Genomic DNA, 57671 nt, shown 5'->3' on the forward strand with positions numbered 1-57671 from the left:
CACCGGCACCGATGCCCGCCCGGTCCGACCCGGCGCGGCCGAACCCACCGAGGCGGATCCGGCGGCCGCTCCGCCGCGCGGCGGCACCACGGCGGCGCCACCCACCGAGGCCCGCCCACCGGCGGCCCGCGGTGTGACCGAGGCACGACCGGGGGACGCCCCGGCCTCCGAGGCCGACCATCCGCTCCCTCGGGAGTCACCGCCAGGTCGGCGGTACGCGTCGTCCGCGCCCGGTCCGGGGTCGCCGTCCGGCCCCGGGTACTGGGTCCGTCCACGCGCAGAACTGGGATCGCCGTACGAGTTCATTCCTCACACCCTGCCGGTCGCGGTGGGGCGCGACTGCGCCGCCACCGGGTTGCCGTGAGTTGCTTCACCCGGGACGCCGGCACGGGGGTGCCGGTTCGCCGGGGTCATTGCAGTATCAATCGGGCCAATCAGACCAACGAGCGGTCGGCCGTCCCGGGTAGCGTCTGCGGCCCCGGGGCCGGTCGAACCAGCTGAGATCACCGTTGCGCCTCTCGCCTCCGCCGGCCGGCGCCACCGGCGCCCGCCGCGTCCTGCTCGCTGATGCCGTCGCCTTCGCCGGTGAGACCGTCCCGGCCGAGCAGGTACTGCTCGACGAGATGGTTCCAGTCACAGCCGAGGCACACCTCCACCACGAAGACCTGGAACTCACGCAGCGTCATCGCCAGCACGGGCAACTCAGCCAGTGTCCGGGCCTGGCCGGCGGACTGCTTGAGCTCGTCCCCGTAAATGTAGTGGACGAGTGTCAGGTTCTCACTGCGGCAGATCGGGCAGCGCAGGTCGGTCGGCTCGCCGTGGAACCGCGCGGCGTTCTTCAGGTACGGCGACGCGTCGCAGACGTCGTACGTGCCGACCCGGCCGGCCAGGAGCTCACGCAGCACCGCTCGCTTCTGGAGCGAGTAGTCGACGACCTGGCGCTGCGTACGCATGCGGAGAAGGGTACGCGGTCCGGCTCGACCAGGCGACCACGGTCACGATCCGTGACGACAGCATCCCGGAACGGGGGTTTGCCCTGGCATCCTCGACCCGCTAACGTGCGATGTATCGGTCCGATACATCGCGGCGGTTACCGCTCCGCGCCGGGGGTAAGAGAGGGTGGCGCAGTGCTCGAGTTCGCCATCCTCGGCCTCCTGCAGGAGTCTCCGATGCACGGCTATGAGCTGCGCAAGGAGCTGACCGCCAAACTCGGCGCGATCCGGGCGGCGATCAGCTACGGCTCGCTCTACCCGACCCTGCGCAGGTTGCAGGCGGCGGGATGGATCACCGAAGCCGCCGAGACGCCCGCCACCGCCGAGGAGGTTCCCGCGCTGACCAGCCGACGAGGTCGGGTGGTCTACAAAATCACCGCGGAAGGCAAGGAACGCTTCGCCCAGCTGATCGCGCAGGCCGGGCCCGAGACGTACGACGACACGGGTTTCGGAGTGCACTTCGCGTTCTTCGCCCGGACCGACCAGGCGACCCGACTGCGCATTCTGGAGGGTCGCCGCCGCAAGATCGAGGAACGTCGCGAAGGACTTCGCGACGTGCTGGGCCGGGCGGCCGAGCGCCTCGACGCTTACACCCTGGAACTGCAGCGCCACGGCCTTGACGCCTGTGAGCGCGAGGTCCGCTGGCTGGAGGAGCTCATCGCCAACGAGCGCTCCGGCCGAGCCCCGACGGTCCCGGACATCGGGACGGCCGGTGGCCGACGAGAAGACAACAGCCCGCCTCCGCCTGGAGAGACCAGGAAAGAGCGGCCGTGACAGAAAAGAAGGAGGCAGACGCTATGGGCTCCGTCCGCGTCGCCATCGTCGGTGTGGGTAACTGCGCCTCGTCCCTGGTTCAGGGCGTCGAGTACTACCGGAATGCCGACCCGAACGACCGCGTCCCGGGTCTCATGCACGTCGCCTTCGGCGACTACCACGTCTCCGCCGTCGAGTTCGTCGCGGCGTTCGACGTGGACGCCAAGAAGGTGGGCATGGACCTCGCGGAGGCGATCGTCGCCAGCGAGAACAACACCATCAAGCTCTGCGACGTGCCGCCGACCGGCGTCAGCGTGCAGCGCGGTCCGACCTTCGACGGTCTGGGCCAGTACTACCGCGAGATCGTCGAGGAGTCCGACGCCACCCCCGTCGACGTGGCGCAGGCACTGCGCGACGCGCAGGTCGACGTCGTCGTCTGCTACCTCCCGGTCGGCTCGGAGCAGGCCGCCAAGTACTACGCCCAGGCGGCGATCGACGCCGGCTGCGCGTTCGTCAACGCCCTGCCGGTCTTCATCGCCTCCGACCCGGAGTGGGCCCAGAAGTTCACCGACGCCGGCCTGCCGATCGTCGGTGACGACATCAAGAGCCAGGTCGGCGCCACCATCGTGCACCGCGCCCTCGCGAAGCTCTTCGAGGACCGCGGCGTCGAGCTGCTGCGCACGTACCAGCTCAACTTCGGCGGCAACATGGACTTCATGAACATGCTGGAGCGCAAGCGGCTGGTCTCGAAGAAGATCTCGAAGACCCAGTCGGTCACCTCGCAGATCCCGCACGAGATGAGCAAGAGCGACGTGCACATCGGCCCGTCGGACCACGTGCCGTGGCTCGACGACCGCAAGTGGGCGTACATCCGCCTGGAGGGTCGCTCGTTCGGTGACACCCCGCTGAACGCCGAGCTCAAGCTCGAGGTGTGGGACTCCCCGAACTCGGCCGGCGTCATCATCGACGCGGTCCGCGCCGCGAAGATCGCGCTGGACCGGAAGATCGGCGGCCCGATCCTGTCGGCCTCGTCGTACTTCATGAAGTCCCCGCCGGTGCAGTACGCCGACCACGACGCCCACCAGGCCGTGGAGGAGTTCATCGCCGGTGAGGTCGAGCGCTGACCCGCTGAACACCAGCACGGCGAGGGCCGGGTCCGAACGGACCCGGCCCTCGCCGCGTTCAGCCCACCATCTCCAGGTACGGCGACAGCCGCAACGCGCGCACCCTCGTCAGAGCCCGTTCCAGGCGTGTCGCAGCGCGACCCCGGCCTCCAGCTCCAGCAGCTTGACCTTGCGGGGCAGCCCGCCGCCGAAGCCGACCAGCTTGCCGCCCGCGCCGACGATCCGGTGACACGGCACGATCACGGGCACCGGGTTGCGGTTGCAGGCAACGCCCACCGCCCGTGCCGCCCCGGGATCGCCGACACGTCGCGCCACCTCGCCGTACGTCAGAGTCTCCCCGTACGGAATGCGGGTCATCTCCCGCCACACCGCCCGCTCGAAGTCGGAGCCGCGCGGCGCCGACACCGGGACGGTGAACGCGGTCAACTCGCCGGCGAAGTACGCCCGAAGCTCGGCGACGGCCCGGCGGGACAGCGCGTCCTTGGGCTCCTCGCCGGCGGCCTCGACCCGGCCGAAGTGGGCGCCGCAGACGCTCGTGCCGTCGGTGGCCACGGAGAACTCGCCGATCGGTGAGTCGAGGACGGTCCAGTGCATCGGTCCATTGTCCCTGCTGCGGACTCCTTCGCCAGGCCGGCGGTCGGCCGGCGGCGCAGAGAGATAACTCGCCGACGTCCGGTGGCGCCGCCCCCTTTTTGGATCAACGCCGCCCGACCCGCCTCGGTAGATCATCTTCGCGTCGGGATGGATGGTTGAACGTTGCGCCACATCGATACCGTGCAGGTCGTGGCCACGGGGACGCTCATCTTTCTCATCATCGGCGGGGCGGGTGTCGGCGTGCTGGCGCTCGCCCTGCTCGGCACCGAACTCTTCCAGTTCGGGCATGGCGACGTGGACGGGCCGATCAGGCTCGAGACGGTCGCCGGCTTCGCCGGGGCGTTCGGGTTCGGCGCGGCCATCGTCAACGAGCTACTCGGTGCGCGTACACCCGGAATGGTCGCGGGGGCGGCGGCCGGCGGTCTGATCGCCGCCGTGCCCACCGGCTGGTTGGCGTCCCGGCTGAGCCGGGCGGCCCGGAACATGCGCACCGACCCCACCCCCACCCGTGACGACCTGGTCGGCGCGCTCGGCCTGGTGGTCACCCCGGTGCCCGTCGACGGCTACGGCGAGGTCCGGGTACGCGTCGCCGGTCAGCCGGTCAAGCTCAACGCCCGCGCCGACCAGCCGATCCCGGTCGGCGCCCAGGTCTTCGTCGTGCAGGCGCTCAGTGAGACCAGCGTGCTCGTCGAGACCTACTGACTCCTTCTCGCAGACGGGACCCTTCATGCCCCTGTTAATCGCCATCGGCGGCGCGGTACTCCTCGTGCTCGTCCTGGTGTTCTTCGTGCTCTCCCGGATCAAGGTGGCCGGCCCGAACGAGGCCTTCATCGTGACCGGCCGCAAGGGCCGCACCACGCAGACCGCCGACGGCGGCCGGTCGACCGACATGTCCGGCCAGAAGGTGGTGCTGGGCGCCTCGGTCTTCGTGCTGCCGGTGGTGCAGAAGCTCCAGTCACTCGACCTGTCCAGCCGGAGGATCGACGTCGGCATCCGGGGCGCGGTGAGCAAGCAGGGCATCCGCACCGACCTGCACGGGGTGGCGATCGTGAAGGTCGGCGGCACCGAGGACGCGATCCGCGCCGCCGCCCAGCGGTTCCTGCACCAGCAGGACGAGATCGACAACTTCACCCGGGAGGTGCTGGCCGGTGCGCTGCGCTCGATCGTCGGTCGGCTCACCGTCGAGGAGGTCATCCGGGACCGGGCGGCGTTCGCCAGCGCGGTGGCGGAGGAGGCCGAGCACTCGATGACCAACCAGGGTCTGGTGCTGGACACGTTCCAACTCCAGGACATCCTGGCCGAGGGCTCCTACCTCCAGGACCTGGGTCGACCCGAGGCCGCCCGGGTCCTCAAGGACGCGGCGATCGCCGAGGCGCGGGCCCGGCAACAGGCCGAGCAGGAGCGGCTGCTCGCCGAGGAGGCCATCGCCGAGGCGAACCGGAACCTGTCCCTCAAGCAGGCCGGCATCCAGGCGGAGATCGACGCGGCGAAGGCGAAGTCGGCGGCGGCCGGGCCGCTCGCGCAGGCGGAGCGGGACCAGGCGATCCTCTCCGAGCAGCAGAAGGTCGCCGAGCGCAACGCCGAACTCAAGCAGCGCCAACTGGACACCGAGGTGCGCAAGCCGGCCGACGCGGCCCGGTACAAGGTGGAGCAGGAGGCCGAGGCGTCCCGCGCCGCGGCGGTGCTGCACGCCGACGCGCAGCGGCAGTCGGTCATCGCCGCCGCCCAGGCCTCCGCCGAGCAGGCGCGGCTCACCGGTGAGGGCGAGCGGGCCCGACGGGCCGCGCTCGCCGAGGCGAACGCGATCGAGGGCGCCAAGGAGGGCGAGGCCGAGCAGCGCCGGCGCTCCGCGATCGCCGAGGCGGTGGAGCGGGAGGGTCAGGCCGAGGCGGCGGCCATCCTGGCGAAGGGCCAGGCCGAAGCGGACGCGATGGCACGCAAGGCGGAAGCCTTCGCCGCGTACGGGGAGGCGGCGGTGCTGGACCTGCTGGTCAAGGTGCTGCCGCAGGTGGTGGAGGCGGCCAGCGCCCCGATCGGGGCGATCGACAAGATGACCGTCATCTCCACCGACGGCGCCTCGTCGCTGACGAAGTCGGTGGCCGGCAACGTGGCCCAGGGGTTGCAGCTCGGCAGTGACCTGACCGGGATCGACCTGGCCGGCCTGCTCGCCCGGCTCGGCTCGGCGTCCGGCGCGGGCGGCAACGGCACGACGACCGGCAAGGGCACCACGGCCGTGGACGGGACCGCCGTCGAGACCCGCTGACGCCGTACGCCGACGGGCGCCGCTCCCAGGTTTCGGGGGTGGCGCCCGTCGGCATATCAGGAGATCAGGCCCTCGGCGCGGGCCCAGCGCAGCAGCTCCGCCTCCGCGGCGTCGCGATCCAGCGGGCCGTGCTCCAGGCGCTGCTCCTTGAGGTGCTTCCACGCCCGCCCCACGACCGGCCCCGGCGGTACGCCGAGCAACTCCATGATCGCGTTGCCGTCCAGGTCCGGGCGGACCCGCGCCAGGTCCTCCTCGGCCGCGATCCGGGCGATCCGGTCCTCCAGCGCGTCGTAGTCCGCGCCGAGCTGCGCGGCCTTACGCCGGTTGCGGGTGGTGCAGTCCGAGCGGGTCAGCTTGTGCAGCCGAGGTAGCAGGTCACCGGCGTCGGCGACGTAGCGGCGTACCGCTGAGTCGGTCCACTCGCCCCGGCCGTACCCGTAGAAGCGCAGGTGCAGCGCGACCAGCGCGGTCACCTTCGCGGTGATGTCCTTGGGGTAGCGCAGCGCCTTCATCCGGGCCTTGGTCAGCCTGGCGCCGACCACCTCGTGGTGGTGGAAGCTGACCCGGCCGTCGGAGCCGACCGCCTTCGTCGCCGGCTTGCCCACGTCGTGCATGAGGGCGGCCATCCGCAGGATGAAGTCGCAGCCGCCCTCCTCCTCGAAGGAGACCGCGTTCTCGACGACCGTCAGCGTGTGCTCGTAGACGTCCTTGTGCTGGGCGTGCTCGTCGATCTCCAGCTTGAGCCCGGTCAGCTCCGGCAGGAACCGCTCGGCCAGCCCGGTGTCGACCAGCAGCCGCAACCCGGTGATCGGGTCGGCGCCGCAGAGCAGCTTGGTGAACTCGTCACGGATCCGCTCGGCGGTGATCCGGTCCAGGTCGGCGGCCATCCGGCTCATCGCCGTGTGCACGTCCGGGTGCACGGCGAAGCGCAGTTGGGCGGCGAACCGGGCGGCCCGCAGCATCCGCAGCGGGTCGTCGCCGAACGACTCGCGGGGATCGGCGGGGGTACGAATGACCTTGGCCGAGAGATCGTCCAGCCCGCCGTGCGGGTCGGTGAAGCGGTGCTCCGGCAGGCTGACCGCCATCGCGTTGATGGTGAAGTCGCGCCGCCGCAGATCCTCGGTGAGGCTGGTGCCGTAGACCACCACGGGGTTACGGGTGACCTGGTCGTACGACTCGGCGCGGAAGGTGGTGATCTCCAGTCGGAGGCCGTCGCGCTGGGCGCCGATGGTGCCGAACTCCCGGCCCGTCTCCCAGATCGACTCGGCCCAGCCCTTGATGATCCGCAGCGTCTCGTCGGGGTGCGCGTCGGTGCAGAAGTCCAGGTCGTCCCCGAGTCGGCCGAGCAGCGCGTCCCGCACCGAACCGCCCACCAGGTGCAGCTCGTGACCGGCGCGTACGAACCGGCGGCCCAACTCGTCGGCGACCGGGGAGACCCGGAGCAGTTCGGCGACGGCGTTGCGCTGCGCGGCGGTGAGTTCGCGGCGGTCGGCGGCGTGGGGAGCGGAGGCTTCGGACATGGGATCGCCAGCCTATCGGGCCCGGTCGGCATCCCCTCCGCCGGGCGCGGGTAACGGGTACCGGTTGACTAAGGTCTGTGACGTGCGGGTCGGTGCCCGGCTCGACGTACCCCCTGGGAGGCTGGAGATGAGCGGCGGGCTCTACCGCAGCGCGAACGCCGCGCAGGGCGGCGGTGCGGGAGCCGGCCTGGGGCCGGGGGACGGCGCCACCTTCATCTCCGCCGAGCCGCTGAACCAGCCGGCCATGGAGTCGACCGCGCCACCGCAGGAACAGGTGGGCGAGGCGAGCGCCGCGACCAACAGCGCGGTGATGGCGATCGGCAGCCTGGTCAGCCGGGGCACCGGCTTCCTGCGGACGCTGGTGCTGACCGCGGCGCTGGGTGGCGCGCTGGTCGGTGACGCCTACACCACCGCGCAGATCCTGCCCGGAATGGTCTACGAGTTCCTCCTCGGCGGAATCCTCACCAGCGTGCTGATCCCGGTGCTGGTCCGCCGGCGCAGGGCCGACGCCGACGGCGGCCAGGCGTACGCCCAGCGGCTGCTCACCCTGGCGGTGGTCACCCTGGCCGCGGCCGCGCTGGTCGCGGTGGCCGCCGCGTCGCTGCTGACCAGGCTCTACACCAGCGACAACCGCGGGTCGGACTACCAGGACCTGGTCACCAGCCTGTCCTACCTGATGTTGCCGATGATCTTCTTCACCGGCCTCAGCGCGCTGATCAGCGCGGTGCTCAACACCCGGGGGCACTTCGCCGCCCCGATGTGGGCGCCGATCCTCAACAACATCGTGGTGATCGCCACCGCCGGCCTCTACATCGCGATCTTCGGTGCGGAGATCGTCCGGCCGGAGCAGATGACCACCGGCCGGATCCTCCTGATCAGCGGTGGCACCCTGCTCGGTGTCGCGATCCAGGCCGCCGGCCTGCTGCCGGCGCTGCGCAGGGTGGGCTTCCAGTGGAAGCTCCGGTTCGACTTCCGCGCGCTCGGCCTGCGCGAGCTGGGCCGGCTCGGCGGCTGGATGTTCTGCTACGTGGCGGTCAGCCAGGTCGGCCTGATCGTGCTGTTCAACCTGCTCAACCGGGCGGGCGACGGGGACGCCGGCGCCCTGATCTACAACAACGTCTTCCTGCTGCTGATGATGGCGCACGGCATCATCGCCGTCTCGATCATCACCGCGTTGATGCCTCGGATGAGCGCCGCCGCCGCCGACGGCCGGTACGCCGACGTGGCCGCCGACCTGTCCCGGGGCACCCGGACGGTCTCCGCGGTGCTCGCTCCGATCGCCGTCTGCTACGCCGTGCTGGCCACCCCGCTGGCGGTGGTGCTGTTCCGCTACGGCGCGTTCAGCGACGAGAACGCCGCCGACACCTCGCTCGTACTGCTGCTGGCCGCGCTCGCCCTGGTGCCGTTCGCGATCAGCCAGCTCTTCACCTTCGCCTTCTACGCCCTTCCGGACACCCGCACCCCGGCGCTGATCAACATTCCGGTCGTGGCGCTGCGGATCGGCGTGCAGATCGTGCTGTTCGCCGCGTTCGCCGCCCACTTCGCAGCGGCCGGGATGATGATCGGTAACGCTGTCTCGTATCTGGCCGCGGCGATCGGCTCCGCCTGGCTGCTCCGTCCGCGGGTCGGCCGGATCGGGCTGGGCAACATCATGCGCACCCTGGGCCGGGTCCTGGTCGCCGCGCTCGGCGCCGCGCTGGTCGGCCTGCTCGCGGTCAACCTGCTGCCCGGCGGCGACACGCCGAGCTGGACCCAGGCCGTCATCCAGCTGGTGATCGGCGGAGCGGTGATCGGCGGAACGTACCTCGGTCTGGCCATGCTGCTGCGGATCGGGGAGATCACCGAGGTGGTCGGCATGGTCCGCCGCCGGATCGGTCGCTGAGCGGTAGCAGCCGGTCGCGGAGCACGAATATCCACACGGATCGTGACCGTGGATCACCAGCCTGGGGATGCACTTGTGGATAACCCCGCGATTCGCCGGTCAGCCACCGATTCGCCTGTGGATAACTGACCGTACGGCTGAGCGTGTCGGACCGATCGGCGGGAACACGCCTGTTGGCGGCGGCGCGCACCTGGGCCGGCCCCGGCGTCGGTCACTTGCGGTGAAGCCGTAGATTGGCTAGTACATGTGCCAGCAACGTGGCTGACAACGGTCGTAACCGGACGACTCTTCCGACTCCCGGCACCCCGCCGGGTACGGCGGGAAGATGACATGTCGGAGAGACGGGCAACCCGGGTAAGGTCGCTCTCGACGGGTACGGCAGGCGCCGACGCTGCGCGTCGACACCGGTCGGCCGGTTCCTTCGACGGCAGAGCGGGAAGCCACATGCCCAGCAGTGCGGGTCCATCGATCGACACGATCACCGAGGGAGGACGGGTGACCCAGGTCGGCGAGGGTCAGGAGGCGGACGAGAGCGCTCCGCCGCTCATGACCTTCGGTGCTCCCACGGCCGGTGAAATCCTCGCCGAGCGGTACGAGCTGGTCGAGCACATCAACAACGACAGCGCGGGTCGGCTGGTCTGGCGTGGGGTCGATGTCATCCTGCGCCGTCCCGTCGCGGTGGTGCTGCGCTACCCGGGTGGCGACTCCGCCACCGAGATGCTTCAGGCCGCCGTCGCGGCCAGCCGGGTCATCCACCCCAACCTGGTCGGCGTCTACGACGCCATCGACGAGGCCGAGCGGGCGTACGTGGTGCGCGAGTGGGTGGACGGGCAGTCGCTGCGCGACCTGGCGGCCGAGGGCCCGCTGGACCCGGCCCGGGCCACCGCGATCGGCAACGCCGTCGCCAGCGCGCTCGCCGCGGTGCACGCCACCGGGATGGTGCACGGCAACGTGCACCCCGGCACCGTCATGATCAGCGACGAGGGCCGCGTGGTGCTGGCCGATGCGCGCACCGACGGCGCCGACAGCCAGGAGAACGACATCCGGGCGGTCGGCGGGGTCCTCTACTTCGCCCTGACCGGCCACTGGCCGCACGCCGAGGCACCGCTGCACGGCGCGACCGCCGGTCACGGCCGGGCCGCCATCCCGGACGCGGTCCGGGACGCCAGCGGCGGCATCGCCGCGCCCCGCCAGGTCCGGGCCGGCGTGCCCGCGTACCTGGACGACCTGACCATGGACCTGCTCGACGCCGAGATCGCCCCGCCCTCGTCGGACGTACTCGCGGCCGAATTGGCCCGACTGGACGTGCCGGCCGAGGAGGAGCACTACCTCGACAACAGCGGGCCCTTGCGGTTCGCCGCCGAGACCGAGGACGAGCCGTCCCCGCTGGCCGCGGCCGGTGGTCGCAAGGTCGCCGTGGGCATCGCCGGTCTGCTGGCGGTCGCCCTGGTCGGTCTGCTGATCGGGATCAGCGCCCTGGGCGGCGACGACGAGGACCCGAAGGGCAGCGCGGGCGCGGCTCCCACCGCCAGCGCCCCGGCCGGCGAGGCCACCCCGGCCGCCGCCACCGTGCGCAAGCTGGCCGTGCAGGGCGTCCGGATCATCGACCCGGACAGCAAGAACCGCAGCGAGGTCGACGGCGCCGACAAGGTCATCGACGGTGACGAGGACAAGGGCTGGGAGACGGAGACGTACCGGGACCGGCCCAACTTCGGCAACCTCAAGAAGGGCATGGGCGTCTGGCTCGATCTCGGCGAGCCGCACAGCGTCAAGTCGGTGCAGGCGGTGCTCTCTGCTACCGGCGCCTCCGCCGAACTCCTCGCCGGCAGTGCCAACCCGCCGTCGAGTTCCAGCGGCGACAAGCAGTTGGTCGCGAGCTACAAGACCCACATCGGGCAGCCGTTCGAGGACCACGACGGCACCACCATGACGTTCAACGGCTTCGACGCGGACACGAAATACCAGTACCTGCTGTTCTGGATCACCGAACTGCCTCCGGCCGAGGGTGGCTTCAAGCTGGGGGTGCAGGAGATCACGGTCCAGGGGTCGTGAGCCGGGCACCAGACAGCAGTCACCGCATCCGCTGGACGCGGTGATGGACGGGCGCGACGCCGCAACGGACCTGGAGCTGCTGCGCGCCCACGTCAGCGGAGACCGGGACGCCTTCGCCGAACTGTTCCGTCGGCACCGGGATCGGCTCTGGGCGGTGGCCCTGCGGACGCTCGGTGACCGGGAAGAGGCAGCCGATGCCCTCCAGGACGCGCTGTTGTCCGCGCACCGGGCGGCTGGCCGGTTCCGCGGTGACTCCGCCGTCACCACCTGGCTGCACCGCATCGTGGTGAACGCCTGCCTGGACCGGATCCGACGCCGGCAGGCGCACCCCACCGTTCCGCTGCCGGACGGCAACCGCGCCGCGGACGGGTCGGGCACCCCCGGGGTGGAGCCGGCCGCGCCGGCGCAGGACCATGACACCGCGCTGGTGGTCCGGGAGGCGCTCGCCGCCCTGCCCGTCGAGCAACGTGCCGCCCTGGTTCTGGTGGACCTGCAGGGTTATCCGGTCGCCGAGGTGGCACGCATCCTCGGCGTCGCCGAGGGGACGGTGAAGAGCCGGTGCGCCCGGGGTCGGGCCCGGCTGGCGGTGCTGCTCGGGCACCTCCGCCCGGCAGCGGCCGCGGTCCGCCCGGAGCCATCCGGATCGGTCACGGACGTGCCCGGCGTCACGCAGGGGAACCCACGCCCGGTGGAGGGCGTCGGATCGGGGTCGGGCCGGTACCGGCGGGACGCCAATCAGGAGGACACGTGACGACCGAGGGGTACAGGGAGGTCGACGACGACCTGCTCGCTGACTACCTCGGCGGGGCGTTGGACGGCACCCCGCAGCAGGCGGAGGTCGCTCGGCTGGTCGACACGGACCCGGCCTGGGCCGGGGCGTACGCGCTGCTGGCCCACGCGGTGACCGAGGTCCGCGCCGACCTGGCCCGGTGGGCCGAGCCAGCCCCGGAGCTGCCGCCAGCGGTCGCCGACCGACTCACCGCAGCGCTGGCCGCGGCGGATCCCGCGCCGAACGGCACCTCGGCCGACGCGGACACCGCCGACGTCGAGCCGGAAGCCGACGTCACCACACCGGTAGTGCCCGCACAGGGCGGAAGCGGTCGTCGGCCCGCCGGCCCCTCCCCGGCCGAGTCGGCACGCGGCCCGCGAACCGGCCCGGGTCGCGGTCGGCGCAGGTGGACCCGGCGTGCCGCTCCGGTGGCCGTGGCGGCGGTCGCCGTCGTCGCGGTCGGGCTGGGCCTCACCCAACTCTCGACGAACTCCTCGGACACCGCCGGCACGAGTGCCCTGAACCAACCGGCCAGCGCGCCCGAGAGCGCGGCGGCCGCCGGCGCGGTCCGCACCACCGGGCCGGCCCTGCACAGCGGTACGAACTACACGCCGCAGACCCTCGGCAACCCGACGGGTGTGCCGTCCCCACTACGGGGCGGCGGCAGTAGCGTCTTCTCAGGGCAGCCTGGGATGGACGCCGAAAAGGACCAGCGAACGGCGGCGACGTCGGGCGGGCTGAGCCCGTTGGCCAGGCTGACCGACGAGGCCGCGCTGACCACCTGCCTGGCCGACGTTGCGGCGGAGCACGGATCCGCCCCGCTGGTCGTCGACGTGATCGACTACGCGGGGTTCCGGGGCGAACCGGCACTGGTCATCCGGTTCACCGACGCGGCGGGGGCCCGCTGGGCCTGGGTGAGCGGCCCGGAGTGTGGCGTCCCCGGGTCCGGCTCGGACAGCCGGTATTCGGCGCGGGTAGGGTGAATCTGCGGTCCCCGGCGCCCTGGGCGTCGGCGTGACCTGACCCACCGGATGTCCGGCTCGGGAATCCCCGGTTCGTACGATGACGTTCTGGAAGTCACCTGCCGGCACCCTCCAGGCGTCGGCACTCGGATCAGCATCGGTGCGTGCGCCGACGCCGACACACACAACTCGGGAGACGGCAGTGGACGAGGTCCGCAACCTGATCATCATCGGCTCCGGGCCGGCCGGTTACACGGCGGCCGTCTATGCCGCACGCGCCAACCTGAAGCCGCTGATCATCGAGGGCGTGCAGTCGGGCGGCGCGCTGATGACCACTACCGAGGTGGAAAACTTCCCCGGCTTCGCCGACGGCATCCTCGGCCCCGAGCTGATGGACAACATGCGCAAGCAGGCCGAGCGGTTCGGCGCCGAGTTCCTCACCGACGACGTGACCCGGGTCGAGCTGGTCGACACCGGCGACGCGGGCTCCGGCGCGGTGAGCACCGTCTGGGTCGGCGAGACCGCCTACCGGGCCCGCTCGGTCATCCTCTCCACCGGTTCGGCCTGGCGTCCGCTGGGCGTGCCCGGCGAGCAGGAGTTCCTCGGCCACGGCGTGTCCTCGTGCGCCACCTGTGACGGGTTCTTCTTCCGCAACCAGCACATCGTGGTCGTCGGCGGCGGCGACTCGGCGATGGAGGAGGCCAGCTTCCTCACCCGCTTCGCCGACTCGGTCACCATCATCCACCGGCGCGACTCGTTCCGGGCCAGCAAGATCATGGCTGACCGGGCGCTGAACAACGAGAAGATCAAGGTCGAGTGGAACAGCACCGTCGAGGAGATCCTGGGCGCCGACGGCAAGGTCACCGGCGTACGGGTCCGCAACGTGCACAGCGGCGAGACCAAGGTGCTGGACGTGACCGGCGTCTTCGTGGCCATCGGTCACGACCCCCGCAGTGAACTCTTCCGCGACCAGGTCGAGCTGGACGACGAGGGCTACGTGAAGGTCCAGGCCCCCAGCACCCGGACCAACGTGCCCGGCGTCTTCGCCGCTGGCGACGTGGTCGACCACACCTACCGTCAGGCGATCACCGCGGCCGGCACCGGCTGTGCCGCCGCGCTCGACGCCGAACGGTTCATCGCGACGCTCAGCTGAAAAATCGAACACATCCCGGAGGAGGGGCATAGTGGGAACAACCAAGGCGGTCACCGACAAGAGCTTCGTCGCTGACGTGCTGCAGGCCGACAAGCCGGTGCTGGTGGACTTCTGGGCCGAGTGGTGCGGCCCCTGCCGCAAGGTGTCGCCGCTGCTCGAGGAGATCGCCCGCGAGATGGGTGACCAGGTCACCATCGTCAAGCTCAACATCGACGAGAACCCGGAGACCGCCCGCGCCTACCGGGTGATGTCGGTGCCCACGCTCACCGTCTTCAAGAACGGCCAGCCGGTGCAGTCGATCGCCGGCGCCAAGCCGAAGGGCGAGCTGGTCCGGCTCATCGAATCGGCGCTCTGACCAGCAGGAACGTCACGAACCCCGTACCCGTCATCGGGTGCGGGGTTCGCTGTTCTCCGGGGCCACGCCGCCGCCCGTTTTTCCAGCCCGAGCCACCTCGCAGCCCCGGAACGCATAGCCTCAAGCCTGGGCCGCCCGGCCAGCCAGCGTCGTGCAGAGGGGGTCGTGCGTGCGTCCGATCCGACCCGGTGACCGGGGACCCGCGGTCACGGAGATCCGTACCATCCTCACCGGCCTCGACCTGCTGGCGTCCGCCGCCAGCCCACACCTGGACGAGTTCGACCTCGACACCGAACGCGCGGTCCGCGCGTTCCAGCAGTCCCGCGGGCTCAGCGTGGACGGCCGGGTCGGTACGGAGACGTGGGGGGCCCTGGACGCCGCCCGGTGGCGGCTCGGCGCCCGCACCCTCTACCACGCGGTGCCCGAACCGCTCACCGGCGAGGACGTGCGGTCGCTCCAGGAGCGACTCCTGGAAATGGGGTACGACGTGGGCCGGGCGGACGCCATCTACGGCATCCGGACCTCCCGGGCGGTGGCCCAGTTCCAGCGCGAGGTCGGGCTCACCCCCGACGGCTCCTGCGGACCGCAGACCATGAACGCGCTGCGCCGGATCGGCCGGAAGGTGGTCGGTGGCCGCCCCCAGTGGCTACGGGAGTCCGACGCGATCCGGCAGTCCGGGCCGGCGCTGGTCGGCAAGACGGTGGTCATCGACCCCGGCCACGGTGGCACCGACCCGGGGGTGGTCGTGCCGGACGGGTCGTTGCGCTGGACGGAGGCGGACCTGATGCACGACCTCGCCAGCCGGCTGGAGGGGCGGCTCGCCGCGTCCGGAGTGCGGGTGCAGCTCACTCGGGGCCCGGCGCCCGACAGTTGCCTGCCGGACACCGACCGCGCGCAACTGGCCAACTCACTCGGCGCCGACGTGTTCATCTCGCTGCACCTGGACGGCCACGCCAACCCGGACGCGGACGGCGTGGCGACCTACCACTACGGCACCAACAACGGGGTGACCTCGGCGACCGGTGAACGGCTGGCCGGGCTGGTGCAGCGGGAGATCGTCGCGCGCACCGGGCTGCGGGACTGCCGTACCCACGCCAAGGCGTGGGATCTGCTGCGACTGACCCGCATGCCGGCGGTCCGGGTGGAGGTCGGCTATCTCACCTCGCCGACGGACCGCACCCGCCTGATCGACCCCCGGTTCCGGGACCGGGTGGTGGAGGCCATCGTGGCCGCGGTGCAACGGATGTACTTCCCGATCGAGCGGGACGTCCCGACCGGCTCGATCGACGTCAGCGAGCTGCGAGCGGTGGTGACCGCCGGGACGGTGGTCGACTGAGCCCGGCGGTGGGCACGGGAGACGCTCGACGCGACGTCCGCTCAGCCGCCGGTGGAGCGGGTGGCCGGGGCGGGCCGGACCGGGCGGAGCAGGGTCTCCGGGCTCATCGAGCCGAGCAGCTTCTCCAGCGCGTACTCGACGTCGGACTTCCAGCTCAGCGCGGTGCGCAGCTCCAGCCGGAGCCGGGGAAACCGCGGATGCGGACGGACCGTCTTGAATCCGACGGAGAGGAAGAAATCGGCCGGCGCGACACAGCCGCCCGCCGGATCGTCCGCGTCGCCGAACTTCGCGTCCCCGAACGCCTCGATCGCCTTGATCCCCCGCTTGGTCAGGTCTCGGGCGACACCCTGCACCAGCATCCGGCCCAACCCACCACCGGCGAACGCGGCGACCACGTTGGCGGTCATCAACAGCGCGGCGTCGGCGGAGACCGGCGAGGTGGGGAAGGCCATCGACCGGGGGACGTAGGCGGGCGGGGCGTACATCACGAAGCCCGCCGGCATGCCGTCGACGTACGCGAGCTTGCCGCACGAGCCCCACTCCAGCAGCGTCTGGGAGACCCACGCTTCCTTCTCCAGGCCCGGATCGCCGGCGGCACAGGCCCGGTCGGCGGAGACCGGGTCCAGCTCCCAGTAGACGCACTGTCGGCACGGGCGAGGAAGGTCTTCCAACGTGTCGAGGGTCAGGCTGACCAGACGTCGCGACATATGGCGCATCCCCACAATAGGCTCGGTGGTGAGACCGGCACGGAACGACAGCGCCGCCTTCCTGCCCCCGACGAGCGATCGTACGCCGCCGATCGACGGTACGGGAGGGGACGCGCAGATGCTCACCGCCGCGTGGGACACCGGGGACCGGTCCGGGATGTGGACGGTCCGGCGCAGCAGGCCGGCAGCGTGGCTCCGGCGGACTAGGATCGACAATCGGTGTCCCCGCCGCCATGGTCGCCAGCGTCCGGGGTACCCGGGGGGAGCCACCCGAGCAGCGATCGAGGTGAGGTCATGACCGGCACGACGCTCGACGACTACACCGACCGGTACGCCCGGCGGGTACGCGGGATGACCGCCTCCGAGATCCGAGCACTCTTCGCGGTGGCCAGCCGGCCGGAGGTCGTCTCGCTCGCCGGTGGGGCGCCGTACATCGCCGCCCTGCCGCTCGACGCGGTCGGCGAGATGCTCGGCCGGCTCGGGTCCGAACACGGCGTGACGACCCTCCAGTACGGCATCGGCCAGGGCACCCTTGAGCTGCGCGAACGGATCTGCGAGGTGATGGCGCTCTCCGGGATCGACGCCGGCTGCGGCGCCTCCCCGGAGGACGTGGTGGTCACCGTGGGCGGGCAGCAGGCGCTGGACCTGGTGGCCCGGCTCTTCCTCGACCCGGGTGACGTGGTGCTCGCCGAGGGTCCGACGTACGTCGGCGCGCTCGGTGTGTTCCAGGCCGCTCAGGCGCAGGTGGCGCACGTGCCGATGGACGCCGACGGGCTGATCCCGGAGGCGCTGGAGACGGCCATCGCCGACCTGGCCCGCGCGGGGCGACGGGTGAAGTTCCTCTACACCATCCCCACCTACCAGAACCCGACCGGCGTGACGCTCAGCGAGGAGCGCCGGGAGCGGGTGCTCGACATCTGCGAGCGCGCCGGCCTGCTCGTGGTCGAGGACGACCCGTACGGTCAGCTGGGGTTCGAGGGCGAGGCGCCGGCGCCGCTGCGGGCCCGCCGCCGGGACGGCGTCTTCTATCTCAGCACCTTCTCCAAGACCTTCGCGCCCGGGCTGCGGGTCGGCTGGATCCTGGCGCCCCACGCGGTCCGCGACAAGCTGGTCATCGCCAGCGAGGCGCAGATCCTCTGCCCCAGCGGCTACGCCCAGGCCGCGGTCGCCACCTACCTGGGCACCATGCCCTGGCGGCAGCAGCTCAAGGTCTACCGCGAGGTCTACCGGGAGCGCCGGGACGCCATGCTCGACGCGCTGGCCGACCTGATGCCCGAGGGCACCAGCTGGACCACCCCGGCCGGCGGCCTGTTCGTCTGGGCCACCCTGCCCGACGGGCTCGACTCGAAGGCCATGATGCCGCGCGCCGTCGCCGCCCGCGTCGCCTACGTGCCCGGCACCGGCTTCTACGCCGACGGCACCGGCACCGGCACGATGCGGCTGAACTTCAGCTTCCCGCCACCCGAGCGGATCCGCGAGGGCGTACGCCGCCTGGCCGGAGTGATGGAGCAGGAGATCGCCATGCGTCGGGTCTTCGGCACCGCGGGAGGCGCCGCCGGGCGCCGCGGCGGGGCCGGCTCCGACGTGCCGGGGCCCGACTTGGCATGATGCCGGCATGGGTACGACCGCTGCCGAGCGCCTCCACGTGACCACCTCCGCCGTCGCGGCCGACCTGCACGTGCTGGTACTCGCCGGCGGGCTCTCCTACGAGCGGGACGTCTCGCTACGCTCCGGCCGCCGGGTGCTCGACGCGCTGCGCGCCGTCGGCGTCGAGGCCGAGTTGCGGGACGCCGACGTGGCTCTGCTGCCGGCGCTCGCCGTCGACCCACCGGACGCCGTGGTGATCGCCCTGCACGGCGCCACCGGCGAGGACGGCTCGCTGCGCGGGGTGCTGGACCTGTGCGGCGTCCCGTACGTCGGCTGCGACGCCCGTGCATCCCGACTCGCCTGGGACAAGCCCTCGGCCAAGGCGGTGCTCCGCGAGGCCGGCATCCCGACGCCGGACTGGGTGGCCCTGCCCCACGACCGCTTCTCCGAGCTGGGCGCGGTGGCCGTGCTCGACCGGATCGCCGACCGGCTGGGCCTGCCCCTGATGGTCAAGCCGACGCAGGGCGGTTCGGGGCTGGGCGCCGCCGTGGTCCGCGACGCCGCATCGCTGCCGGCCGCGATGGTCGGTTGCTTCGCGTACGACTCCACGGCCCTCGTGGAGCGGTACGTGCCGGGCATGGACGTGGCGGTCTCCGTGGTCGACCTCGGCGACGGACCGCAGGCTCTGCCGCCGGTGGAGATCGTGCCGCGTAACGGGGTCTACGACTACGCCGCCCGTTACACCGCCGGGCGTACCACGTGGCACGCCCCGGCCCGCCTGGAGCCGGAGGTGGCCGCCCGGGTGGCCGACGTGGCCCTCGCCGCACACACCGCGCTCGGCCTGCGTGACCTCTCCCGCGTCGACGTGATCGTCGACGCCGACGGTCAGCCGCACGTGCTGGAGGTCAACGTCTCGCCCGGCATGACGGAGACGTCGCTGCTTCCGCTCGCTGTGCAGGCCGCCGGCCTGGACTTCGGTCGGCTCCTCGGCTCCCTGGTCACCCGCGCCGCCGCCCGGCAACCGGCCTCCTGAGCCCCGCTCCATCGCGCTGAGCTTCCACGCGGCGCCCGCACGCTAAGCGTCTCCTGCGTCCGGCCTCTCGAGGCCCCTGCGCGCATCCCCCCGTCCGCCCGGCGGACCCCACGCTCAGCGCCTCCGCCCGGCTGCCGACCGGCCGCCGAGCGGCCGATCATGAGGTTGGCGAGTGTCACGCGGCCCGGTGCCGCCGCCAACCTCATGATCACGTCGTTGTCAGCGAGCGGTGGACGCGTCCCCGGATGTGCTGAGGGTGCTGGTGGGTGGAGCGCTGGCCGCAGCGGCGCGGCTGCCGGGGCCGGGCGTGTCCGCTGGGCCGGGCGCTGCTGCGCCGGCCGGTTCGGTTGCCGGGTCGGCGGTGGTTCCGGCTGGATCGGTTTCGGTGGCAGACCGCACGGTTCCGGTGTCGAAGTCAGCGAGGTCGTCCGTGTCGCCTTCGTCCGTGCCGGCACCGTCGTCCGTGTCGGTGCCGTCGGTCGTGTCGGTGCCGTCGCTCTTGTCGGCGGGGTCGGTCGTGTCGGCGGGGTCATTCGTGTCGGTGCCGTCGTCGGTGCCGGCGGCATCGTCGGCGTCGGGTGCCGGTTCCGGGATCTCCTCTGCCGCCTCGATGACGGAGACCGCCTCCGCCGCGGCTGCGGCGGCGTCCGCAGCGGCAGACTGTGCCAGCAGGCTGGACGGTGCCTGCCACTGGATACGGGGTGGCTCGGCGAGCGGCCGGCCACCGAACTCGGCGAGCCAGGCGGCGACGAGCGCCAAGTTCTCCCGCCACTGCGCTTCGGAGATCGGCGGCAGGATCGAGTCCCACAGCGACAGGAAGGTGCCCCGCAGCTGAAGCCGCCCGTACGGACGGGCGAGGAACCACATGTGCAGATGGGCGGAGCCATCGCCCCACCTGTTGACGTGTACCCGAGCGACGCCGTCCAGCGATCGGATGGCCCGCTCCAGACGGACGGTCATCACGCCCAGCTCGGCGGCGAGCAGGTTCGGCAGGTCACCCAGGTCGAGGTGGGTCCGCGATTCCAGGATGAGCACCATGGGCAGGCCGGTGGGCCGGTCCATGGCGCGTACCCGCCACCGCTCTCCCACCCAGATGTAGGCGTCGTCAGGAGCGTTGCAGGCGGTGCATTCCCGGAGGCCCTCGCCCTTGCGTGGCGGTTCGACCGGGACCGGATCATCGAGCTGCTTTACGCGGAGGTCGCCCTCGAAGGGAAACGAGGGCCACTGGGTGAAGTCCGGGACTGAGGGAGGGGTGTCGTGCACGACGCTGACCCTAACCGAGTCTGGCACGGCTGTCCCTACCAGTTTGATCCCTTCCCGGCCCACCCGATCAGCGCTCATCGTCGATCGATGTGTAGAGCGCCGAAGCCTGGAAGGAGGGTTATCCACAGGCTGCCGAGATCCTGAACACGGGCAGTCATCCACAGGCTGGCACCCGCTTTCACGCGGTGTTTCACGTGAAACAGGGGGTACCTGTGGACAACTGGTGTGGATAACTTTTTGGCCAGTCTTTCGTTGCCCCCGAGCCGCTCGGCTGCGCCGGCTGCGACTGCGCCGACGCCGAGTGCCGAGACGGTGCCGAGGCTCGAGGGCATGCGGTCGAATCAGCCACAGCTCAACGGCCTCGAGGCGGCGGGTGGCGGGCTGCGGGCTGGGCTCGCGTCCGGGCTTCGATGACACGAGTCGCATGGCTGGAGGTCCTCAGGCGCTGAGCAGGTGATCGGCGGCTGGTGCCTCGCGCCCAGGGCAGATCGAGTCGAAGCGGATCTGTGCGCTGCCCGCCGGCCCCGCCTCCACGCCCTCGATGCGCCCGCCCGCTCACGTCACGGTCGAGGCAGCAGTTTCAGGGATGTTGTCGTCTTGCGAGCGCCGGAGACAGCAATACCCCTGAAGTTGTTCAGATCTTGGCCCTCACACATTCCGCGTCGGGGCAGAGCGGGCGGAGGACGCGCACGACCGCCGCCCGACCGCCCCTCGCCTCGGGCGCGGGCCGGCGGCTCTCAGCCAAGCCCGGCTCGGGCACCGGGACGGGGATCACGAATGAAAGACCCAGGCGAGTGGGTGGCCGGATCCGGCGTGCGGCGCTAGCGGCGCGGGACGCGGCGCCGGTGCGCGGTGCCTCCGGCACAGCTCTGGCAGCCACCGCGGCGGACGTGGACGCGAGCGGGGCCGAACGCAGGCGCAAAGCAGGGGCGGACGCAAGCGCAAGGCAGGGCCGGGCGGAAGGCGTGAGCCGGAGGGGACGCGAAGTCGGGCGCGAGCTCCGGAGCGAGGCGCGAACTCGAAGCGAGCCGTGAGTCAGGAGCGAGGACCAGAGCGGTGGGCGGCGAGACGGAGCGCGGTTGCGGCGAGGGGGCGCAGCAGCGCGGGGCACAACGACACGCGTCCGGGGCCGTCACCGGGCCCTGCACGCAGGGCCTACGGACTCGCCAGCCCACGGTCCGCCGTACGGGGGCAGAGACATGGGCTCGGAGACGCGGGCGCGCAGGCGCGGCATCTGAGACCCGAGCGCACGGGCCGCCGTCCCAACCGCCGATGCAGCACAACCCGGAATGAGAGTGGCCGCCGGTGGGCGCGAGGCCGCCCGAATGAGGCGTCCCAGCACGGCTCAGCCCTCGCACTGCGAGCCGATCAGATTCGGCTCGCAGTCGATGCGGGGAGCCGTCGGTCAGCAGACGGTCAAGACCGGGAGATCAGGCGCCACCCGACCAAGACCACCGCGCGAGGCGTACGACGCCGCAGCGGACGGCTGAGCGGGCGTGAGAGGCCTTCCGTCACCGTTGCCAGGGCGAGCCGTGCGACCACAACACCCGCCACCGTGTTTCACGTGAAACCGACAGCACGCAAAGCAGGCTCGACCCCAGACCGAACACAGCAACTGCCGTCGGAAGCCTCGTATGACAGCGGCCGTCGTCGGCACCGCCCGGAGACGCGTACTACGGGGCCCAGATCGCATCCGTTTCACGTGAAACAGCGCGGTGGAACGTTGGCGCGATGCAGAACGGCCGCGCCACCCCGAGAGGAAGCGCGGCCGCAAGAGGAAGGGGCGATCAGTCCCCGGCCTCCTCCTGCTGCACTCCGATGATGCCGACGATGCGCTCCAGGTCGTCCACCGTCGCGAACTCGATGGTGATCTTGCCCTTGCTCCGGCCGATGTCCACCTTCACCCGGGTGTCGAACCGATCGGACAACCGGTCGGCGAGGTCCGTCAGGGCGGGCGCGTGGGGTTTCGGTCGCCGCTTCGCGGCCTGACCCTTCGCCGGTCCGTCGTTCAGCGTCAGAGCCACGATCTCCTCGGTCGCCCGGACCGACAGCCCTTCGGCCACGATCCGCAGCGCCAACTGTTCCTGCGCCTCCGACTCGTCGAGGCTCAGCAGGGCCCGGGCGTGCCCAGCGGACAGGATCCCCGCCGCCACTCGCCGCTGCACCTGCGCCGGCAGGTTCAGCAGCCGAATGGTGTTGGAGATCTGCGGCCGGCTCCGACCGATCCGGCGGGCCAACTCCTCGTGGGTGGCACCGAACTCCTCCAGCAGCTGCTGGTACGCGGCGGCCTCTTCCAGCGGGTTCAGGTTGGCCCGGTGGATGTTCTCCAGCAGCGCGTCCCGGAGCATGGCGTCGTCGCGGGTGTCCCGGACGATCGCCGGAATGCTCTCCCGTCCCACCGCCTGGGCGGCCCGCCACCGCCGCTCGCCCATCACCAGCTCGTACTTCTCGTCGTCGAGCTGCCGGACGACGATGGGCTGAAGGAAGCCGACCTCCTGGATGGACGTCTTCAGCTCCTCCAGCGCCTCCTCATCGAAGACCTGGCGGGGCTGCTTCGGGTTCGGCACGATCGCGTCGACCGGGATCTCGGCAAATCGAGCGCCCGGCACTGGGCTGAGCGTGGGCTCCGTCTCGCGGGCCGGCGGACCGGCGGGCGCCGCCGATACGGCCGCGACCGACTCGTCCTCCACGTGCCCGTTCTCCGGCTCGTCCGTCAGGGTGCCCGCAGCACCCGGCACCGGCCCGGTCGGGATGAGCGCCCCCAGGCCCCGACCCAGACCGCCCCGAGGACGGTTCTTCATGCCACGCCTCCCAGCGAATCGTCCGCACTACGCATTCCGGCCCACCGGCTCCTTGACGCCCCGCTCGGCGATTTCCTGGGCCGCCTCGAAGTAGCTCGTGGCGCCCCGCGAACCGGGATCGTAGGTCATCACCGACTGGCCGTAACTGGGTGCCTCGGAGACCCGCACATTCCGGGGGATGACCGCCTGGAGCACCTTGTCGCCGAAGTGGTTCCGGACGTCCTGCTCGACGGCGTCGGCCAGCCGGGTACGGCGGTCGTACATGGTCAGCAGGATGGTCGAGACGTCGAGCTTGGGGTTGAGGTGTTGCCGCACCAGGTTGATGTTGTTGATCAGCTGGTTAAGCCCTTCCAGGGCGTAGTACTCGCACTGGATCGGGATCAGCACCTCCTGGGCGGCGACCAGGGCGTTGACCGTGAGCAGGCCGAGCGAGGGCGGGCAGTCGATGAAGACGTAGTCGAACTGTCCGGGGTACGCGGCGATGGCCCGGTCGAGGCGCGACTCCCGCGCCACCACCGACACCAGTTCGATCTCCGCGCCGGCAAGGTCGATCGTCGCGGGTACGCACCACAGGTTGGGGATGCCCTCGACCGCCTGCGCCACCTCAGCCAGCGGCACGCTGTTGATCAGGCAGTCGTACACGTCGGGGATGCCGGTGTGGTGCGGGACGTTGAGACCGGTCGAGGCATTGCCCTGCGGGTCGAGGTCCACCACGAGCACCCGGTTGCCATGCAGGGCGAGCGCCACCGCAAGGTTGACCGTGGTCGTGGTCTTACCCACGCCGCCCTTCTGGTTCGCGACGCACATGACCCGGGTCCGGTCCGGCCGAGGCATGGTCACCTCGCCACTGGGATTCAGGATCTGCACGGCGCGCATCGCCTCCATAGCCAACGGTGGGTCATCCTCTTCGCGCGTCGGGGTTTCACGTGAAACGTACGTGGGGTCGGCCGACACGGCGGCCAGCGACTCGGCGGACGCGACCGGCACATCGGCAACCACCGGCGCCGAGTCCCGAGCCACCGCCGCGGTTGGTTGGTGCGGAACCGCCGGCTCGAAGCGGACCGCCGCCACCGTGTTCCGCCGGCCCGTGGCCGGCCGTACGTCTGCGGCGTTGACCGGTCGGGTCACCACCGCATCCGGTCCCCGACGGACAGCCGCCGGTTCCGTGGCGTCGGGTCCTGCCGGCTGGCCCGTGGGTTCGTCGCGCGACACCTGCGGATCGTCGTCCGCCGGCTGGGGCGAAGGCCCGGAAGCGCCGGGCGACCAGCTCGGGTAGTCGGTTTCACGTGAAACAGGGTCGCTGGTTGACCCGGTCACGCGTGGATCGTCGTACCTGCCGTCGTCATGCACCTGTCATCCCTACCCGCTTCGGATGGTCGGTCCGCGCCCCGGTCAACTTGGCCGCACCCGCGCTCGCACCCCCGGAGCGTACGGCCCCTCGGGAGCGGTCGGAGGCCCGCGACGTCCGTCGCCCGCTCCACACTATCGACGCGCGGTCAGCCTACGGCGGACGGGCGTGGCCGGTCCACGTCGGGTTCTCATCCCCTCGTTCCATCCGTACCGGTACAACGAGACAACCCACCGGCCGGACGCCCGATGGCGCGAAGCGTCAACGGCGGCGTGGCCGCCCGCCCCGGGAGCGCTTGCTGGCGGCCGGGCGGGCCGGACCCACCATCCGCTCGCGCACGATCTCCACGATGGTGGTGGGTGGATCGATCACCCCGACGCCGCAGAGACGCACGGTGGGCTCTCCGCCGCCGAGCCGCTCCACCACCGCGGCGTGCTCGTTGATCTCCTCGGCGGCGGACGCGCCCTTGAGCGCCAGCAGCCGCCCGCCGCGCACCGCCAGGGGCAGGCTCCAGGTCGCCAGCCGATCCAGTGGCGCCACGGCGCGGGCGGTCACCACGTCCCCGCTGATGGGTTCCCGGCCGCTCGACCCGCTGGCCGCCTCGTCGGCCCGCCCCCGGAACACCCGCACCGATCTGGTCAGGCCGAGACGCTCGACCACCTCGATCAGGAACGACGTGCGGCGGGCGAGTGGCTCGATCAGGGTCACCGTCAGGTCGGGGCGCGCGATGGCCAGGACCAGACCGGGCAGACCGGCGCCGGAGCCGACGTCGAGCACGGTCGCGTCGGCGGGGATCCGCTCCGCGACCGCGGCGCAGTTGAGCAGGTGCCGGTCCCAGATCCGGGGCGCCTCCCGGGGGCCGATCAGACCGCGGACCACCCCGTCGGTGGCCAGCAGCTCGGCGTACGCGGCGGCCACGTCGAGCCGATCGCCGAAGAGGGTCAGGGCGGCCGGGGCCAGCTCGGCCGGCAGCTCCGCGTCGGAGGGTGCGGGCGTACCGCCACCGTCCGGTGTCCGATCGGTCTCCGTGCCCGAGGTGTCGAGGCGGACAGCGGACGGCCCGGGCGGCGTGCCGCCCGGGCCGGACACGGCGTCAGCCGTGGTGTCGTCGTGGGTCACCCGGTCAGTCCGCCGGCCGTACGACGATGCGCCGGCTCGGCTCGACGCCCTCAGACTCGCTCACCACGCCGGACATGGCGTTGACCACGTCGTGGACGCACTTGCGCTCGAACGCGGACATCGGCTCCAGCCGGACCGGCTCGCCGAACTCCTTGACCTTCTCGACCGCGTTCTTGGCCACCGCGGCGAGTTCCTTGCGGCGGTTCGCGCGGTAGCCGCCGACGTCCAGCAGCAGGCGGCTCGGCGTGCCGGTCGCCCGGAAGACCGCGAGACGGGTCAGCTCCTGGAGCGCCTCCAGGGTGGCTCCGCGCTGACCGACCAGGTTCTGCAGCCGAGCGCCGACCACCTCGACCACCGGCCGGCCGCCGGCAACCAGCTCGTCGATGTCTCCGTCGTAGTCGAGGATGTCGAGCAACCCTTCGACGTAGTCCGCCGCGATCTCGCTCTGCCGGAAGAGTTCGCCCTCGCCCGCGCTCTTCTTCTCCCGAGCGCCGGCGGGTGCCTCGGTGTCGTCGTCGGCCTCCGTGTCGTCGGCCTCGATCTCGTCGTCCACCGCGAGCGGCGCGGTCTCCTCCTCGTCCAGGGACTGCTCGGCGCGGGGGATGCTGGTCTCGGTCACGGTCTCATCTCCGTACTCGCTCGGCCGGACCGTCGGGTCCGCTGGTTTCCCGGGGCCGGCGGGAGGTCGCCGGTGCCCACGGGCACGTCTGTACGGGCAGTGTCGCCCGTGGCCGCGTCGCGCGCGGTCGGTTCCGTCCGGCGCCGGCCGTACGGCGGCTGCGCGGTGCGGAACGGGCCGTCGTCGGTCGCCCGACGACGGCCCGGAGGTCAGCCCTGCCGCTTGGCGGGGCGGCTCTTCTTGGGGTTCACCGGCTTGGCGCCCGGCTTCGGCCCGGCGACCTTGGGCGCGGTCGCCTTGACCGGCGCCGGCGGGGCCGACTTGCCGCGCCCGAACAGGCCGCCCGTCTTGGCGGGCTGCACCGGGTTACGGGTGGCGGGGGTGGCGGCCTTCTTGGCGGTGACCGGCGGCGGGAACTTGCGGAGCACCCACTGCTGCTGGCCGAGGGTGAAGAGGTTGTTGGTGACCCAGTAGATGATCACGCCGATGGGGAAGATCGCACCGGAGATCAGCAGTGACGCGGGGATGCCGTAGAGCATCAGCCGCTGGATCATCCGCTGCTGCGGGTCCTCCGCCCAGCCGGTCTTGAGGATCATCTGACGGCTGGTCAGGTAGGTGGTGCCGATCATGATCAGGACCAGGATGCCGGCGATGACCTTGACCGTGGTGCCGTTGGCGCCCAGGCGGGCCAGCTCGTCGGCGGTGGACCCGAACTTGCCGGCGATCGGAGCGGTGAAGAGCTTCGCCTGCGAGGCGCTCTCGAACTGGTCGGCCGTCCAGCCGTAGAGGGTCTTGCTCTGCTTGGCCGGGTCGAGGCGGCGCAGCACGTGGAAGAGGCCGAGGAAGACGGGGATCTGGAGGAACATCGGAAGGCAGCCCATCAGCGGGTTGGCCTTTTCCTTCCGGTAGAGCTCCATCATCTCCTTCTGGAGCGTCTCCCGGTCACCCTTGTGCTTCTCCTGCAGCTCCTTGACCTTGGGCTGGAGCGCCTGCATCGCCCGCTGCGACTTGATCTGCTTGACGAAGACCGGGAACAGGATCACCCGGACCGTGACAACCAGGAAGACGATGGCCAGGATCCAGGCGAAGTTGGTGCCGATCACCGCGTTGACGGGCACCCCGATGGCGTCCCAGGCGGAGTGCCAGGTCAGCAGGATCCACGAAATCGCGAAGTAGATCCAGTCGAGACTCAATTCGGTGCTCCAGTCACATCGGCACGGCGGCGACCGCCCGGCTCCGGCACCGGGTCATGTCCACCAGGGTGGAAGGGGTGGCAGCGCAACAGCCGCCGGACCGCCAGCGCGGCTCCCCGGAGCGCGCCGTGCCGGGCCACCGCCTCCTGGGCGTACGCACTGCACGACGGGTAGAACCGACAGCGGGCCGGCAGTGCCGGACTTATCCACCGACGGTACGCGATGATGGGCGCGATCAGCACCCTGGCACCGGTTGAGGGGCGGGGGGCAGTCGGCTCCGTGGTCATCGGGACCTCCGCTCACGGGGTGACCGAGCCACGACGATGGCGGCGTCCAGGTCCGCGGCGAGTCGGGGGTACGACGCCTCGGCGGCGGCGGGAAGCGCTCGGACGACCAGCGTGCTGCCGGCGGGCAGCACGGCCAGCCGCTCCCGGACCAGCGCCCGAAGCCGACGCCGGACCCGGTTGCGGACCACGGCGTTGCCCACGGCCTTGGACACGACGAAGCCGGCGCGGGCCGGCGTGGAGGACTGCTCCACGCCGGTGTCCCGCGCCGGCTCCGGCGAGGTCGGTGTGCTGGGGTTGGCGGTCGCCGGCACGGTCAGGTGAACCACGACGGCGCCTCGTCCGGCGCGTCGGCCACCGCGAACCGCTGCGGCGAAGTCAGTGCTGCGCCGCAGTCGCTGTGCGGCGGCCAGCACGACTGCCCACGTCCCCCGGACCGGCCCGGTCGGCTCAGGCCGACAGGGTGGTGCGACCCTTGGCGCGGCGGCTCGAGAGGATGGCACGGCCGGCACGGGTGCGCATGCGCAGCCGGAAGCCGTGGGTCTTCGCGCGCCGGCGGTTGTTCGGCTGGTAGGTGCGCTTGCTCACGTCAGGCTCTCCGTTTTCGTACGCGCCCCGGGCGACGGGATCGCCGGGGTCTTGGGGTGGTCCAGGCCACCGCTACGGTGGCCACCGATCGGTGCTGCCCGGCGGAGCGGGACCTCGGCGATGCGGGGGATGCGACCGCGGACAGCAAGCACCCATCACCCTAGCAGAGGGCGAGAGAGCAGCCGCTCCAGCCTACGCAGGGGTGCAATGACCGTCAAACACCTCGTGACGGCGGAGATCGGGACGCGCCCGGGGCCGAAGGGGCGGTTTTCGCTGATGCCGACAAGGACCCGGCCGCGTCGCCGGTTGATGGCGCAGGGACAACGCTGTTACCGTGCCCGATTGCGGTGAGGCGTCTTCAGGCTCCGGTCCTCGCGCGCAGGCAAGACCGGACACGGTAGTGAATCGTTCGGCACGGTGAACCCGCTTCAACGCCCGTTCAGGCAGGGGCAGGTCCCACCCGCGTCCGACGGGCGGCCACATTCGGTCGGTACACAGGCTGTGGATAACCTGTGGACGACCACCGGTCAACCGTCCGGGTGGGTGATGTTCCACCCGCGAACGCGGCGGGCCCGGGATGGCCGGCTGGCAGACAGCGGCGGCCGGGAGCAGAGGCGAGGGGGTGGCACGACGGTGGCCGGTACGACCGACCTTGCCGCGGTGTGGTTAGCGGCGACCGACGAGCTCGCCGACGAGATCATCTCCGCCCAGCAGCGCGCCTACCTCCGACTGACCCGGCTGCGGGCGATCGTCGAGGACACCGCGCTGCTCTCCGTCCCGGACGCGTTCACCCGCGACGTGATCGAGTCACGGCTGCGCCCGGCGATCACCGAGGCCCTCACCCGACGGCTCGGCCGGCCGATCCAGGTCGCGGTCACCGTGCGGGTGGCCGAGGACACCGCCGGCCGCCCGGCCGGCACCGTCTACCGCAGCGCCCCGGAGCCGGGGCCGACCGACGCCGAGGGTTCGCACGCCGGACCGTCCGACGACGAGCACTCCGGCCGGACGGCGGCCGACGCGGTCATCCCCGAACAGCAGCACCCGGCGCGAGCGCCCGAGCAGGCCGCGCCGCCGGCCCCGACCGGTCCGCCGCTCGCGCCGACCGCCGACGGGCACCGGTCCGGGCTGATACCGGCGAGCCGCGACGGGCAGGAGGCGTTGTTCAGCGCCGCGTTCGTGGAGCCGCTGCGGACGCCCCGGCCGGCGCCGGAGCGACGCGCCTACGACGATCAGGCCGCCCGCCTGGACCCGCCGGGCCCGGACACCCGGCCCTACGAGCCCCGCTACCGGGAGGACGCGGCGTCGGCGTCCCCGCGGGACCAGCACGTGATCCGCGCGCTGCCCCGGGACAGCGGGACGGACAGCGGTCCGGGTCGCAGCGGTGTGGATCATCGGAACGGGGGCCGCGACGACCGGCGGCTGCCCGGCGCCGACACCGGCGGCAACCGGCTCAACCCGAAGTACATGTTCGAGACGTTCGTCATCGGCTCGTCCAACCGGTTCGCCCATGCGGCGAGCGTGGCGGTGGCCGAGTCACCGGCGAAGGCGTACAACCCGCTGTTCATCTACGGCAGCTCCGGGCTGGGCAAGACGCACCTGCTGCACGCCATCGGGCACTACGCCACGACGCTCGGCAACGCCCGCTCGGTGCGGTACGTCTCGACCGAGGAGTTCACCAACGACTTCATCAACTCGCTCCGGGACGACAAGACCAGTGCGTTCCAGCGGCGCTACCGCGACGTCGACATCCTGTTGATCGACGACATCCAGTTCCTGGAGAACCGCGAGCGCACGCAGGAGGAGTTCTTCCACACCTTCAACACCCTGCACAACGCCAACAAGCAGATCGTCATCACGTCGGACCGGTCGCCGAAGCAGCTCGCCACGCTGGAGGACCGGCTGCGGACCCGGTTCGAGTGGGGTCTGCTCGCCGACATCCAGCCGCCGGACCTGGAGACGCGGATCGCGATTCTGCAGAAGAAGGCGGCGCAGGAGCGGCTCTACGCTCCTCCGGACGTGCTGGAGTTCATCGCCTCCCGGGTGTCGAACTCGATCCGGGAACTGGAGGGCGCGCTGATCCGGGTGACCGCGTTCGCCAGCCTGACCCGGTCGACCGTCGAGCTGTCGCTGGCCGAGGAGGTCCTGCGGGACTTCATCCCGGACGGCGCCGGCCCGGAGATCACCGCGGACCAGATCATGGTCTCCACGGCGGACTACTTCGGGGTGAGCCTGGAGGACCTGCGGGGGCAGTCCCGTTCCCGGGTGCTGGTCAACGCCCGCCAGGTGGCCATGTACCTGTGCCGGGAGTTGACTGAGTTGTCGCTGCCCCGGATCGGGCAGGCCTTCGGGGGCCGGGACCACACCACGGTCATGCACGCCGACCGCAAGATCCGCCAGCAGATGGCCGAGCGGCGCTCGCTCTACAACCAGATCGCCGAGCTGACCAACCGGATCAAACAGAACACCTGAGGCGTACGCCCGCCGTCGCCACGGCACGCAGCCACCGGGACACGCCCGGCCGGAGACCCGGCCGGGCGTTTCTTTCTGATTCCTGACGGGTCTCCGACTTGACCCTCGACATGGTGCAGACCACAGCATCTACGCCGTGACCGCTTCGATGCTCACTCGTTGTCCACAGCTCGTTGTCCACCGTCAGTGGATAACTACGGTCCGTCCTCCGCCGGTTACCCACAGGCTGTGGAGAAACCCTGTGTACGACGCTGTGGACGGCTGGGGACAACGGCGCGGTTGTCCACCGACGACCGGTGCCCTGTGTACGACCTGTTGAAGGTTCTGGGGATGACGCCAATGGTGATCTTCTTGACGATCCACAGGCTTGGGGAGAAAGTCGGTGGATTACCGGTGGACAACCGGTGGACAACGGTGGACAACCGCCCGCTGCGGTCGGGCTGTGGACACACAAGGCTGTTGTACCCCCGGTTCTCCACAGCCAAATCACCGGTGGATAACCTGTCTGAGCTGCGCGGACCCGGGTTCTCCACAGTTTGCACAGGTGCGATGAAGACGATGAGTTATCTCTTCTAAGAGAACAAAAACCAATCATCACCGTTGGACTTTCTGTGGATCGGGCCGAACGCTGCCGGATCAACCCGTCAGCATCGACACGATCCATGGGGCCGGGCGCACAGCCGATGCCCCCGCGCCCTAAAGTGCGATGGGTACCCGCACGGTCGGGCGGGACGGTAGGCAGCGGTCGGCATGAGAGAGTTGTCGCTGACGTCGACGCGGAGGCATTGATGAAGTTCCGAGTGGAGCGCGACGCGCTCGCCGAGGCCGTGGCCTGGACCGCGAAGAGTCTGCCGAGCCGGCCGTCCGTACCGGTGCTGGCCGGGGTGATGCTCCGCGTCACCGACGGCAACCTGCGGGTCTCCGGATTCGACTACGAGGTCTCCAGCCAGGTCACCGTCGAGGTGCAGGGCGACGCCGACGGCGCCGCGCTGGTCTCCGGTCGCCTGCTCGCCGAGATCACCAAGGCACTGCCGGCCAAGCCGGTGGACATCGCCGCCGTCGGCGCCCACCTCGAGCTGGTCTGCGGCAGCGCGCGGTTCACCCTGCCCACCATGCCGGTGGAGGACTACCCCGCCCTGCCCGAGATGCCGCAGAGCGCCGGCACGGTCGACGCCGCCGCGTTCGCCACCGCGGTCTCGCAGGTGGCCATCGCCGCCGGCCGCGACGAGACGCTGCCGATGATGACCGGCGTTCGCGTCGAGCTCTCCGGCAGCACCCTGTCGATGCTCGCCACCGACCGTTACCGGCTGGCGTTGCGCGAGATCCAGTGGCGGCCGGACGACCCCGAGGTGAGCATCAACGCCCTGGTGCCGGCCCGCACCCTGAACGACACCGCCAAGGCGCTCGGCCCGCTGGGTGGCGAGGTCACCCTCGCCCTCGCCCAGGGCGCGGCGGGCGAGGGCATGGTCGGCCTCGCCGGTGGCACCCGGCGCACGACCAGCCGGCTGCTCGACGGGGCCAACTACCCGCCGGTGCGCTCGCTCTTCCCGGCCAGCCACAACGCCGAGGCCCGGGTGCCGGTCAGCACCCTGATCGAGGTGGTCAAGCGGGTCGCGCTGGTCGCCGAACGCACCACGCCGGTGCTGCTCAGCTTCAGCGCCGACGGGCTGGTGGTCGAGGCCGGCGGCTCGGAGGAGGCACGGGCCAGCGAGGCGATGGAGGCCACCTTCACCGGCGACGCGCTGACCATCGGGTTCAACCCGCAGTACCTCATCGACGGCCTGGCCAACCTGGGTTCCCAGACCGCCATGCTCTCGTTCGTCGACGCCTTCAAGCCCGCGGTGATCTCACCCGCCGGCGAGGATGGCGAGGTCATTCCGGGGTACCGGTACCTCATCATGCCGATCCGCGTGTCCCGCTGATCGCGCGCACCGATACCCAGATCCACGGAGGTAGGAACACATGCAGCTCGGCCTGGTAGGTCTCGGCCGGATGGGCGGCAACATGCGCGAGCGGTTGCGGGCCGCCGGCCACGAGGTGGTCGGCTTCGACCACAACCCGCAGATCAGCGACGTGCCGACCCTCGCCGGGCTGGCTGAGAAGCTTGAGTCTCCGCGCGCGGTCTGGGTCATGGTGCCCGCCGGTGTCACGGACGCGACCATCGACGAGCTCGCCGCGGTCCTGGGCGAGGGCGACATCATCATCGACGGCGGCAACTCCCGCTTCAGCGACGACGCTCCCCGCGCGGAGCGGCTCAACGAGCGCGGCATCGGCTACCTGGACGTCGGCGTCTCCGGCGGCGTGTGGGGCCGGCAGAACGGCTACGCGCTGATGGTCGGCGGCGCCCAGGAGCACGTCGACCGGCTGATGCCGATCTTCGAGGCGCTCAAGCCCGAGGGCGAGTTCGGCTTCGTGCACGCCGGGCCGGTCGGTGCCGGGCACTACTCGAAGATGGTGCACAACGGCATCGAGTACGGCCTGATGCACGCCTACGCCGAGGGCTACGAGCTGCTGGCCGCCTCCGAGCTGGTGACCAACGTGCCGGGCGTGTTCAAGTCCTGGCGCGAGGGCACGGTGGTCCGCTCCTGGCTGCTCGACCTGCTGGACCGGGCGCTCGACGAGGACCCGGAGCTGGCCGAGCTGAGCGGTTACACCGAGGACACCGGCGAGGGCCGGTGGACGGTCGACGAGGCGGTCCGGCTGGCCGTGCCGCTGAACGTCATCACCGCCTCGCTGTTCGCCCGGTTCGCCTCCCGGCAGGACGACTCGCCCGCCATGAAGGCCGTCGCCGCGCTGCGCCAGCAGTTCGGCGGCCACGCCGTCCACAAGCGCTGAGCGGTATCCACACCCTGTGTACGTCCACCGGCTGGAACTGGTCGACTTCCGCTCGTACGAGCGGGTCGCCGTCGACCTCCAGCCGGGGGCGAACGTCCTGATCGGCGCCAACGGCGTCGGCAAGACCAACCTCGTCGAGGCGCTGGGCTACGTGGCGACCCTGGACTCGCACCGGGTCGCCACGGACGCGCCGCTGGTCCGGATGGGCGCCTCCTCGGCGGTGATCCGCTGCGCGGTGGTGCACGACGGCCGTGAGCTCCTGGTCGAGCTGGAGATCGTGCCCGGGAGGGCCAACCGGGCCCGGCTGGGCCGCTCCCCGGCGCGGCGGGCCCGCGACGTGCTGGGCGCCCTGCGACTGGTGCTCTTCGCGCCAGAGGACCTGGAGCTGGTTCGGGGCGACCCGGCCGAGCGCCGCCGCTACCTGGACGACCTGCTGGTCAACCGGCAGCCCCGGTACGCCGGCGTGCGGGCCGACTACGAGCGGGTGGTCAAGCAGCGCAACGCCCTGCTGCGTACCGCGTACCTGGCCCGCAAGACCGGCGGGTCCCGGGGCGGCGACCTCGGCACCCTCGCCGTCTGGGACACCCACCTGGCGCAGCACGGCGCGGAGCTGTTGGCCGGCCGGCTGGAGCTGGTCGCCGCGCTCACGCCGCACGTCTCCAAGGCGTACGACGCGGTGGCCGCCGGGCGCGGCGCCGCGGGCATCGCCTACCGGCCCTCGATCGAGCTGGCCGAGCCGACCACCGACCGTGCCGCGTTGGCCGCCGCGCTGACCGCAGCGCTCGCCGCGTCCCGCTCCGCCGAGATCGAACGGGGCACCACGCTGGTCGGTCCGCACCGGGACGAGCTGGCGCTGACCCTCGGTCCGTTGCCCGCCAAGGGGTACGCCAGCCACGGCGAGTCCTGGTCGTTCGCGCTGGCGCTGCGACTGGCCGGGTACGACCTGCTGCGCGCCGACGGCATCGAGCCGGTGCTGGTGCTCGACGACGTCTTCGCCGAACTGGACACCGGTCGCCGGGAGCGGCTGGCGGAGCTGGTGGGCGGCGCGAGCCAGCTGCTGGTCACCTGCGCGGTGGACGATGACGTGCCGGCCGCTCTGCGCGGCATCCGCTACCAGGTGGGCGAGGGGACGGTACGCCGTGTCGGATGAGTCACGACCCGACCGTCCCGACGCCGGCGGCGGTGACCGGCGGGCCGGCGACGCCGCGTCGGCGCGTACCCCGGGGTCGGAGGCGACCGGGGGTGGCGACGGTGGTGGGCAGCCGGACGCCGCCACCGGGCCGGAGCTGGCCCGGGCTGTGCTCGACGCCGCGTTGTCCGGGCGGCAGGCGGCGGCCCGCGCCCGGCGTACCCCCGGGGGTGGCGGGAGTGGCGACGGCGGCTCCGGGCGGCGGCTGCGTGGCTACTCCGGCCCGGGCCCCGACCCGCGCGACCCGCAGCCGCTCAGCGTGGTGCTGAACCGGTTGGTGAAGGCGCGCGGCTGGCAGCAGCCGACGGCCGAGGCCACGGTGTTCGGCGCGTGGGAGCGGGTGGTGGGCGCGGAGGTCGCCCAGCACAGCCGGCCGGTCAAGCTGGAGAACGGCGAGCTGACCGTGGAGGCCCGCTCGACCGCCTGGGCGACGCAGCTGCGGCTGCTGGCCGGTTCGCTGCTCAAGCAGATCGCCCGGGAGGTCGGCCACAACGTGGTGCGCAAGCTGCACATCCACGGCCCGGCCGCGCCGTCCTGGTCCAAGGGGCCGCGTCGGGTACGCGGCCGGGGGCCGCGGGACACCTACGGCTGAGTGGGACGTCTCAGCCCCGCCGGCCGGCCTGTCGGGCGGCACGCTTCCGTTCGCGCTGCTCCCGGGTGTAGCGCTTGCGCTCCTCCAGGTCCCGCTTCCACATCTCGCGGGCCTCGGCGGAGCCGCCCTGCACCGCGCCCTGCACGCCCTCGGCGGGGCCAGCGAGGTGTCGGAAGGCCCAGCGCATGAGCCGGCCGCCCTCGCCCGGGGATCTGGGGGTCGCGCCGTCCTCGCTCATCTGCCGCCCTCTTTCTGCGCGCCGTCGCTCCGCCCGGCCGCCCGAGCAGAGCATTGGTGTACCAATAGTTGGTGTACCAATGATCGGTACGATAGTCACCGTGTCAGGGGAGGGCAAGCGATGAGCGAACGACCGGTCGACGTCGACCCGCTGGCGCTGGAGCAACAGGTCTGCTTCGCCCTCTCGGTGGCGGCGCGCAGTGTCGTGGCGGTCTACCGGCCGCTGCTGGAGCCGATGGGCCTCACCCATCCGCAATATCTCGTCATGCTGGCGCTCTGGCAGCACGCGCCGCTGTCCGGCCGTGACCTCAGCCGGCTGTTGCAGCTCGACCCGGGCACCCTGTCACCCCTGCTCAAGCGACTCGAAGCGGCCGGTTACCTGCGCCGCGAGCGCGACGCCACCGACGAACGCAGCCTCGCTGTCACCCTCACCGCCAGCGGTGCCGCCCTGCGCAGCCGGGCCGAGCGGATCCCGGCCGCGATCGTGCAGCGGCTCGGGCTGCCAATGGAGGACCTGCAACACCTGCACGCGGTGCTGACCCAGGTGATCACCGCGGCCAACCGGCCCGGTGGCGACGACCGGATCGCCGCCGACCCCGGGTCGGCCGGTCAGGCGTCGGCGTAGACGGCGAAGCCGCGTTCGGCGCAGCGCCGGTAGAACGCCGCCAGCACGCCCAGCTCGGCGCAGGTGAAGTTCCACTGCGGCGGATCGCCGCTCTCGTCGCGCAGCGCGTCCAGCCGGCTCTCCAGCCAGCGCAGCTGCTGCTCGGCCAGTCGGCCGTCGCCGAGCAGCGAGCGCAGCACCGTGCTCACCGACTCGAACGTCACCGCCTCGCCGTGCGGACGGTGGCCCGTGACGAACCGCTCGATGCCGCCGGCGATCCAGGCGCACCCGTCCGGGTCGATCACCGGGTCCTCGTCCTCGGCCGCGGCGTCTGTGGCGTACAACACACCTTCCAGGCCGAGCAGCAGGTCCACCAGCTCGGTGTACGCGGTCGCCCGGACGGTGCCGGTCTTCGCGATCAGCTCGGCCAGCGCCGCTGTGGGCGCGGAGATTCGCGGCAAATCGACGATCTCGCCGAAGTCGACGAACTCGGCCGGCGCGACCGGATCATAGAAGCGGCCGGTCCGCGGCCAGTGCACCGCGACGTTGTCCAGCCCCATCTGTCACCTCTTAAAGAGCACGTGTCGGGTCGATCGGGTCGATCGTCCCGGTTCCGGCCCGTAAAGATCAAGGCCGCTTCCGGGGCGCCGCAAACGTACGGCACGGGCGGTCCGGCCGCGACCCCCGACCCGCCCGACCGCGGGTCAACCCGCTCCGGGGCGGCGCGTCCGATCGGACCCTGGCGTGTGGGGGGAGTCGCGGGCGATGGGGTTCTGCCGGCTACGGACTTCTCAGCCGCCTCGCTGAGGGTGCCGAGTGGTGGTTCTGTCCTCCGCGCACAGTAGGATTGACGGTGAGACGAAGACCCGGTGCGGAGCGAGGGACGGGGCCGGTGGCCCCAGGATCATTCTCCACGTCGGGTCGAGCCGATCGCGATCCGCGGGCAACCGCGGCGACCGGCGCGTTCGACCCGCTGTCCGGAGATCTCCGGCACCGGTCCGCGCGCCGACGTCGCGTCCTGTCCGCCGAACCCGCGCCCGACGCGCCCCTTCCGGCGCGGACGACGCGAGAAAGTGGCCGAGGGTGGCAGCGCAGGACAAGCAGGAGTACGGCGCAGAGTCGATCACCGTTCTCGAGGGGCTGGAGGCGGTTCGCAAGCGGCCCGGTATGTACATCGGGTCCACCGGCGAGCGCGGTCTGCACCACCTCGTGTGGGAGGTCGTCGACAACGCGGTCGACGAGGCGCTGGCCGGATACTGCGACACCATCGACGTCGTGCTGCTCGCCGACGGCGGGGTCCGGGTCACCGACAACGGCCGTGGCTTCCCGGTCGACCTGCACCCGAAGCTCAAGAAGCCGGGTGTCGAGGTCGCACTGACCGTGCTGCACGCGGGCGGCAAGTTCGACGGCAAGGCGTACGCGGTCTCCGGTGGTCTGCACGGCGTCGGCGTCTCCGTCGTGAACGCGCTCTCCACCCGGATGGCCGTGGAGATCCACAAGTCCGGTTTCGTGTGGCGGCAGCAGTACAACAACTCCAAGCCTGGCCCACTGGACAAGGGTGAGACCACCGACCGCAGCGGCTCGGCGGTCTCCTTCTGGCCCGACGCCGACGTCTTCGAGACCGTCGACTTCGACTTCCAGACCATCTACCGGCGCCTTCAGGAGATGGCCTTCCTCAACCGTGCCCTCCGCATCCACCTGCTCGACGAGCGGGTGGCCGAGGAGGAGGACGGCCGCCAGCGTGAGGTGACCTTCTTCTACGAGGGCGGCATCGCCGACTTCGTCCGGCACCTCAACGCCTCGAAGAACCCGATCCACAAGACCGTGGTCGAGTTCGGCGCCGAGGAGGAGGGCATGTCGCTCGAGATCGCCATGCAGTGGAACGAGTCGTACGGCGAGTCGGTCTACACCTTCGCCAACACGATCAACACGCACGAGGGCGGCACTCACGAGGAGGGCTTCCGGTCCGCGCTGACCAGCGTGGTCAACCGGTACGGCACCGACAAGAAGCTGCTCAAGGGCGACGAGAAGCTCTCCGGCGAGGACATCCGGGAAGGGCTTGCCGCGATCATCTCGGTGAAGCTGGCCAACCCGCAGTTCGAGGGCCAGACCAAGACCAAGCTCGGCAACACCCCGGTGAAGAGCTTCGTGCAGCGGGTCTGCAACGACCGGCTGGTCGACTGGTTCGATCGCAACCCGGCCGAGGCCAAGATGATCATCCAGAAGGCCTCCCAGGCGGCTCGTGCCCGGATCGCCGCGCAGCAGGCGCGCAAGCTGGCCCGCCGCAAGTCGCTGCTGGAGTCCGGCTCGATGCCGGGCAAGCTGGCCGACTGCCAGTCGACCGACCCGCGCGAGTCCGAGGTGTTCATCGTCGAGGGCGACTCGGCCGGTGGCTCGGCCAAGCAGGGTCGGGACCCGCGGACCCAGGCGATCCTGCCGATCCGCGGCAAGATCCTCAACGTGGAGAAGGCCCGGATCGACCGGGTGCTGAAGAACAACGAGGTCCAGGCGCTGATCACCGCGCTGGGCACCGGCATCCACGACGACTTCGACATGGAGAAGCTGCGCTACCACAAGGTGGTGCTGATGGCCGACGCGGACGTCGACGGCCAGCACATCCAGACGCTGCTGCTCACCCTGCTGTTCCGCTTCATGCGCCCGCTCGTCGAGATGGGCCACGTCTACCTGGCCGCCCCGCCGCTCTACAAGATCAAGTGGAACAAGAAGGGCGACGACGCGCAGTACGCCTACTCCGACCGTGAGCGGGACGGGCTGATCGCGCTGCGCCAGCAGAAGAAGCCGAACGCCAAGCCGGACGACATTCAGCGGTTCAAGGGCCTCGGCGAGATGAACTATCCCGAGCTGTGGGAAACCACGATGAACCCGGCGACGCGTACTCTGCGTCAGGTCACGCTCGACGACGCGGCGACCGCCGACGAGTTGTTCAGCGTGCTGATGGGTGAGGACGTCGAGGCGCGCCGGTCGTTCATCCAGCGCAACGCCAAGGACGTGCGGTTCCTGGACATCTGACGGAGCTCGGCGGGTCGGCCGGGGCGAGCCCGACCGACCCGCCGATCCACAGAGTTATCCACAGCTTGGCCAGTATCCACAGCCGTTATCCACAGCACGAAAACGACTCTGAGTCTGATAAGGGTATACAGTGACCGATTCCCCCGAGTCCACACCGAACGAGCCAGAGGTCCCCGCCGACGCCATCGCCGCCGTGGTCGCGCACGACCGGATCGAACCGGTCGGGCTCGAGGTGGAGATGCAGCGCTCCTACCTCGACTACGCGATGAGCGTCATCGTCGGTCGTGCGCTCCCGGACGTCCGGGACGGGCTCAAGCCGGTTCACCGCAAGATCCTCTACGCCATGTTCGACTCGGGCTACCGGCCGGACCGCGGCTACGTGAAGTGCTCCCGGGTCGTCGGCGACGTGATGGGTCAGTTCCACCCGCACGGCGACTCGGCGATCTACGACGCGCTGGTCCGGATGGCGCAGCCCTGGTCGCTGCGGTATCCGCTGGTGGACGGCAACGGCAACTTCGGCTCGCCGGGCAACGACCCGGCCGCGGCCATGCGATACACGGAGTGCAAGCTCGACCCCCTCGCCATGGAGATGCTGCGGGACATCGACGAGGACACCGTCGACCTGCAGGACAACTACGACGGCCGGGCCAAGGAGCCCACCATCCTGCCGTCGCGGATCCCGAACCTGCTGGTGAACGGCTCCGAGGGCATCGCGGTCGGCATGGCCACCAAGATCCCGCCGCACAACCTGCGGGAGATCGGCGCGGCGGTGCAGTGGTGCCTGGAGCACCCGGAGGAGGACGAGGAGACCACCCTCGAAGCCCTGCTCGGCATCGTCAAGGGTCCGGACTTCCCGACCCACGGCCTGATCGTCGGCACCACCGCGATCCAGGACGCGTACCGCACCGGTCGCGGCTCGATCCGGATGCGGGCCGTGGTGGAGGTCGAGGAGGACAAGCGGGGCCGGCCCTGCCTCGTCGTCAGCGAGCTGCCCTACCAGGTCAACCCGGACAACCTCGCCGAGCGGATCGCCGAGCTGATCAAGGAGGGCAAGCTCGCCGGGATCGCCGACATCCGCGATGAGTCCTCCGGTCGTACCGGCATGCGGATCGTGTTGGTGCTCAAGCGCGACGCGGTCGCCAAGGTCGTGCTGAACAACCTCTACAAGCACACCCAGCTCCAGGAGACCTTCGGCGCCAACATGCTGGCCCTGGTCGACGGGGTGCCGCGCACGCTCAACCTGGCGCAGTTCATCCGCTACTACGTCGAGCACCAGATCGACGTGATCCGCCGGCGGACGGCCTTCCGACTGCGCAAGGCCGAGGAGCGGGCGCACATCCTGCGCGGTCTGTCCAAGGCGTTGGACGCGCTGGACGAGGTGATCGCCCTTATCCGGCGCTCGCCGACGGTGGACGACGCGCGGCAGGGCCTGATCCGGCTGCTGGAGATCGACGAGATCCAGGCGACCGCGATCCTGGACATGCAGCTGCGCCGTCTCGCCGCCCTGGAGCGGCAGCGGATCCTGGACGACCTGGCCAAGCTCGAGATCGAGATCGCCGACCTCAAGGACATCCTCGCCAAGCCGGAGCGGCAGCGTCGGATCGTCTCGGAGGAGCTCGGCGAGATCGTCGCCAAGTGGGGCGACGATCGGCGCACGCAGATCATCCCGTTCGACGGCGAGGTCTCGATGGAGGACCTCATCGCCCGGGAGGACGTGGTCGTCACGATCACCCGGACCGGGTACGCCAAGCGGACCAAGGTCGATCTCTACCGCTCGCAGCGGCGGGGCGGCAAGGGCGTCAGCGGCGCCACGCTGCGGCAGGACGACATTGTCAGCCACTTCTTCGTATGCTCCACCCACGACTGGATCCTGTTCTTCACGAACAAGGGCCGTGTCTACCGGGCCAAGGCGTACGAGTTGCCGGAGGCCAGTAGGGTAGCCAAGGGCCAGCACGTGGCCAACCTGCTCGCCTTCCTGCCCGACGAGCAGATCGCGCAGATCATCGAAATTCCGAACTACCAGGTAGCGCCCTATCTGGTACTGGCCACGAAGAACGGCCTGGTGAAGAAGACGCGGCTCGAGGAGTTCGACTCCAACCGTTCCGGCGGAATCATCGCGATCAACCTGCGCGATGAGGACGAGCTGGTCGGTGCTGCGCTGGTTGCGCCGGAGAACGACCTGCTGCTGGTCTCCAAGAAGGCGCAGGCGATCCGGTTCAACGCCTCCGACGACGCGCTGCGGCCGATGGGTCGGGCCACCTCCGGCGTGATCGGCATGCGCTTCACGGACGACGACGTCCTGCTCGCCATGGAGGTCGTTCGGGAGGGTCTGGACGTTCTGGTGGCCACGAACGGGGGATACGCGAAACGTACCCCGATCGAGGAATACCCGGTGCAGGGCCGGGGAGGTAAGGGCGTGTTGACTGCGAAGATCACCGAGCGGCGCGGTGGTCTGGTCGGCGCTGTGGTGATCGACCCGGACGACGAGCTGTTCGCGATCACCAGTAACGGTGGTGTCATCCGGACTCCGGTGAAGCCTGTACGCCGTACGCGTGACCGGAACACAATGGGGGTCAAGCTGATGGACCTCCCGGACGGCGTGACTATCGTGGCCATTGCTCGCAATGCCGACGAACCCGACGAACAGGACTAGTTGAATGACGGAGACACAGGCGAAGTCGGGGAACACGGGGACCTCGGCCAACCCGGTCGACGAGGAGGCCGCCAAGAGCGGCACACCAGCGACCGGCCGCGCGGCCGTGGGCCGGGCAACGGTCCCCGCCGACGCGCCTGCCCCGAAATTCACCCGGGCTCCCGGCATGACACCCCCGCCGGACCAGCCCGGCGAGGACGGCGGGTCGGGCGACAAGACTGAGACGTCCGGCGTCGAGGCGCCGGCGTCCAGCGATGCGCCCCCGGCAGCGGCCCCGGCCAAAGCCCAAGCCCCGGCCCCGGCCCGGCCCACGACCACCCAGCCGATCAGTGTCCGGCCGGGTGAGGCGGCGTCCACCGGCGCCACCGGCACCCAGCCCCGGATCACGCCCGGCATGACCCAGCCGCAACCGGACTCGGGGCGTGCCACCGGTGCCGGTCGCCCGGCCAGCGGCGGCGGCCTGCCGCCGGGGATCGGCAACGCGGTCGGAGCGGCCCGGGTCGGTGACGCGGTACGCGCAGCGCGTACCTCGGTCGGCTCGGCCGCGTCCCGCGGACCGCGCCGGGCCCGGCTGAACCTGAAGCGGATCGACCCCTGGTCCGTGATGAAGTTCGCGTTCGCCGTCTCGGTGGTGCTCTTCATCGTCGTGGTGGTCGCCACGTCGGTGCTCTACCTGGCGCTGGACGCGATGGGAGTGTTCCAGAGCGTCAACGACAGCCTGAGCGACCTGGTGAACGCCGGCGGCGGGCAGAGCACCAGCGGCTTCCAGATCACCGCCAAGGGCGTGATCCTCAGCTCGGCGTTGATCGGCCTGGTCAACGTGGTGCTGTTCACCGCGCTGGCCACGCTGGGAGCGTTCGTCTACAACGTCTGCGCCGACCTGGTCGGCGGGATCGAGCTGACCCTCGCCGAGCGGGACTGAGCGATCGGGACGCCGGGGCGCCGCGGAATGCGGTCGCTCCGGCGTCTCGTACTCAGGTAGGTTTTGCAGGCGTCAACGGCCCGGCTCGCGGGCCCGGACCCCGATTTGGGGCCGGCTGAGCGGATGGGTTAACCTTGCTCGTCGCAACACGGGGCTATAGCTCAGTCGGTTAGAGCGCAGAGCTGATAACTCTGAGGTCGATGGTTCGATTCCATCTAGCCCCACCGCAGGTCGTCCGACGCTAGTCGAGCGCGAGGGATGTCCCCATGTTCAAGAAGCTGCTGATTCTGGCCGGCGTCGTCGGCGTGGCCGCCGTCGTGTTCAACAAGGTCAGGGCCTCGAACGACGAGCGCGCCCTGTGGCACGAGGCGACCACCGCGCCCGACCTGCGCTGACGTCCGGCCCGCGGCGAGCGATCGGCGACGCCGCAGCCGCCCACGGGGCCCTAGCTCAACTGGCAGAGCACTGCCTTTGCAAGGCAGGGGTTAGGGGTTCGAGTCCCCTGGGCTCCACCAGTACTTTCCTTGGTTGATCTCGGTCCGAGTACAGCCATTCGTACAGCCAAGCCGGTCACGCCGTCCCCTCCTGGCCGAGAATCCGGTCAATGGCCGAGGCAGCCTGACGAGCCCGCGCCGGCAGAACGTGGCCGTAGGTGTCGGCCGTCATCCGGATCGTGGAGTGCCCAAGCAGCTCCATCACCGTCCGCAGTTCCTCGCCCTGGTCGAGCATGAACGTGGCGAACGCGTGCCGCAGGTCGTGCAGGTGTAGCCAGTCCAGCCCGGCCGCCGCGCGGAGCTGCTCGAAGCGCCGGTTGACGTTCCGCGGCTCCATCGCAGTGCCAATGGTGCTGGCGAAGACCAGGCCGAGATCCGACCACACCTCCCCGGCTGCGAGCCTTTCCTTGGCCTGGCGCACCCGCTGTGCCTCCAACGCCCGAACGGCCAGAGCCGACAGCGGCAGCGGACGGGCCGACCGGTGCGTCTTCGGTGGCACGAACACCAACCCGTGATCCGTCCGCTGGAGCGTCTGCCGAACGAACAGCGCCTTCCCCGGCAGGTCGACATCCGACCACCGCAGGCCCAGCAGCTCAGCCCGCCGCAGCCCGGTCGCCAGCGCCAGGACGAACAGGGATTCCAGCCGGTCCCCGGTCAGCACCGACAACAGCGTCTTGGCTTCCTCGGGCGTCAGCGCTCGCCGCTCGGTCCGACCGAGAGCCGGCGGCTTGGCAGCCTTGGCGACATTGCGCGGGACCAGGTCCATCCGCTCAGCGTCGGCCAGGGCGACCCGCAGCACGGTGTGCACCTTGATGATGCTGGCCGGCGCTAGCTGCCCGCGCAGCCCGGTGAGGAACCGCTGCACGTCCCGAGGCGTCAACCGGTCGAGCTTGACCCGACCGAGGCCCGGTACCAGGTGCTTGCTCACGGCCAGGCGGTAGCGCACCAGCGTTGACGGCCGGGTGCCGTCGTGCGCCTTCACGTCCCGCAACCACTCGGTCAACCAGGCTTCCAACGTCCGAGGCTGCGCGGTGAGGTCGACCCCGAGCTGAAGTTGGCGCCGCAACTCGTCCCGCTTCCGGACCGCTTCAACCTCGCTCTTGGCGTAGACGTACTTCCGCTTCCGCTTCCCGTCGATCCAACCGAGGTCGACCACCGCAGCCCACACGCCCGGCCGCTGCTCGTACACCGAGCCGTTCGTCCGGTAGGGCGCTCCACCTTGTCACCCTGGCCCTGGTCTGCTCCACGGTGTGTGGGTCGGCGGCAGGCGGGATGGCAGTAGCGGTTGAGGCGTGAGGCGGGCGGGTCAGCTTGCTTCGGGCCGACAGTGGTCGGTGGCCGTTCGAACCTGAGTGCTAACCGAAAACCTTCCATCCACCGGCTGGGGTTACTAAAAGGCCTGGTCAGCAAGTGGTCGCGGGAGATTCCCCACCAAGCGTCCACAGGTTGTCCACAGGTAGTCCCCAAGTTCAGCCATACCCGTCCACAGGTTGTCCCGAGGCCTGTCCACATAGGTAGATGAAGCATCTGCTGGATGGGCCGTACGCTGCGAATCAGCAGGTGGTCGGTGAGTGCAGCACCTCTCGCCGGCATCGGCCGCTCGACAGACGCGAGTCCTGCCGTACCCGTGCAGTGGAGGACGGTCGTCAACGAGTGACGGACGGTAGAGATATGGTCACGTAGTAACGAAACCCCGAAGGACCAGCTGTGCTTCTGGCGTACATCGATGAGTCGGGCAATACCGGTGACATCGACAAAGGTGGGTCACTGACCTACACCCTTGGTTGCGTCCTCATCGACTCCGAGGACTGGCCTGACTCCTTCAACGAGATGTTGGCCTTCCGCCGAAGGATCCGCGACACGTTCGGTGTGCCGATGCGCGTCGAGTTGAAGGCGAGCTACCTACTGCGGAACGCAGGGCCGTTGCGCGACCTCGGATTGGCGCCGGCACAGCGCAGCCTCATCTATCGCGCCCACATGCGGGAACTTCACCAGTTGAAGGCCAAGGCGTTTGGGATCGTGATCGACAAGCGGAAGGGGACTGCCCCTCCGGACGATGTCTTTGAACTCGCTTGGACCACCCTGCTTCAGCGGCTCGAGCGGGCGAGCTACTACGGCAACACCCCCTTCATGATCTTTCATGACGAGGGTGAGGACGCGCAGATTCGGAAGCTTGTCCGAAAGGCGCGCCGGTACTTGACGGCCGGAAGCATGTACGGCGGTGGGTCGTTGGTTAACGCTGCCAAGCGCCTGATTGACGATCCGGTCGCCCGCCGGTCCGATCACTCGTACCTAGTGCAGATGGCCGATTTGGTGGCATATGCGGCCTTCCGAAGCACGATCGCGCCTGGTGGCAGCATTGCTGCTGTCTGTCCTCAGAACATGTGGGAGCAGATCGGAGAGGCGATTCGTACAGAGACGAATCGTGTCAAGGGCGGGACGCCCGGCATCGTCGTACGCGAGGCCTAGATTAAGGCCCCCTGACACGAGTGCCAGGGGGCGGGAAGTGCCTACACCGGGCACACGCACCGGTTCAGCGCTTGGGTCAACACTAACTTGACACTTGCCTGCCGTGAAGCCTGTCGGGCGTGTCAAGTCTCTCAGACCTACCAAGCTTGCCAACTAGCCGTCTTTGCCACATGCGAGCTGTACAGCCATCGGTACAGCCAAGCCGACCGGCGGACGGCGTCAGAGAGCGACAAGAGGCGACGCAGCGTGCAGGTCAGCGGCAGCCACCGACGCTGACCGACACAAGTCTTGATCTTTGCAAGGCAGGGGTTAGGGGTTCGAGTCCCCTGGGCTCCACCAGCACTTTCCCCGGTTGATCTCGGTTCCGAGCACAGCCAAGCGGTCGACGAGGGCCGTCAGAGTGGGGCGAGGCGGCGCTTGAGCAGGCAGAACTCGTTGCCTTCGGGGTCGGCGAGGACGTGCCAGGACGCATCCGCAGGCTGACCGATGTCGACGAGTTTGGCCCCGGCGGCCAGGAGGCGTTCGAGCTCGGCGTCCTGATCGCGGTCGGTGGGGTTGACGTCAATGTGCAGCCGGGCATGCCCGTTCTTCGGCTCGTCATCGCGGATGAGGAAGATCGTCGGCTGCGGGCCGCCGAACCCTTCGCGCGGGCCTATCTCGATGTAGACCTCCTCTTCGCGATCGAGCTCTATGAAGTCCAGGACCTCGCACCAGAACCGCGCCAGCACCTCGGGGTCGCGGCACTTGAGCACGAGCTCACCGATACGGCATGCCATTGACGAAACCTACTCTCAGGGTGGGAGCTGCCGGGGTGGCCGCACGCGCATCTCATGGGCTCCCTGCAGTGCGAACACTCTCGCGGACCGTACCGGGCGATGCGAGCGGGGGCGAAGTGGGTCACTGACGGCGGCCGACGGCAGTCTTGATCTTTGCGAGGCAGGGGTCAGGGGTTGATGTGCCAGGTTGCCGCTAGCATCCTCGCCATGACGACGCGGCTTGTTCAGATCAACATGAAGGCTCGGGACGACTCCGCGCTGGGCGGTTTCTGGGCGCAGGCGCTCGGCTGGGACATTTCCAGCGAGGGACCCGGCGTGACCAACCTCGAACCTGAGGGCTTCGTCTACCCCGACCCCGTCGCCGTCTGCATCGACCTCGTCGTCTCCCCGGAACCCAAGACGGTGAAGAACCGCGTCCACGTCGACCTCGCCACCACCTCGGCGGCTCATCACGCGGAGGTGGTGGCGCGCCTGAAGGATCTCGGCGCAACACCCGCCGACATAGGCCAGGGCGACGTCCCGTGGACGGTCATGGCCGACCCCGAGGGCAACGAGTTCTGCGTACTGGACTGGCACGACCCGGTCGAAGACACCGGACCGATCGCCACCGTGGTGGTCGACTGCGTGGATCCGCGAGCCATGGCCCGCTTCTGGGGCCAGGCGATGGACTGGACCCTGCACAAGGTGACCGACCACAACGCGGTACTGCGCTCCGCCAAGGGCGTCGGCCCATATCTGCAGTTCCTCCGTACGCCCGACGTCAAGACCGGGTGGAACCGCGTCCATCTCGACCTCCGTCCATATCCAGGTGACGACATGGAGGCCGAGACGGCCAGATTGCGGACTCTCGGCGCCACCGTGATCGACCTGGGCCAGAGCGATGTCCCGTGGACCGTCCTGGCCGACCCGGAAGGCAACGAGTTCTGCCTCCTCACCCCAAGCTGATTCGCGGGGATCGATAGCCTGGCTCCGTGAGCTTCGGCACCTACGCGCGCAAGGTACGTGACCACTCGCTGCCCTACGGACGCCGAATCAACGCCTTGGCGGGATGCATCGAGCGTTATCAGCCGATCGGCTTTCTGGCCACGTTCGGTTACCTGGAACAGGTCGCAGGGCCTTTGCGTCGCGATGAGACTGCGCTTCTCCGGGCGTTGGACGCACTCGGTTCAAGCCGGGACCTGTGGTTGGTCGAGCTGAGCGCGTATGCGGAGCGGCGGCGGGAGGCCAAACTCCTGGGCCGGCGGAGCCCACGGAAGACTGAACTCAACGTGAGCTCACCAGTCTGTTGGTACGGCGATTCGAAGGGGGCGGCCATCTTCACGGTCCGCTTCCTGCTGGAAAACCGGGACAGGGAGGTTGATGCCGATGTCGTTCGACTCGCCTCGGTCTGCCTGGAGGCTGGAGGGGACTTCTCCTCGGCCGAGCACGATCAGTTGAGCCGGCTCCGTCGGCACTTCGAGCACCTTCGCCGAGTGTCCGGGTGGCCGGACGTCGACTGGCCGAACTGGCGGAAGGCCCACCGGTCGTTGTGGCTGTTGCACCACATCACGTATGCGACCGCATCTGACGATGCCTGTTCCGGCGCGGCCAGGCGTTCGGTCCGATGAGCGCTATACCTCAGAGGCATAAATATGACTCTGAGGTATAGCGCTTTCACCCGCGACAAGGGCTGGGCAGCGGCAGGCAGCCGCAGGCACCGGTCGCAGGACAGCCAAGCCTGGATGCCGGCGTCTGCCTAAATCGAAGCGGAACGCGACTCACGGTCGTTACCGGCATAGGGGCCGCGGGAACCAGCCACGGCTGGGCGACGAGCACGATGGGCAGGGTCATGAGCGGGGAGAGGCCAGCCGGGCGAGCCGCCAGGAAGTCGCGAGAGCTCAGCGAGGGTGACGACCTCCTACGAGGCACCGCGGAACAGAAGCTGGGCGGCTTCTACGCGATCGCGTTCGGTGCCTCTCTGTACGTCTGGGACGTCGCATTCACCCTCGGCGCCCACCGGACCATCTTCTACTACCGGCGACAGGAACTGCTCGTGCTGTCCCTTGTGGTGCTCCTGAGCGTCGTCCTGCTACGCCGCCGGGTGCACACCCACCGCTGGGTGCTGGTCTTCTTCCTGCCCCCGATTTTGCTCCTGGTGTTGCGACTCGTCGTGCCGCGCCCGCTCGGAGGCCTGGGTCAGACCATTGACCAGGTGTTGAATGTCGTTTCTCTCGCCGTGGTTCCGTTCCTGGCGGTCATCGTCGTCCAGTTGCTCGCGCCCAGCTACTTCAGCCTCCCGGGTCGCCGTCTCAAACTCACCGTGGTGGCGATCGTCGCCATCGTGGCGGTGATCGGGTTTTTCGTCGGCCAGTTCAACGACCGCTTCATCACGTGCGCGGACTTCGTCGTGGCCGGCGAGGACCCTGCCCCGAACTGCGCGCACGGCACGGAGCGGTAGGCCTTCGCATGGTCGGGGACGGTCGGGGTAGGAGGGACGGCAACAACCCCCCTCGGAAGTGAGGTGTCAGACCAATGCCGACCGCACGCGAGATCATGACGAACGACGTGAGCTGCGTCCGCGAGCAGGACGACCTGAAGTCGGCCGCGAAGCGGATGGCCGAACTGGGGGTCGGCTCGCTGCCGATCTGCGGTGACGACAACCGGCTCAAGGGCATGCTGACCGACCGCGACATCGTGGTGAAGGTGCTGGCGGAGGGTCGCGACCCGGCCAACGTGACCGCCGGCGAGCTGGCCCAGGGCGAGGCGGTGACCATCGGCGCGGACGACGACGCCGCCGAGATCCTGCGGACCATGGGCCAGCACAAGGTACGCCGGCTGCCGGTGATCGACGGGCATCAGCTCGTCGGCATCGTGGCCGTGGCCGATGTGGCCCGGTCCCTGCCGGAGCGCCCCGTGGGTGACCTGATCGAGGCCATCTCCGAGCGCAGCTGACCGTCACCCGTCACGGATCGCCCCCACCGGTCAAGCGGCGGGGGCGATCGGTGTGCCGGGGCCTGCGGCCGGGCGGTCAGGCGGGCGGCGTGAGGGTGGCGGTCTCGCCGTGGGCGATGGTGCGTACCTGCGACACCCAGCCCCGGCGGCGGGCCTCGTCCACGAAGTGCGCCAGCGGTGAGCGGAAGAGCCCGTAGTCGTCGTAGTGGATCGGCACGGTCAGCTTCGGTCGAACCAGCTCCACCAGATCGGCGCCCTGTCGAGCGTCCATGGTGAGCAGAATTCCGGCGACCTTCGTGCCGCCGAGGTGGATCAGCATCGCGTCGATGTCCGGGTACCGCTCGGGGATGTCCGTGAGCAGCGGCCGGTTCAGCGTGTCGCCGGTGATGTAGAGCCGGAACTCGCGCCGCCCGGCGCGCTCCACGTCGATCATCGTGCCCATCACGTCGGGCATGAGCAGGTCCAAAGCACCCGGGCCGTGCTTGCCGGGCATCGAGGTCAACCGCAGGGTCGTACCGTCGCGGTGCAGCTCCCGCGACGACCAGGTCGGCAGGCCCTCGGCGGCCTGGAATCCCCATTGCCGCAGCTTCCGTCCCGCCGCTGGCGTGGTGACGATGGGCAGCTCGCGGGCCAGGTCGCGGCGTGCCACCCGGTCGAAGTGGTCCCCGTGCAGGTGGGAGAGGACCACCGCGTCCAGCTCCGGGAGCTGGGCGATCGACAGTGCCGGATCTGTGCGCCGGCGCGACCACAGGCCCTTGCCCAGGTACGCCCGCTGGCCCCGATGCAGGAAGTTCGGATCGGTCAGCAGCGTGAAACCGCCGATCCGCAGCACCGTCGTCGCGGTACCGATGAACGTCACCTGCGGCTGCTCCGTCACGGTGCCCACCTCCTCCCGTGCAGCGGTACCCCGGCGAAGAGCGGGCATGCGCGGGCGGCCCGGTCAGCCCTCGGAGCCGTTCGCTCCACCGTCGTGGGGTCGGGTCTGCGGCAGGTGCTGCACCAGCTTGGTGAGCGCGCCGTTGGCGAAGGTGGCGCCGAGCGCGGACCCGGCCCCGATGGTCCAGCCGACCGGCCCGAGCGGGGTACAGCCGAAGAACTGGCTCACACCCGGGGTCTGCACCACGACGACCAGCACCCCCAGCGACGCCGCCGTGGACGCCAGCACCGCCGGGCTGGTGCCGCCGGCCAGGATCGTCTGGCCGAGCTGCGTGCCGACCAGCGAGACCAGCGCGACGGTGCCGGCCCGCTGACGGCGCCCGGTGTACCGGGCCAACGTCCAGCCGGCGGTGGCGCCCAGCGTGGTGGCCGCGGCGCGCAGCCCGATCTCCCTGGTGAGGGTCTCCCCGAGTGACGCGTCCGGGCCCTCCCGCAGCAGGGTGTCGGTGCGGTCGGACGCGGGCGGACGGATCGCGATGGCGAGCGCCGGCGCGAGATCGGTGAGGAGATTGACCAGCAGCAGCTGCCGTCCGGTGAGCGCGGAACGGCCGGTCGCCGCGGCGGTGAGCACGCTGAACGCGATCTCGCCGAGGTTGCCGCCGACCAGGATGCTGAGCGCGTGCCGCACCGACGACCACATCGCCCGCCCCTCGACCAGGGTGGCGATGATGGTCTCCAGGCGGTCGTCGGTGACCACCAGGTCGGCGGCGGCCCGGGCCGCCGGGGTGCCCCGCTGGCCGAGGGCGATCCCGACGTCGGCCAGCCGGATCGCCGGGGCGTCGTTGGCGCCGTCGCCGGTCATCGCCACGGTCCGCCCGCACTTCTGCAACGCCTGGATGATCCGTACCTTGTGCGCCGGGGTGCAGCGGGCCACCACGTCGGTGTTGGTCAACCGCTCGGCGAGCGCCTGGTCGTCCAGCTGGTCGAGTTCGCCCGCGGTGACCACCCGCTGCTCGTCGTGCTCGCTGATGGTGGCGGCGATGGCCTCGGCGGTGGCGGGATGGTCCCCCGTGATCATGATGGTGTGCACGCCGGCCTGCCGGATCCGGCGTACCGCCGGGGCGGCACTCTTCCGGACCCCGTCCGCGAGGGCGAGGAAACCCACGAAGGTCAGGTCCCGGACGTCCCCGTCGGTCACCTTAGGGTCGTCGACCTGGCACTCGGCGACAGCCAGGATCCGGTTGCCCGCCCCGGCCCGGTCGGCGAGCACCCGCTCCAGCTCGGCGCGGCCGGCGTCGTCCAGCGGCTCCTGACGGCCGTCGGTACGCCGGGTCGAGCAACGCGGCAGCACCGTCTCCGGGGCGCCCTTGACGCTCAACAACAGGTGACCACCGGTCTCTCCGACGCTCGCGTGGTAGCCGCGGGACGGCTCGAAGGGCAGCCCGCCGGCAGCCTTCCAGTCGGCGGCACCGGTCTGCTCCACCACCCCCGCCACCCCGGCACCCCGCCGGACCGCCCGGTCGGTCTGCAACGCCAACTCCTCCGGATCGGCGGCGGCGGGGGTGGCCCGCAGCGCGGCCGCCAGGGTCAACCGGAGTCGGTCGTCCAGCCGGTCCACCGGGGCGTACCGGTCGCCGACACCGTCGCCGACACCGGCGAGCAGCAGCTGGCCCTCGGTGAGGGTGCCGGTCTTGTCGAAGCAGAGCACATCCACCCGGCCCAGCGCCTCGATGGTGCGCGGGTTGCGGACCAACGCGCCGTGCTCGGCCAGCCGCCGGGCGGCGGCCAGCTGCGCCGCGCTCACCAGGAACGGCAGCCCCTCCGGCACCGACGCCACGGCGAGGTTCGCGGCGGTCGCCGCCGTCTCGGCCAGCGGTACGCCCCGGAGCAGGCCAGCGCCGGCCACCGCCACCGCGGAGCCGGCAGCCAACGGGATGGCGGCGCTGGTCAACGAGCCCAGGCGAGCCTCCACTCCGCTGGTCGGTGGCGCCTGCCGGACCATCGCGAGACTGCGCCCGGCCTCGGTGTCGGCGCCGGTGGCCACCACCACGGCGGTGCCGTGTCCGGCGGCGACGGTGGTGCCCTCGTACAGCATCGAGTGCCGGTCGGCGACGGCGGCGGCGACCACCGGACGGTCGCTCTTGGCGACCGGCAGCGACTCGCCGGTCAGCGACGACTCGTCCGCCTCCAGCCCCACCGATTCGAGCACCCGACAGTCGGCGGGCACCGAGTCACCCGGCTCGACGGCGATGACGTCCCCGAGCACCAGGTCCTCGGCGGCGACCACCCGCTCGACGCCGTCCCGACGGACCCGCGCGGTCACCGCCGAGCGGGACAGCAACTCGGCCAGCGACCGTTCGGTGTTGCGTTCGTGCACCGCCCCGATCAGCGCGGACCCGCCGACCACGCCGCCCACCAGCGCGGCATCGACCAGCGAGCCGAACGACGCGGAGAGCACCGCGCCCGCGGCCAGCACGGGGGTGAGCGGGTTGGCGAGTTCGTCCACGAAAGCACGCAGCAGGCCACCGCTTCCGGGTGGGTTGCCGCCACCGGGACCCCGCCCGTCCTGTCGACGTTGCGCCTCGGCACTGTCCAGCCCTTCCGGTCCGGTGCCGAGCCGGTCGAACACGGTGCCGATCGGCATCAGGTGCCAGGCGGTCGCCACCGGAGCCGGAGTGTCCGACTGGTCCGGCAACCGCCGGGCCCGCCAGACGCCGTGCCCGAAGGCCAGCCAGGCCGAGCCGTTCACGGCGGCCAGTGACCGGCGGGGCAACTGGGTCGGGGCGGCGGTGAACGCACCCAGCGCCCCGAGACCGGTGCCGGCCATGGCGAGTCGAATGTTCTGCTGGGTCATTCGCCGGGCCACCCCGGTCGCCTCCACCAGCAGCGCCACCACCCGGAGGTCCGCGCCGACCAGCAGGTGCGCGCCCCACGGTGGCAGGTCCTCCGGAGCGGACACGCCGAGGCCGCAGTCGGACGCGCCGAGCGCCGACCGGTCCCCGGAAACCAGCATCACCACCGCCCCGTCGCGCTGCAACGCGCGTACCGAGTCGGTGAGGCGGTCCCCGCCGGGCAGCATCGCATCGGCGAAGCCGTACCGCTGCTCGTCACCGCCGGCCACGACCAGCCGCAGGCCGGCCTGTCGGGCCGCGGCCGGCAGACCGTCGACACCCGGCGCGGGCTCCGGTTCGACGCGGAGCAGCGCGGCGAGCCGGTCGTTGTGGGCCAGGCCGAGCAGTTGACCGCCGGCTGCCCGCAGCCGGTCGCCGTCCGGGATGTCCGCAGGGTCGCCGGCGGGCAGTTGGTCCGGTGGTCCGAGCCGCCAGCCGTCCGCGGCCCGTGCGCCGGCCGGATCAGCCGGGTCGAACAGCGCGAACGCCTGCTCCGCCACCTGCTCGACGTCCACTCCCCGCGCCGGGGCCAGGTCGGCCAGCACGCCCCGGTTCGAGCCGAGCACCGCGGCGTCCAACACCAGCGTGTCGATCCGGTCCAGCTCGCGCAGCACGCTGCGGTCCATCGCGATCACGCCGCGGCGGGCCAGGATCCGGCCGAGCTGAGCGGCGTACCCCTCGCGTCCGCTGCCCGGGGCCTTGGGCAGCGCGGACAGACCCAGTGCGGCGGCCCGCTTGGGGCCCGCGAAGGGCGCCGCGGCCGTGGCAGCCGCCGCGCCCGCGGCCAGCATCCGGTTCACGTACCGTTCGACCGGGCCGTGTGGCTTGGGTCGGGGGCGTTCGACCACCGGCCAGCGGGCCGTGGCGTGCTCCGGGTCGCCGGTCAGCCGTGGTTCGGCCTTCTCCCAGGCGGTGAGCTGCGCCCGTGCTTCGCCCCACTGCACGATTCGTTGAGCGCCGTCCAGGACTATTCCGGCCCAGCCTCCGGTCAGGCCCTGCACCACCGCTTCGGCGAGCGGAAAGAGGATGTCGGCGCGCGGGTCGGCGCGCAGTCCTCGGGCGGCGAGCGCATGCAGTTTGGGTTGCAGGTCCACCGCGGCGAGCAACCCGGCCACCTCGGCGGGCACCGGCGCGAACGGCAGGATCCGGGTGGCCGCCGAGATGGTCAGGCCCAACGCGTCCGAGGCGAGCGCGCCGAGGGTGCGCGGAGTCCGGGGCCCCTCCTCCGGCGGGTGCGGCGGCGGGATCTCCGGGTCCGGCTCGTGGTCACACGTCTCTTCGACCCGGGCGATCGTGGCGATCAGGTCGCGCAGCCTCGGCTCGGGGGCCTGCACGGCCACCACCACCCGACCGGACGGCGCGTTCACCCGGGCCCACGCCACCCCGGGCAGCCCCTCCAGCGCGCCCTCCACCTGTCGGGCCAGCCGGTCGCCGCCGTCCTGGCAGACACCGTGCACCTCGATGTGGTGCCGGCCCGGCCGGGACCAGACCCGACGCCGCGTCAGACCGGCGGTCCGGGCCAGCCGGGTCGCGGCCGAGCCCACGGTCCGGGACGCCTCGCCGACCAGGTTCGGCACGCCGATGGAAGGCAGGAGGCGGCCGACGGCGCGGCCCGCCGCCGTCATCGAGGCGTACGGCTGGAGGGACGCCGGCCCGACTCGCCGTAGCTGCTGGTCCCGCCCACGCCCATCGTCGCCCTCCCGCCGCTTCGGTCCGGCGGCCTGGCTTCCCGGCCTGCCATCCGTTATGCCCTCTGAACAGCGGAACTTTCCGCAGTCGGCGGCGCATGGACGGGCTGGGCGGTGGAATCCGGCGAACGTCAACGGATAGGGGAGGCCGCATGAGCACGCTGACGCGACACATGAACGGTGGGCAGGAGACCGTCCGGACGTACAGCCGGCGGGTGGAGGTGCCGATGCTGGGTGAGGTGGCGGTGCCGCCGCCGGACCGGCTCGCGTACTACGCGGGGCTGGGTGTGCTCGCCGCGCTCCAGGTCATCGAGTGGCCGCTGGCCCTGGTGATCACCGCCGGCCATCTCCTGTCGGACCAGCACTTTTCGGGACTCGTACGGGGCGTCGGGGAGGCGCTGGAGAACGCCTGACGAGAGCCGGGTCACCACCGATTGACATGAATCCGGGTTGAGGTCGCAGGCTGGGGCGCATGTCGAGCCCTACCGCCACCGCCGTACCGGCCTCGCCGACCCCACCGGGGCTGTTCGCGCCCCGGCTGCGGGCCATGACGGTGGGCAGCGTCGCGCTGATCTCGCTGCTCGCCTTCGAGGCGCTGGCGGTCGGTACGGCGATGCCGACGGTCGCCCGCAGTCTGGACGGGCTGGCGCTGTACGGCATCGCCTTCGGCGGCTCGTTCGCCGCGGGCGTGCTGGCCATGGTGGTCTCCGGGATCTGGTGCGACGCGCGGGGGCCCCGGGGGCCGATGTGGCACGGCGTGGCCTGGTTCGTGGTCGGATTGCTGATCGCCGGGACCGCCCCCGTGATGGGTGCGCTGGTCGTCGGCCGGGTGGTGCAGGGGTTCGGCTCCGGGCTGCTCTCGGTGGCGCTCTACGTGATCGTCGGGCACGCGTACCCGGAGGAGCTGCACCGGCGGATCTTCGCCGCGTTCGCGGCGGCGTGGGTCGTACCGTCGCTGGTCGGGCCGGCGCTGGCCGGTCTGATCGTCGAGTACCTGGGCTGGCGGTGGGTCTTTTTGGCGGTGCCGGCGGTGGCCGTGCCGGCCGTGCTGTTGATCCACCCCGGTCTGCGGTCGCTGGACCGGACTGTGCCGACCCGACCACCGGCGGGCGCGGCGGCCCGGATCGGGTGGGCGTGCGGGGCGGGGGTGAGCGCCGCACTGCTGCACATCGGGGGACAGCAGCGCGGCGCTGCCGCCGTGGTGCTGATCGCGCTCGCGGTGGCCGGCCTGCTGGTCTGCGCCCCTCGGCTGCTGCCGCCCGGGTTCCTGCGGGCGGCCCGTGGCCTGCCGACCGTGGTCGGGCTGCGGGGTCTGGCCTCGGCGGCGTTCGTCGGCGCCGAGGTGGTCATCCCGTTGATGCTGTCCCGGGAGCGGGGTCTGTCGCCGACCGCCGCCGGGCTGGTTCTCACGGTCGGGGCGCTGGCCTGGTCGGTGGGGTCCTGGGTGCAGGGCCGGATCCCGCTGCCGGCCTCGCGCGCCAGCCTCCCGCGGGCCGGGTTGGGCTGCATCACGATCGGCACGGCAACGGTCGCGCTGGCCGTACAACCCGAGCTGCCGGTGGCCGTCGCCGTGCTGGGCTGGGCGGTGGCGGGCCTCGGCATGGGTCTGCTCTACCCGTCGTTGTCGGTGCTCACCCTGGAGCTGTCCGCCCCCGGGGAGCAGGGCCGCAACAGCTCGTCGCTGCAACTGGGCGACTCGCTGTTCGCCGCGACCGTGCTGGCGCTCACCGGCGCGGTGCTGGCCGCCGGGAGCGCGCCGGGTCCGGCCAGCTACACGTTGACCCTGGTGGTGGCCGCCGGGTTGGCGGCGCTCGGTGCGCTGCTGGCCGGCCGGGTGGTGGTTGGCGGGAGCACGCGACCGGGCGGGTGATCCGTGGATTCGGCGGCGTCCGAGGTCGGCGGGCCGGGAGGATGGCGGGCGATGAGCTTCCTGTCCGTCCTGCCACTGGCCGTGGTGATGGTCGCCGGGACCCAGTTGGTCGTGGCGGTCTTCCTCGCCTCGTCGGACCGTCCCCGGGCCGCGTCGCTGGGCTTCCTCGCCGGTGCCGGGCTGGTGGTCGCCGCCGGGGTGACGGTGGCGTGGCTGCTCGTGCGGCTGGTGGGCGGTGTGGCCGCCGATGCCTCCGCCGTCGTCGGACGGCTCGATCGTGGGCCCGTCATCGACCTGGTGGTGCTCGTCCTGCTGGTCGTCCTGGCCGTGGTGGTCTGGCTGCGCCGGGGCCGGGCCGGGCAGCCGAAGTGGTTGGGGAGCATCGGGCACGCCGACCCCGCCTGGGCGTCGCGAACGGGCGCGCTGCTCTTCGTGGTGACGCCCACCGATGACCTGACCATGGCCGCGGTCGGGGCGAGTGTGGCCCGGCACAACCTGCCGTGGTGGCACCTGCTGCCGTTCGTGCTGCTGACGGTGCTGCTGCTCGCTCTGCCGCTGCTGGCGCTGCTGCTGCTCGGGCACCGCGCGGCACGGGTGCTGGCCCGGATGCGGGAGTGGGCCCAGGGGCACGCCTGGGTGGTCAGCGAGGTGTTGATCGCGTTCTTCGCGCTGCTGACCGTGCTGGATCTGATCCGCTCGGGGTGACCCGCCGCACATCCGGGTCACGGATCGCCCCGGGGTGCCGTCAGGAGCGGTGGGCCACGGGCGGCACGGCCCACGTTGGCCGGATCGATGGGCTGGTGGACGCCGGGAGTTCGCGGCGGAACGGGAGGACGGGATGAGGGTTC

General features: G+C 71.0%; 51 protein-coding genes, 2 tRNA genes and 1 pseudogene (1 of these 54 running past the window's edge). 34 read left to right on the forward strand and 20 right to left on the reverse strand.

Annotation, left to right across the window (positions count from 1 at the left end; genetic code table 11):
- Together EAD98_RS31540 and EAD98_RS12085 are read right to left on the reverse strand one after the other, a co-directional pair.
- Positions 1 to 306, reverse strand: a pseudogene (locus EAD98_RS31540) (penicillin-binding protein); the annotation flags it as partial.
- Positions 307 to 503: 197 nt separating this feature from the next.
- Positions 504 to 953, reverse strand: a complete 450-nt coding sequence (locus tag EAD98_RS12085; protein ID WP_121654147.1) for a DUF5318 domain-containing protein — start codon at positions 951 to 953, stop codon at positions 504 to 506.
- Positions 954 to 1127: 174 nt separating this feature from the next.
- On the opposite strand from EAD98_RS12085, the gene EAD98_RS12090 reads away from it, so the two are divergent.
- Positions 1128 to 1766, forward strand: coding sequence for a PadR family transcriptional regulator (locus EAD98_RS12090; RefSeq protein WP_121654148.1), 639 nt, complete (start codon positions 1128 to 1130; stop codon positions 1764 to 1766).
- 23 nt (positions 1767 to 1789) lie between these two features.
- The gene (locus EAD98_RS12095; protein WP_121654149.1) at positions 1790 to 2869 is read left to right on the forward strand and encodes an inositol-3-phosphate synthase; all 1080 of its coding nucleotides are present in this window, start codon (positions 1790 to 1792) and stop codon (positions 2867 to 2869) included.
- Positions 2870 to 2977: 108 nt separating this feature from the next.
- On the opposite strand, the gene EAD98_RS12100 is transcribed toward EAD98_RS12095, so the two are convergent.
- Positions 2978 to 3463: a methylated-DNA--[protein]-cysteine S-methyltransferase gene (locus EAD98_RS12100; protein WP_121654150.1), complete on the reverse strand. Its 486-nt coding sequence runs from the start codon at positions 3461 to 3463 to the stop codon at positions 2978 to 2980.
- A gap of 180 nt (positions 3464 to 3643) precedes the next feature.
- On the opposite strand from EAD98_RS12100, the gene EAD98_RS12105 reads away from it, so the two are divergent.
- Positions 3644 to 4165, forward strand: coding sequence for a hypothetical protein (locus EAD98_RS12105; RefSeq protein WP_233578615.1), 522 nt, complete (start codon positions 3644 to 3646; stop codon positions 4163 to 4165).
- Between the two features lie 25 nt (positions 4166 to 4190).
- Positions 4191 to 5726 (forward strand): flotillin family protein, encoded by a 1536-nt coding sequence (locus EAD98_RS12110; protein ID WP_121654152.1) that lies wholly within the window; start codon positions 4191 to 4193, stop codon positions 5724 to 5726.
- Between the two features lie 56 nt (positions 5727 to 5782).
- Here the strand turns inward: EAD98_RS12110 and EAD98_RS12115 are convergent, their stop codons facing one another.
- Positions 5783 to 7246, reverse strand: coding sequence for a CCA tRNA nucleotidyltransferase (locus EAD98_RS12115; RefSeq protein ID WP_121654153.1), 1464 nt, complete (start codon positions 7244 to 7246; stop codon positions 5783 to 5785).
- A 127-nt stretch (positions 7247 to 7373) separates the two neighbouring features.
- On the opposite strand from EAD98_RS12115, the gene murJ reads away from it, so the two are divergent.
- From murJ to EAD98_RS12150, 7 genes are all read left to right on the forward strand, one after another.
- On the forward strand, positions 7374 to 9128 hold the full coding sequence (gene murJ, locus EAD98_RS12120; RefSeq protein WP_121654154.1) for a murein biosynthesis integral membrane protein MurJ: 1755 nt from the start codon (positions 7374 to 7376) through the stop codon (positions 9126 to 9128).
- A 444-nt stretch (positions 9129 to 9572) separates the two neighbouring features.
- A complete protein-coding gene (locus EAD98_RS12125; protein ID WP_121654155.1) occupies positions 9573 to 11180 on the forward strand; it encodes a protein kinase family protein in 1608 nt (535 codons plus the stop codon).
- A gap of 43 nt (positions 11181 to 11223) precedes the next feature.
- Positions 11224 to 11931 carry an RNA polymerase sigma factor SigM gene (sigM, locus tag EAD98_RS12130; protein ID WP_121654156.1) on the forward strand — a complete coding sequence of 236 codons (708 nt, stop codon included), beginning with the start codon at positions 11224 to 11226 and terminating at the stop codon, positions 11929 to 11931.
- Positions 11928 to 12932 carry a hypothetical protein gene (locus tag EAD98_RS12135; protein WP_121654157.1) on the forward strand — a complete coding sequence of 335 codons (1005 nt, stop codon included), beginning with the start codon at positions 11928 to 11930 and terminating at the stop codon, positions 12930 to 12932. Before sigM ends, EAD98_RS12135 begins: the two co-directional genes overlap by 4 nt.
- Before the next feature lie 181 nt (positions 12933 to 13113).
- Positions 13114 to 14064 carry a thioredoxin-disulfide reductase gene (gene trxB / locus EAD98_RS12140; RefSeq protein WP_121654158.1) on the forward strand — a complete coding sequence of 317 codons (951 nt, stop codon included), beginning with the start codon at positions 13114 to 13116 and terminating at the stop codon, positions 14062 to 14064.
- Positions 14065 to 14095: 31 nt separating this feature from the next.
- Positions 14096 to 14419, forward strand: coding sequence for a thioredoxin (gene trxA, locus EAD98_RS12145; RefSeq protein ID WP_030331849.1), 324 nt, complete (start codon positions 14096 to 14098; stop codon positions 14417 to 14419).
- 169 nt (positions 14420 to 14588) lie between these two features.
- The gene (locus EAD98_RS12150) at positions 14589 to 15755 is read left to right on the forward strand and encodes an N-acetylmuramoyl-L-alanine amidase (protein WP_121654159.1); all 1167 of its coding nucleotides are present in this window, start codon (positions 14589 to 14591) and stop codon (positions 15753 to 15755) included.
- A gap of 41 nt (positions 15756 to 15796) precedes the next feature.
- On the opposite strand, the gene EAD98_RS12155 is transcribed toward EAD98_RS12150, so the two are convergent.
- Complete coding sequence (locus tag EAD98_RS12155; RefSeq protein ID WP_074315552.1) at positions 15797 to 16462, reverse strand: GNAT family N-acetyltransferase; 666 nt, start codon at positions 16460 to 16462, stop codon at positions 15797 to 15799.
- Between the two features lie 294 nt (positions 16463 to 16756).
- On the opposite strand from EAD98_RS12155, the gene EAD98_RS12160 reads away from it, so the two are divergent.
- On the forward strand, positions 16757 to 18070 hold the full coding sequence (locus EAD98_RS12160) for a PLP-dependent aminotransferase family protein (RefSeq protein ID WP_121654160.1): 1314 nt from the start codon (positions 16757 to 16759) through the stop codon (positions 18068 to 18070).
- 7 nt (positions 18071 to 18077) lie between these two features.
- Positions 18078 to 19082, forward strand: a complete 1005-nt coding sequence (locus EAD98_RS12165; protein ID WP_121654161.1) for a D-alanine--D-alanine ligase — start codon at positions 18078 to 18080, stop codon at positions 19080 to 19082.
- Between the two features lie 219 nt (positions 19083 to 19301).
- Here EAD98_RS12165 and EAD98_RS12170 read toward each other — a convergent pair whose 3' ends face one another.
- The 9 genes from EAD98_RS12170 to rpmH form a co-directional block, all read right to left on the reverse strand.
- Complete coding sequence (locus EAD98_RS12170) at positions 19302 to 20345, reverse strand: hypothetical protein (RefSeq protein ID WP_121654162.1); 1044 nt, start codon at positions 20343 to 20345, stop codon at positions 19302 to 19304.
- Positions 20346 to 22132: 1787 nt separating this feature from the next.
- Positions 22133 to 23146: a ParB/RepB/Spo0J family partition protein gene (locus EAD98_RS12175; protein ID WP_121654163.1), complete on the reverse strand. Its 1014-nt coding sequence runs from the start codon at positions 23144 to 23146 to the stop codon at positions 22133 to 22135.
- 27 nt (positions 23147 to 23173) lie between these two features.
- Positions 23174 to 24496: an AAA family ATPase gene (locus EAD98_RS31825; protein WP_121654164.1), complete on the reverse strand. Its 1323-nt coding sequence runs from the start codon at positions 24494 to 24496 to the stop codon at positions 23174 to 23176.
- A 259-nt stretch (positions 24497 to 24755) separates the two neighbouring features.
- The gene (gene rsmG / locus EAD98_RS12185; protein WP_233583805.1) at positions 24756 to 25466 is read right to left on the reverse strand and encodes a 16S rRNA (guanine(527)-N(7))-methyltransferase RsmG; all 711 of its coding nucleotides are present in this window, start codon (positions 25464 to 25466) and stop codon (positions 24756 to 24758) included.
- Positions 25467 to 25617: 151 nt separating this feature from the next.
- Entirely contained in the window at positions 25618 to 26232 is a 615-nt protein-coding gene (locus EAD98_RS12190; protein WP_121654166.1) for a R3H domain-containing nucleic acid-binding protein, read from the reverse strand.
- 209 nt (positions 26233 to 26441) lie between these two features.
- A complete protein-coding gene (yidC, locus tag EAD98_RS12195) occupies positions 26442 to 27425 on the reverse strand; it encodes a membrane protein insertase YidC (protein ID WP_121654167.1) in 984 nt (327 codons plus the stop codon).
- On the reverse strand, positions 27422 to 27712 hold the full coding sequence (yidD, locus tag EAD98_RS12200; RefSeq protein ID WP_121654168.1) for a membrane protein insertion efficiency factor YidD: 291 nt from the start codon (positions 27710 to 27712) through the stop codon (positions 27422 to 27424). Before yidD ends, yidC begins: the two co-directional genes overlap by 4 nt.
- Positions 27709 to 28125 carry a ribonuclease P protein component gene (gene rnpA / locus EAD98_RS12205; protein WP_121654169.1) on the reverse strand — a complete coding sequence of 139 codons (417 nt, stop codon included), beginning with the start codon at positions 28123 to 28125 and terminating at the stop codon, positions 27709 to 27711. Before rnpA ends, yidD begins: the two co-directional genes overlap by 4 nt.
- 34 nt (positions 28126 to 28159) lie before the next feature.
- Positions 28160 to 28297, reverse strand: a complete 138-nt coding sequence (rpmH, locus tag EAD98_RS12210) for a 50S ribosomal protein L34 (RefSeq protein WP_007453904.1) — start codon at positions 28295 to 28297, stop codon at positions 28160 to 28162.
- Between the two features lie 633 nt (positions 28298 to 28930).
- Here rpmH and dnaA point away from each other — a divergent pair.
- The 5 genes from dnaA to EAD98_RS12235 all read left to right on the forward strand — a co-directional run bounded on the left by dnaA (position 28931) and on the right by EAD98_RS12235 (position 35382).
- The gene (gene dnaA, locus EAD98_RS12215; protein WP_121654170.1) at positions 28931 to 30766 is read left to right on the forward strand and encodes a chromosomal replication initiator protein DnaA; all 1836 of its coding nucleotides are present in this window, start codon (positions 28931 to 28933) and stop codon (positions 30764 to 30766) included.
- A 788-nt stretch (positions 30767 to 31554) separates the two neighbouring features.
- Positions 31555 to 32688, forward strand: a complete 1134-nt coding sequence (gene dnaN, locus EAD98_RS12220) for a DNA polymerase III subunit beta (protein ID WP_121654171.1) — start codon at positions 31555 to 31557, stop codon at positions 32686 to 32688.
- Positions 32689 to 32728: 40 nt separating this feature from the next.
- Positions 32729 to 33601 carry a phosphogluconate dehydrogenase (NAD(+)-dependent, decarboxylating) gene (gnd, locus tag EAD98_RS12225; RefSeq protein WP_121654172.1) on the forward strand — a complete coding sequence of 291 codons (873 nt, stop codon included), beginning with the start codon at positions 32729 to 32731 and terminating at the stop codon, positions 33599 to 33601.
- 16 nt (positions 33602 to 33617) lie between these two features.
- Entirely contained in the window at positions 33618 to 34751 is a 1134-nt protein-coding gene (gene recF, locus EAD98_RS12230) for a DNA replication/repair protein RecF (RefSeq protein WP_121654173.1), read from the forward strand.
- On the forward strand, positions 34741 to 35382 hold the full coding sequence (locus EAD98_RS12235; protein ID WP_121654174.1) for a DUF721 domain-containing protein: 642 nt from the start codon (positions 34741 to 34743) through the stop codon (positions 35380 to 35382). Before recF ends, EAD98_RS12235 begins: the two co-directional genes overlap by 11 nt.
- Positions 35383 to 35392: 10 nt before the next feature.
- Here the strand turns inward: EAD98_RS12235 and EAD98_RS12240 are convergent, their stop codons facing one another.
- Positions 35393 to 35620, reverse strand: coding sequence for a hypothetical protein (locus tag EAD98_RS12240; RefSeq protein WP_121654175.1), 228 nt, complete (start codon positions 35618 to 35620; stop codon positions 35393 to 35395).
- Positions 35621 to 35740: 120 nt separating this feature from the next.
- Here EAD98_RS12240 and EAD98_RS12245 point away from each other — a divergent pair, with 120 nt between their 5' ends.
- Entirely contained in the window at positions 35741 to 36244 is a 504-nt protein-coding gene (locus tag EAD98_RS12245) for a MarR family winged helix-turn-helix transcriptional regulator (protein WP_121654176.1), read from the forward strand.
- Here the strand turns inward: EAD98_RS12245 and EAD98_RS12250 are convergent.
- On the reverse strand, positions 36229 to 36783 hold the full coding sequence (locus EAD98_RS12250) for a hypothetical protein (protein ID WP_121654177.1): 555 nt from the start codon (positions 36781 to 36783) through the stop codon (positions 36229 to 36231). The genes EAD98_RS12245 and EAD98_RS12250 overlap by 16 nt on opposite strands.
- A gap of 523 nt (positions 36784 to 37306) precedes the next feature.
- Between EAD98_RS12250 and gyrB the strand changes: the two genes are divergently transcribed.
- From gyrB to EAD98_RS12275, 6 genes are all read left to right on the forward strand, one after another.
- Positions 37307 to 39253 carry a DNA topoisomerase (ATP-hydrolyzing) subunit B gene (gene gyrB / locus EAD98_RS12255; protein ID WP_121654178.1) on the forward strand — a complete coding sequence of 649 codons (1947 nt, stop codon included), beginning with the start codon at positions 37307 to 37309 and terminating at the stop codon, positions 39251 to 39253.
- A gap of 130 nt (positions 39254 to 39383) precedes the next feature.
- Positions 39384 to 41906: a DNA gyrase subunit A gene (gene gyrA / locus EAD98_RS12260; RefSeq protein WP_121654179.1), complete on the forward strand. Its 2523-nt coding sequence runs from the start codon at positions 39384 to 39386 to the stop codon at positions 41904 to 41906.
- Positions 41907 to 41910: 4 nt separating this feature from the next.
- Complete coding sequence (locus tag EAD98_RS12265) at positions 41911 to 42828, forward strand: DUF3566 domain-containing protein (protein ID WP_121654180.1); 918 nt, start codon at positions 41911 to 41913, stop codon at positions 42826 to 42828.
- A 150-nt stretch (positions 42829 to 42978) separates the two neighbouring features.
- A tRNA-Ile gene (locus EAD98_RS12270) sits at positions 42979 to 43052 on the forward strand.
- Between the two features lie 42 nt (positions 43053 to 43094).
- On the forward strand, positions 43095 to 43223 hold the full coding sequence (locus tag EAD98_RS31545) for a DLW-39 family protein (RefSeq protein WP_233578611.1): 129 nt from the start codon (positions 43095 to 43097) through the stop codon (positions 43221 to 43223).
- 44 nt (positions 43224 to 43267) lie between these two features.
- Positions 43268 to 43343, forward strand: a tRNA-Ala gene (locus EAD98_RS12275).
- A gap of 55 nt (positions 43344 to 43398) precedes the next feature.
- On the opposite strand, the gene EAD98_RS12280 is transcribed toward EAD98_RS12275, so the two are convergent.
- Positions 43399 to 44511: a tyrosine-type recombinase/integrase gene (locus EAD98_RS12280; protein ID WP_121654181.1), complete on the reverse strand. Its 1113-nt coding sequence runs from the start codon at positions 44509 to 44511 to the stop codon at positions 43399 to 43401.
- A 518-nt stretch (positions 44512 to 45029) separates the two neighbouring features.
- Between EAD98_RS12280 and EAD98_RS12285 the strand changes: the two genes are divergently transcribed.
- Positions 45030 to 45791 carry a DUF3800 domain-containing protein gene (locus tag EAD98_RS12285; protein WP_121654182.1) on the forward strand — a complete coding sequence of 254 codons (762 nt, stop codon included), beginning with the start codon at positions 45030 to 45032 and terminating at the stop codon, positions 45789 to 45791.
- A 395-nt stretch (positions 45792 to 46186) separates the two neighbouring features.
- Here EAD98_RS12285 and EAD98_RS12290 read toward each other — a convergent pair whose 3' ends face one another.
- A complete protein-coding gene (locus EAD98_RS12290) occupies positions 46187 to 46567 on the reverse strand; it encodes a VOC family protein (RefSeq protein WP_121654183.1) in 381 nt (126 codons plus the stop codon).
- A 207-nt stretch (positions 46568 to 46774) separates the two neighbouring features.
- Here EAD98_RS12290 and EAD98_RS12295 point away from each other — a divergent pair, with 207 nt between their 5' ends.
- The 4 genes from EAD98_RS12295 to EAD98_RS12310 all read left to right on the forward strand — a co-directional run bounded on the left by EAD98_RS12295 (position 46775) and on the right by EAD98_RS12310 (position 49498).
- Positions 46775 to 47512: a VOC family protein gene (locus EAD98_RS12295; protein WP_121654184.1), complete on the forward strand. Its 738-nt coding sequence runs from the start codon at positions 46775 to 46777 to the stop codon at positions 47510 to 47512.
- Between the two features lie 26 nt (positions 47513 to 47538).
- Entirely contained in the window at positions 47539 to 48174 is a 636-nt protein-coding gene (locus EAD98_RS12300) for a hypothetical protein (RefSeq protein WP_121654185.1), read from the forward strand.
- A gap of 221 nt (positions 48175 to 48395) precedes the next feature.
- On the forward strand, positions 48396 to 49004 hold the full coding sequence (locus EAD98_RS12305) for a hypothetical protein (protein WP_147457374.1): 609 nt from the start codon (positions 48396 to 48398) through the stop codon (positions 49002 to 49004).
- Positions 49005 to 49078: 74 nt separating this feature from the next.
- Entirely contained in the window at positions 49079 to 49498 is a 420-nt protein-coding gene (locus EAD98_RS12310; protein ID WP_074315599.1) for a CBS domain-containing protein, read from the forward strand.
- 76 nt (positions 49499 to 49574) lie between these two features.
- Here the strand turns inward: EAD98_RS12310 and EAD98_RS12315 are convergent, their stop codons facing one another.
- Complete coding sequence (locus EAD98_RS12315; RefSeq protein ID WP_233583804.1) at positions 49575 to 50375, reverse strand: MBL fold metallo-hydrolase; 801 nt, start codon at positions 50373 to 50375, stop codon at positions 49575 to 49577.
- 63 nt (positions 50376 to 50438) lie between these two features.
- Positions 50439 to 54890, reverse strand: a complete 4452-nt coding sequence (locus EAD98_RS12320) for a cation-translocating P-type ATPase (RefSeq protein WP_121654188.1) — start codon at positions 54888 to 54890, stop codon at positions 50439 to 50441.
- A gap of 215 nt (positions 54891 to 55105) precedes the next feature.
- On the opposite strand from EAD98_RS12320, the gene EAD98_RS12325 reads away from it, so the two are divergent.
- The 4 genes from EAD98_RS12325 to EAD98_RS12340 all read left to right on the forward strand — a co-directional run.
- Complete coding sequence (locus tag EAD98_RS12325) at positions 55106 to 55366, forward strand: hypothetical protein (RefSeq protein ID WP_121675910.1); 261 nt, start codon at positions 55106 to 55108, stop codon at positions 55364 to 55366.
- Between the two features lie 59 nt (positions 55367 to 55425).
- The gene (locus EAD98_RS12330) at positions 55426 to 56823 is read left to right on the forward strand and encodes an MFS transporter (RefSeq protein ID WP_121654190.1); all 1398 of its coding nucleotides are present in this window, start codon (positions 55426 to 55428) and stop codon (positions 56821 to 56823) included.
- 51 nt (positions 56824 to 56874) lie between these two features.
- The gene (locus tag EAD98_RS12335; RefSeq protein WP_121654191.1) at positions 56875 to 57528 is read left to right on the forward strand and encodes a GAP family protein; all 654 of its coding nucleotides are present in this window, start codon (positions 56875 to 56877) and stop codon (positions 57526 to 57528) included.
- Positions 57529 to 57661: 133 nt separating this feature from the next.
- Positions 57662 to 57671, forward strand: partial view of an SDR family oxidoreductase gene (locus EAD98_RS12340; protein ID WP_121654192.1) — the 5' end (the start) only. The gene runs 773 nt beyond the window's last position; 10 of the gene's 783 nt are visible here — the first part of the coding sequence; it begins with the start codon at positions 57662 to 57664; its stop codon lies off the right edge, out of view.

It is taken from the genome of Micromonospora sp. CV4 (genome assembly GCF_003667455.1).
GTDB lineage: Bacteria > Actinomycetota > Actinomycetes > Mycobacteriales > Micromonosporaceae > Micromonospora.

What these genes read in the sequence shown, in the direction of transcription:
- EAD98_RS12085 (WP_121654147.1), bottom strand. Translation starts at nt 953, where the DNA reads ATGCGTACGCAGCGCCAGGTCGTCGACTACTCGCTCCAGAAGCGAGCG.
- EAD98_RS12095 (WP_121654149.1), top strand. Translation starts at nt 1,790, where the DNA reads ATGGGCTCCGTCCGCGTCGCCATCGTCGGTGTGGGTAACTGCGCCTCG.
- EAD98_RS12100 (WP_121654150.1), bottom strand. Translation starts at nt 3,463, where the DNA reads ATGCACTGGACCGTCCTCGACTCACCGATCGGCGAGTTCTCCGTGGCC.
- EAD98_RS12110 (WP_121654152.1), top strand. Translation starts at nt 4,191, where the DNA reads ATGCCCCTGTTAATCGCCATCGGCGGCGCGGTACTCCTCGTGCTCGTC.
- EAD98_RS12115 (WP_121654153.1), bottom strand. Translation starts at nt 7,246, where the DNA reads ATGTCCGAAGCCTCCGCTCCCCACGCCGCCGACCGCCGCGAACTCACC.
- murJ (WP_121654154.1), top strand. Translation starts at nt 7,374, where the DNA reads ATGAGCGGCGGGCTCTACCGCAGCGCGAACGCCGCGCAGGGCGGCGGT.
- EAD98_RS12125 (WP_121654155.1), top strand. Translation starts at nt 9,573, where the DNA reads ATGCCCAGCAGTGCGGGTCCATCGATCGACACGATCACCGAGGGAGGA.
- sigM (WP_121654156.1), top strand. Translation starts at nt 11,224, where the DNA reads ATGGACGGGCGCGACGCCGCAACGGACCTGGAGCTGCTGCGCGCCCAC.
- EAD98_RS12155 (WP_074315552.1), bottom strand. Translation starts at nt 16,462, where the DNA reads ATGTCGCGACGTCTGGTCAGCCTGACCCTCGACACGTTGGAAGACCTT.
- EAD98_RS12160 (WP_121654160.1), top strand. Translation starts at nt 16,757, where the DNA reads ATGACCGGCACGACGCTCGACGACTACACCGACCGGTACGCCCGGCGG.
- EAD98_RS12165 (WP_121654161.1), top strand. Translation starts at nt 18,078, where the DNA reads ATGGGTACGACCGCTGCCGAGCGCCTCCACGTGACCACCTCCGCCGTC.
- EAD98_RS12175 (WP_121654163.1), bottom strand. Translation starts at nt 23,146, where the DNA reads ATGAAGAACCGTCCTCGGGGCGGTCTGGGTCGGGGCCTGGGGGCGCTC.
- yidD (WP_121654168.1), bottom strand. Translation starts at nt 27,712, where the DNA reads ATGACCACGGAGCCGACTGCCCCCCGCCCCTCAACCGGTGCCAGGGTG.
- dnaN (WP_121654171.1), top strand. Translation starts at nt 31,555, where the DNA reads ATGAAGTTCCGAGTGGAGCGCGACGCGCTCGCCGAGGCCGTGGCCTGG.
- gnd (WP_121654172.1), top strand. Translation starts at nt 32,729, where the DNA reads ATGCAGCTCGGCCTGGTAGGTCTCGGCCGGATGGGCGGCAACATGCGC.
- EAD98_RS12240 (WP_121654175.1), bottom strand. Translation starts at nt 35,620, where the DNA reads ATGAGCGAGGACGGCGCGACCCCCAGATCCCCGGGCGAGGGCGGCCGG.
- EAD98_RS12245 (WP_121654176.1), top strand. Translation starts at nt 35,741, where the DNA reads ATGAGCGAACGACCGGTCGACGTCGACCCGCTGGCGCTGGAGCAACAG.
- EAD98_RS12250 (WP_121654177.1), bottom strand. Translation starts at nt 36,783, where the DNA reads ATGGGGCTGGACAACGTCGCGGTGCACTGGCCGCGGACCGGCCGCTTC.
- EAD98_RS12265 (WP_121654180.1), top strand. Translation starts at nt 41,911, where the DNA reads ATGACGGAGACACAGGCGAAGTCGGGGAACACGGGGACCTCGGCCAAC.
- EAD98_RS31545 (WP_233578611.1), top strand. Translation starts at nt 43,095, where the DNA reads ATGTTCAAGAAGCTGCTGATTCTGGCCGGCGTCGTCGGCGTGGCCGCC.
- EAD98_RS12290 (WP_121654183.1), bottom strand. Translation starts at nt 46,567, where the DNA reads ATGGCATGCCGTATCGGTGAGCTCGTGCTCAAGTGCCGCGACCCCGAG.
- EAD98_RS12295 (WP_121654184.1), top strand. Translation starts at nt 46,775, where the DNA reads ATGACGACGCGGCTTGTTCAGATCAACATGAAGGCTCGGGACGACTCC.
- EAD98_RS12305 (WP_147457374.1), top strand. Translation starts at nt 48,396, where the DNA reads ATGAGCGGGGAGAGGCCAGCCGGGCGAGCCGCCAGGAAGTCGCGAGAG.
- EAD98_RS12310 (WP_074315599.1), top strand. Translation starts at nt 49,079, where the DNA reads ATGCCGACCGCACGCGAGATCATGACGAACGACGTGAGCTGCGTCCGC.
- EAD98_RS12320 (WP_121654188.1), bottom strand. Translation starts at nt 54,890, where the DNA reads ATGACGGCGGCGGGCCGCGCCGTCGGCCGCCTCCTGCCTTCCATCGGC.
- EAD98_RS12325 (WP_121675910.1), top strand. Translation starts at nt 55,106, where the DNA reads ATGAGCACGCTGACGCGACACATGAACGGTGGGCAGGAGACCGTCCGG.
- EAD98_RS12330 (WP_121654190.1), top strand. Translation starts at nt 55,426, where the DNA reads ATGTCGAGCCCTACCGCCACCGCCGTACCGGCCTCGCCGACCCCACCG.
- EAD98_RS12335 (WP_121654191.1), top strand. Translation starts at nt 56,875, where the DNA reads ATGAGCTTCCTGTCCGTCCTGCCACTGGCCGTGGTGATGGTCGCCGGG.